Source organism: Clostridium sp. AF19-22AC (genome assembly GCF_003479085.1).
Taxonomy (GTDB): Bacteria; Bacillota; Clostridia; order Lachnospirales; family Lachnospiraceae; genus Faecalicatena_A; species Faecalicatena_A orotica.
Genome location: NZ_QUGN01000025.1, coordinates 1 through 57,671, shown reverse-complemented (window position 1 = coordinate 57,671; position 57,671 = coordinate 1). Strand labels below are relative to the sequence as shown.

Annotated in this window: 47 protein-coding genes (1 of these 47 running past the window's edge); 16 read left to right on the top strand and 31 right to left on the bottom strand. The window is 46.5% G+C overall.

Translation table 11 applies throughout. From position 1 onward, the window contains the following. The 14 genes from DWX43_RS21900 to DWX43_RS21835 form a co-directional block, all read right to left on the bottom strand. Positions 1–67, bottom strand: partial view of an AGE family epimerase/isomerase gene (locus DWX43_RS21900; RefSeq protein ID WP_118621867.1) — the start only. 1,142 nt of this gene lie to the left of the window's left edge; only the first 67 of its 1,209 coding nucleotides appear in the window; the start codon lies at positions 65–67; the stop codon falls past the left edge of the window. Between the two features lie 13 nt (positions 68–80). Next, complete coding sequence (locus tag DWX43_RS21895; RefSeq protein WP_109732828.1) at positions 81–1,235, bottom strand: ROK family transcriptional regulator; 1,155 nt, start codon at positions 1,233–1,235, stop codon at positions 81–83. A 296-nt stretch (positions 1,236–1,531) separates the two neighbouring features. Next, complete coding sequence (gene glgB / locus DWX43_RS21890) at positions 1,532–3,457, bottom strand: 1,4-alpha-glucan branching protein GlgB (RefSeq protein WP_118621866.1); 1,926 nt, start codon at positions 3,455–3,457, stop codon at positions 1,532–1,534. A gap of 144 nt (positions 3,458–3,601) precedes the next feature. Beyond that, complete coding sequence (locus DWX43_RS21885) at positions 3,602–7,396, bottom strand: hypothetical protein (protein WP_330582302.1); 3,795 nt, start codon at positions 7,394–7,396, stop codon at positions 3,602–3,604. A gap of 1,174 nt (positions 7,397–8,570) precedes the next feature. After that, complete coding sequence (locus DWX43_RS21880; protein ID WP_118621864.1) at positions 8,571–9,272, bottom strand: D-lyxose/D-mannose family sugar isomerase; 702 nt, start codon at positions 9,270–9,272, stop codon at positions 8,571–8,573. 22 nt (positions 9,273–9,294) lie between these two features. After that, positions 9,295–9,612, bottom strand: a complete 318-nt coding sequence (locus DWX43_RS21875; RefSeq protein WP_118621863.1) for an L-rhamnose mutarotase — start codon at positions 9,610–9,612, stop codon at positions 9,295–9,297. A 25-nt stretch (positions 9,613–9,637) separates the two neighbouring features. Further along, on the bottom strand, positions 9,638–10,756 hold the full coding sequence (locus tag DWX43_RS21870; protein ID WP_118621862.1) for a sugar ABC transporter substrate-binding protein: 1,119 nt from the start codon (positions 10,754–10,756) through the stop codon (positions 9,638–9,640). Between the two features lie 132 nt (positions 10,757–10,888). Beyond that, positions 10,889–12,394: a sugar ABC transporter ATP-binding protein gene (locus tag DWX43_RS21865; RefSeq protein ID WP_118621861.1), complete on the bottom strand. Its 1,506-nt coding sequence runs from the start codon at positions 12,392–12,394 to the stop codon at positions 10,889–10,891. Between the two features lie 19 nt (positions 12,395–12,413). Beyond that, positions 12,414–13,364, bottom strand: a complete 951-nt coding sequence (locus tag DWX43_RS21860) for an ABC transporter permease (protein ID WP_118621860.1) — start codon at positions 13,362–13,364, stop codon at positions 12,414–12,416. A gap of 2 nt (positions 13,365–13,366) precedes the next feature. Continuing rightward, positions 13,367–14,350 carry an ABC transporter permease gene (locus tag DWX43_RS21855; protein ID WP_118621859.1) on the bottom strand — a complete coding sequence of 328 codons (984 nt, stop codon included), beginning with the start codon at positions 14,348–14,350 and terminating at the stop codon, positions 13,367–13,369. A 34-nt stretch (positions 14,351–14,384) separates the two neighbouring features. Then, the gene (locus tag DWX43_RS21850; protein WP_109732817.1) at positions 14,385–16,622 is read right to left on the bottom strand and encodes an extracellular solute-binding protein; all 2,238 of its coding nucleotides are present in this window, start codon (positions 16,620–16,622) and stop codon (positions 14,385–14,387) included. Between the two features lie 12 nt (positions 16,623–16,634). Beyond that, positions 16,635–17,513 (bottom strand): sugar phosphate isomerase/epimerase family protein, encoded by an 879-nt coding sequence (locus DWX43_RS21845; RefSeq protein ID WP_118621858.1) that lies wholly within the window; start codon positions 17,511–17,513, stop codon positions 16,635–16,637. Positions 17,514–17,817: 304 nt separating this feature from the next. Then, positions 17,818–19,179 carry a HAMP domain-containing sensor histidine kinase gene (locus DWX43_RS21840; protein WP_118621857.1) on the bottom strand — a complete coding sequence of 454 codons (1,362 nt, stop codon included), beginning with the start codon at positions 19,177–19,179 and terminating at the stop codon, positions 17,818–17,820. After that, positions 19,172–19,921 carry a response regulator transcription factor gene (locus tag DWX43_RS21835; RefSeq protein WP_118621856.1) on the bottom strand — a complete coding sequence of 250 codons (750 nt, stop codon included), beginning with the start codon at positions 19,919–19,921 and terminating at the stop codon, positions 19,172–19,174. Before DWX43_RS21835 ends, DWX43_RS21840 begins: the two co-directional genes overlap by 8 nt. 178 nt (positions 19,922–20,099) lie before the next feature. Between DWX43_RS21835 and DWX43_RS21830 the strand changes: the two genes are divergently transcribed. Both DWX43_RS21830 and DWX43_RS21825 read left to right on the top strand, forming a co-directional pair. Beyond that, positions 20,100–22,724: a YfhO family protein gene (locus DWX43_RS21830; RefSeq protein WP_118621855.1), complete on the top strand. Its 2,625-nt coding sequence runs from the start codon at positions 20,100–20,102 to the stop codon at positions 22,722–22,724. Positions 22,725–22,727: 3 nt separating this feature from the next. Then, entirely contained in the window at positions 22,728–23,660 is a 933-nt protein-coding gene (locus DWX43_RS21825; protein WP_118621854.1) for a glycosyltransferase family 2 protein, read from the top strand. 60 nt (positions 23,661–23,720) lie between these two features. Here DWX43_RS21825 and metG read toward each other — a convergent pair whose 3' ends face one another. The 7 genes from metG to DWX43_RS21795 form a co-directional block, all read right to left on the bottom strand. Continuing rightward, a complete protein-coding gene (gene metG / locus DWX43_RS21820; protein ID WP_118621853.1) occupies positions 23,721–25,622 on the bottom strand; it encodes a methionine--tRNA ligase in 1,902 nt (633 codons plus the stop codon). A gap of 348 nt (positions 25,623–25,970) precedes the next feature. Next, positions 25,971–26,117, bottom strand: coding sequence for a hypothetical protein (locus DWX43_RS27090; protein ID WP_182440789.1), 147 nt, complete (start codon positions 26,115–26,117; stop codon positions 25,971–25,973). A gap of 388 nt (positions 26,118–26,505) precedes the next feature. Then, positions 26,506–27,018 (bottom strand): transcription repressor NadR, encoded by a 513-nt coding sequence (locus DWX43_RS21815; protein ID WP_330405408.1) that lies wholly within the window; start codon positions 27,016–27,018, stop codon positions 26,506–26,508. A gap of 47 nt (positions 27,019–27,065) precedes the next feature. Then, the gene (nadC, locus tag DWX43_RS21810) at positions 27,066–27,917 is read right to left on the bottom strand and encodes a carboxylating nicotinate-nucleotide diphosphorylase (protein WP_118621852.1); all 852 of its coding nucleotides are present in this window, start codon (positions 27,915–27,917) and stop codon (positions 27,066–27,068) included. Between the two features lie 18 nt (positions 27,918–27,935). After that, positions 27,936–29,114: an L-aspartate oxidase gene (locus DWX43_RS21805; RefSeq protein WP_118621851.1), complete on the bottom strand. Its 1,179-nt coding sequence runs from the start codon at positions 29,112–29,114 to the stop codon at positions 27,936–27,938. Positions 29,115–29,136: 22 nt separating this feature from the next. Continuing rightward, the gene (gene nadA, locus DWX43_RS21800) at positions 29,137–30,042 is read right to left on the bottom strand and encodes a quinolinate synthase NadA (RefSeq protein ID WP_118621850.1); all 906 of its coding nucleotides are present in this window, start codon (positions 30,040–30,042) and stop codon (positions 29,137–29,139) included. Between the two features lie 344 nt (positions 30,043–30,386). Continuing rightward, positions 30,387–30,968: a cupin domain-containing protein gene (locus tag DWX43_RS21795; protein ID WP_109732807.1), complete on the bottom strand. Its 582-nt coding sequence runs from the start codon at positions 30,966–30,968 to the stop codon at positions 30,387–30,389. A 478-nt stretch (positions 30,969–31,446) separates the two neighbouring features. On the opposite strand from DWX43_RS21795, the gene DWX43_RS21790 reads away from it, so the two are divergent. From DWX43_RS21790 to DWX43_RS21760, 7 genes are all read left to right on the top strand, one after another. Beyond that, a complete protein-coding gene (locus DWX43_RS21790; RefSeq protein WP_118621849.1) occupies positions 31,447–32,454 on the top strand; it encodes a proline racemase family protein in 1,008 nt (335 codons plus the stop codon). 32 nt (positions 32,455–32,486) lie between these two features. Then, positions 32,487–32,798, top strand: a complete 312-nt coding sequence (locus DWX43_RS21785; protein ID WP_109732898.1) for a (2Fe-2S)-binding protein — start codon at positions 32,487–32,489, stop codon at positions 32,796–32,798. After that, on the top strand, positions 32,795–33,880 hold the full coding sequence (locus DWX43_RS21780; RefSeq protein WP_118621848.1) for an NAD(P)/FAD-dependent oxidoreductase: 1,086 nt from the start codon (positions 32,795–32,797) through the stop codon (positions 33,878–33,880). Before DWX43_RS21785 ends, DWX43_RS21780 begins: the two co-directional genes overlap by 4 nt. Next, positions 33,880–34,713 carry a (2Fe-2S)-binding protein gene (locus tag DWX43_RS21775; RefSeq protein ID WP_109732804.1) on the top strand — a complete coding sequence of 278 codons (834 nt, stop codon included), beginning with the start codon at positions 33,880–33,882 and terminating at the stop codon, positions 34,711–34,713. Before DWX43_RS21780 ends, DWX43_RS21775 begins: the two co-directional genes overlap by 1 nt. 1 nt (position 34,714) lies before the next feature. Continuing rightward, positions 34,715–35,881 carry an FAD-binding oxidoreductase gene (locus DWX43_RS21770; protein WP_118621847.1) on the top strand — a complete coding sequence of 389 codons (1,167 nt, stop codon included), beginning with the start codon at positions 34,715–34,717 and terminating at the stop codon, positions 35,879–35,881. Between the two features lie 96 nt (positions 35,882–35,977). Then, the gene (locus DWX43_RS21765; RefSeq protein WP_118621846.1) at positions 35,978–36,868 is read left to right on the top strand and encodes a dihydrodipicolinate synthase family protein; all 891 of its coding nucleotides are present in this window, start codon (positions 35,978–35,980) and stop codon (positions 36,866–36,868) included. Positions 36,869–36,932: 64 nt separating this feature from the next. Beyond that, entirely contained in the window at positions 36,933–38,339 is a 1,407-nt protein-coding gene (locus tag DWX43_RS21760) for an aldehyde dehydrogenase family protein (protein ID WP_118621845.1), read from the top strand. 100 nt (positions 38,340–38,439) lie between these two features. Here DWX43_RS21760 and DWX43_RS21755 read toward each other — a convergent pair whose 3' ends face one another. The 9 genes from DWX43_RS21755 to DWX43_RS21715 all read right to left on the bottom strand — a co-directional run bounded on the left by DWX43_RS21755 (position 38,440) and on the right by DWX43_RS21715 (position 49,676). Continuing rightward, on the bottom strand, positions 38,440–39,411 hold the full coding sequence (locus DWX43_RS21755) for an NYN domain-containing protein (protein ID WP_118621844.1): 972 nt from the start codon (positions 39,409–39,411) through the stop codon (positions 38,440–38,442). Further along, complete coding sequence (yfcE, locus tag DWX43_RS21750; RefSeq protein ID WP_109732799.1) at positions 39,387–39,941, bottom strand: phosphodiesterase; 555 nt, start codon at positions 39,939–39,941, stop codon at positions 39,387–39,389. Before yfcE ends, DWX43_RS21755 begins: the two co-directional genes overlap by 25 nt. An 89-nt stretch (positions 39,942–40,030) precedes the next feature. Next, on the bottom strand, positions 40,031–40,708 hold the full coding sequence (locus DWX43_RS21745; protein ID WP_118621843.1) for a TIGR00266 family protein: 678 nt from the start codon (positions 40,706–40,708) through the stop codon (positions 40,031–40,033). A 195-nt stretch (positions 40,709–40,903) separates the two neighbouring features. After that, a complete protein-coding gene (locus DWX43_RS21740; protein ID WP_242996200.1) occupies positions 40,904–42,238 on the bottom strand; it encodes a GntP family permease in 1,335 nt (444 codons plus the stop codon). 66 nt (positions 42,239–42,304) lie between these two features. Further along, the gene (ilvC, locus tag DWX43_RS21735) at positions 42,305–43,291 is read right to left on the bottom strand and encodes a ketol-acid reductoisomerase (RefSeq protein ID WP_182440788.1); all 987 of its coding nucleotides are present in this window, start codon (positions 43,289–43,291) and stop codon (positions 42,305–42,307) included. A gap of 236 nt (positions 43,292–43,527) precedes the next feature. After that, positions 43,528–44,244 (bottom strand): FadR/GntR family transcriptional regulator, encoded by a 717-nt coding sequence (locus DWX43_RS21730; protein ID WP_118621841.1) that lies wholly within the window; start codon positions 44,242–44,244, stop codon positions 43,528–43,530. A 105-nt stretch (positions 44,245–44,349) separates the two neighbouring features. Continuing rightward, on the bottom strand, positions 44,350–47,712 hold the full coding sequence (locus DWX43_RS21725; RefSeq protein ID WP_118621840.1) for an SbcC/MukB-like Walker B domain-containing protein: 3,363 nt from the start codon (positions 47,710–47,712) through the stop codon (positions 44,350–44,352). Next, a complete protein-coding gene (locus tag DWX43_RS21720; RefSeq protein ID WP_118621839.1) occupies positions 47,663–48,307 on the bottom strand; it encodes a DUF4194 domain-containing protein in 645 nt (214 codons plus the stop codon). Before DWX43_RS21720 ends, DWX43_RS21725 begins: the two co-directional genes overlap by 50 nt. 10 nt (positions 48,308–48,317) lie before the next feature. Continuing rightward, the gene (locus tag DWX43_RS21715) at positions 48,318–49,676 is read right to left on the bottom strand and encodes a Wadjet anti-phage system protein JetA family protein (RefSeq protein WP_118621838.1); all 1,359 of its coding nucleotides are present in this window, start codon (positions 49,674–49,676) and stop codon (positions 48,318–48,320) included. A 175-nt stretch (positions 49,677–49,851) separates the two neighbouring features. Here DWX43_RS21715 and DWX43_RS21710 point away from each other — a divergent pair, with 175 nt between their 5' ends. From DWX43_RS21710 to DWX43_RS21680, 7 genes are read left to right on the top strand one after another with little or no spacing between them, the layout of a single operon-like run. Next, positions 49,852–50,790 carry a transglutaminase-like domain-containing protein gene (locus tag DWX43_RS21710; RefSeq protein ID WP_118621837.1) on the top strand — a complete coding sequence of 313 codons (939 nt, stop codon included), beginning with the start codon at positions 49,852–49,854 and terminating at the stop codon, positions 50,788–50,790. A 20-nt stretch (positions 50,791–50,810) separates the two neighbouring features. Next, positions 50,811–51,863, top strand: a complete 1,053-nt coding sequence (locus DWX43_RS21705) for a type II secretion system F family protein (RefSeq protein WP_118621836.1) — start codon at positions 50,811–50,813, stop codon at positions 51,861–51,863. Between the two features lie 36 nt (positions 51,864–51,899). Further along, positions 51,900–52,229 (top strand): hypothetical protein, encoded by a 330-nt coding sequence (locus DWX43_RS21700; RefSeq protein ID WP_118621835.1) that lies wholly within the window; start codon positions 51,900–51,902, stop codon positions 52,227–52,229. 2 nt (positions 52,230–52,231) lie between these two features. After that, the gene (locus DWX43_RS21695) at positions 52,232–52,720 is read left to right on the top strand and encodes a DUF4860 domain-containing protein (RefSeq protein ID WP_118621834.1); all 489 of its coding nucleotides are present in this window, start codon (positions 52,232–52,234) and stop codon (positions 52,718–52,720) included. 32 nt (positions 52,721–52,752) lie between these two features. After that, positions 52,753–53,217: a hypothetical protein gene (locus DWX43_RS21690; RefSeq protein WP_118621833.1), complete on the top strand. Its 465-nt coding sequence runs from the start codon at positions 52,753–52,755 to the stop codon at positions 53,215–53,217. Further along, complete coding sequence (locus DWX43_RS21685) at positions 53,204–53,698, top strand: hypothetical protein (RefSeq protein ID WP_118621832.1); 495 nt, start codon at positions 53,204–53,206, stop codon at positions 53,696–53,698. Before DWX43_RS21690 ends, DWX43_RS21685 begins: the two co-directional genes overlap by 14 nt. A gap of 50 nt (positions 53,699–53,748) precedes the next feature. Further along, a complete protein-coding gene (locus DWX43_RS21680; RefSeq protein ID WP_118621831.1) occupies positions 53,749–54,804 on the top strand; it encodes a PilT/PilU family type 4a pilus ATPase in 1,056 nt (351 codons plus the stop codon). Between the two features lie 22 nt (positions 54,805–54,826). Here the strand turns inward: DWX43_RS21680 and DWX43_RS21675 are convergent, their stop codons facing one another. Then, positions 54,827–57,598: a cation-translocating P-type ATPase gene (locus tag DWX43_RS21675; RefSeq protein WP_118621830.1), complete on the bottom strand. Its 2,772-nt coding sequence runs from the start codon at positions 57,596–57,598 to the stop codon at positions 54,827–54,829. Positions 57,599–57,671: the final 73 nt, after the last annotated feature.

The following is a 57,671-nucleotide window of genomic DNA, read 5'->3' as shown; positions in this document are numbered from 1 at the left end:
GCATCACCTCTTCCTGTATATGTTTTTTATAACAGGATGCAATCTCACCGCTCAACTTCCCTTCCATAGAACCCTCCAACTTATGATTTCCAGAGCATCACAATCTGCTCCTCTGCATAATCCAGTGCAACCCTGACGCCTCCAATCACCGGCGCATTCACTCCCAGCTTAGACACCACTACCTCAGGGACAAAAGGGCACACCTTCTCCAGAACCATTTTTATTTCGCAAAGGTACTCCTGAGTAAACGCCTCTGACATCCCGCCTAAAATCACGACTTCCGAATTCAGCATAAGGACCGTATTGGCAATCACAACGGCGATCTTGCGAATAATCTGTTTAACAATTACAGCTGCCTTTTCATCTCCTTTAGCCGCAAGCTTCTCGAGCTTTACGAGATCCAGATTCTCTTTGCCGGTATATTGTTTTAAACTCTTGTCACAGACGTCTCTCTCAAACCGCCCCGGACAGACAAATCCTTCTGTCAGCTCATCCTCCATACCTGCATAATATCCCAGCTCACCCGCCGCCATATTATGTCCCTTTAAGAGATACCCGTCTACAATGGCTCTGGCGGCAAAACCATCCCCATATTTGATATAAATAATATTCTGCTGGTCTTTCCCGTCGCCTTTTTCCCTTTCCCCCATCAGCGCCAGTTCAACGTCATTGACAATAATTGCCTTTACCTGATACTTACTGTAAATATACTCTTCCAGATCTACGTTCTTCCAGTCATCCAGATAGGCAGAAAAAAGGTCATTCAAATCGTTCTGCCCTGTAAGGGCCGGAACTCCAATCGCGATTGCTATAATCTTGACATCATTGTTCTTATCCTCAATCAGCTTATCAATCACATATTCCAGCTGGATCAGAACGCCCTGTGCCCCATGATCCATCGTAATCTCTTTTTCTTCCCAGTACAGCACGTTCCCGTATAAATCTGCAATTCCCCCGCGCACTTTCTTCGGCATCAGTTCTACCGAAATCACATAATAAAGGTCACCCTTATAACTGAGCTGTCTCGGTTTCCGTCCCAGACTCGTATCGTCACAGCCCGTCTCATAAATAATTCCGTTTTCAATCAAAGCCGCAACATTATTACTGACTGCCGGTGCACTCAGGTGCAGCCTCTTTGAGATCTCCTGTCTGGAAATACCATCATTATTCTTAATTGTATGTAATATGGAGAGCTTATTCCTGTCCCCTATATCTGTCGGGTTATAAACCTTCAATGCATGTCCTCCTTTTCTCCTACTCTTTCACAGAACCTGCCAGCATCCCTTCAGCCAGATACATCATTACTTTTGCTACAGCCGGTTAACAACGATACGAATAAAACAAAAGCAAACACCACAAAAACTTTTTTCATAACCTTCTCCTTTCAATATTTAACGTTGTTAATTAATATAATTAAATAATAACATAAATTATATGTTTGTCAATCACTACATCGCTATTTTGCCAACAAAAAAGGAATGGTAAATATCACCACTCCTTTTTTCCTGTTATATAATCTCTGAAATTTTCGTTAAAACTCGAAAACTGCAACCCCGTATCCCGGCAATGGATAGGCAAAGGAATAATTCCTGCCGTCGCATTCCTGCTTCACAGCCTTATAAATCAATGGACGCTCTTCCCCGCTGCCACCGTATCTGGCGTCATCGCTGTTCAGGATCAGCTTATACTGTTTCCTTCTCGGCACTCCGACCCGGTAATCCGGGCGTTCAACCGGCGTGAAATTACAAACAAACAAAAGATTCTTCTTCTTATCCTTAGAATGCCTTACAAAGCTGAATATACTCCTGAACGTGTCATCCTTATTGATCCATTCGAATCCGTCCGGATCATTATCCAGCTCATACAGGGCCTTATTCTTTTTATATAGATGCAGCAGATCACGGTAAAAATTCTGAAGCTGACGGTGAGGCTCTTCTGCAAGCAGATACCAGTCCAGCTCACGCTCTTCACTCCACTCGCGCAACTGGGCAAACTCCTGCCCCATGAAGAGAAGCTTCTTCCCCGGATGCCCGATCATAAATGCATATCCGGCCTTCAGATTGGCAAACTTATCAAACCCGACTCCCGGCATCTTATTAATCATAGAACACTTCAAGTGCACCACTTCATCATGGGACAGCACAAGAATATAATTCTCTGCATATGCATACTCCATCGAAAAACACATCTGGTAGTGTGCGTTCTTCCTGAACAGGGGATCCAGCTTCATATACTCCGTAAAATCATGCATCCATCCCATGTTCCATTTCAAACTGAATCCAAGCCCGTCATCTTCCGGAGCCCCGGTTACCTTTGGCCACGCAGTGGATTCTTCCGCAATCATCATCGCGCCGTGGTTTCTGCCAAGGACAACAGAGTTCAAATGTCTGAAAAACGCAATTGCTTCCAGGTTCTGGTTGCCACCATACTTATTCGCTACCCACTGGCCGTCCTGCTTGCCATAATCCAGATAAAGCATGGATGCTACCGCATCAACACGCAGTCCGTCGACATGATAGTGCTCAATCCAGAACAGCGCATTGGCAATCAGGAAGTTCTGGACTTCCGGTTTTGCATAATCAAAGATCTTCGTGCCCCAGTCCGGGTGCTCTCCCTTTTTCGGATCTGCATACTCAAAGACAGGTGTCCCGTCAAAGTCGGCGAGTCCGTGTGCATCCTTTGGAAAATGTGCCGGTACCCAGTCTAGGATAACACCGATCTTATTCCGATGAAGATAATTGATCATATATGCAAAATCTTCCGGAGTGCCATATCTGGCTGTCGGTGCATAATATCCCGTCACCTGATATCCCCAGGATCCGTCAAACGGATGCTCTGCCATCCCCATCAGTTCTACATGTGTATATCCCATCTCTTTAACATACTTCACGATTTCCTTCGCAAACTCGCGGTATGTATAGAACCCTTCATCCTCACGGCCCGGATGTCTCATCCATGACCCTAAGTGGACTTCGTATATAGACATCGGATTCACCCTGCAGTCCCACTTCTCCCGTGCCGTCATCCACTCGCTGTCTGTCCAGTCAAGGTGGGAGATATCCGTAATTCTGGACGCCGTACCCGGCCTCAGCTCCGCATAATTAGCAAACGGGTCTGCCTTGAATATCCGCTTGCCCTTCTCGGTCTCTATACAGTATTTATATAACTCGCCTTCCTTAACCCCGGGAACAAAACAGGTATAAATACCGACGGGATCATGGCGCTCCATATAATTTGCCTCAAAATCCCATTCATTGAAATCACCGACCACAGCTACACGTCTCGCATTCGGGGCCCAGACTGCAAAATAAACGCCTTCCTTTCCCCTTACTTTTACCTTGTGAGCACCAAGCTTCTTATAAATCTCATAGTGTGTGCCCTGCCCGAAGAGATATTGGTCCAGTTCCCCAATCTCATAAGGCTGCACCTTCTTTTGTACGGTCTTTGTCTTTCCCATAAGCCCACCTCACAAATCGTATTTTTATATGTACAATTATACTTGAAATAGAGTAAAAAGGAAAGAGAAATCCGCCGCATATAGGAAAATGAAATACATATGCAAAACAGGCAGATCCAAACGGGTCTGCCTGCCATAAAATTCTTAAATATTAAAATCTTTTTCTGACAGGATAATTCTGTCAGCGTCATCTGTATTTTTACCAAATACACGTTTTACAAGCTTCTTCGCAGACGCCTTCTGTGAATGTGCCATCGCCTCATCCATCACTTCCTTGACCTCTGCAACAGTTACTGCATGGTCTTCTCTCTGAAGCGTGTCAATCTTGCTGTAGAGTGCCAGGATTCCCATCTCATCGATCCGGTATCCATTCTCCTGTGCATAAGTCTGACCAAAAGTTACCAGCTCATCATTGATGAAAATCGGTACCTCAAGACGGCTTGTAAACTTTCTGCGGAACTCTCTGTTGGAAGAAAGCAGGCGGTCCAGAGGCTTTCTCTGCTCCTCCAGAACAATCAGCATCTCTCCGGTGTCCCGTTCCATTGCCTTATTCAGCCGGGCAACTGTCTTTTCATTCATCTTAGAAGCTTTTTCAATAATCAAAGCACCGCCGTATAATTTTGCGAAGATATCACCAATCTTCTTCTTATTCAGAGAATCACCGGTTACAATAGCGACCTTGCCCTGACGGATATTTCTCTGTTTCTGAATGGCTTTTACAACATCAACGGCCAGCACCGTCTTACCGTTTCCTTTATTACCGATAATCAGGAGATTTCCTGTTCTGGAAGTTCCCTCCCTGTTCGTGCAGTTGCGGTCCTGCTCCAGAACATCCACAAGCTGTTCGCTCATACCTCTTACCGGAACAAAGTAAGAGAACAATTTCTTCTGCTCATCTGTAAGGCCTGCCCTGGTTCCGATCCCGCTCTGAGCTGCAAGATCATAACGGCCATGAACTACAAACCCTGTATCTGATAAAGAGAGGGCATCTGAAATCTCATCCAGAGGGAGCGGAGAGGTCTTTCCTGTAGCAATCAGTTTCGCTGTTTCCTTACGGCTCAACGGCGTTGTAGCGGATAAAATGTCCATTCCGTCATCTTCATCCGGAATCTCCCTGTCATCCGGCTCGTTCGCATGCTTTGGATTCGGACGGAACTCTTCCTCGAAGCTCGCCTCTATATCACCATAATCCTCTTCATATCCATCTGCGGCATCATATTCGTCATCGGTATATTCTTCCTCTGCATACTCGTCTTCGTACTCATCGGTGTATTCTTCCTCCGCATACTCGTCTTCATACTCATCGGTGTATTCTTCCTCCGCGTACTCGTCCTCATACTCATCAGCGTATTCTTCCTCCGCGTACTCGTCCTCATACTCATCGGCATATTCTTCCTCCGTGTACTCATCCTCATACTCATCGGCGTATTCTTCCTCTTCGTACTCGTCCTCATACCCGTCAGCATATTCTTCTTTAGCATACCCGTCGCTGTACTCGTCAGCTGCTTCCTCCCCCGAGTACTCATCCTCATACTCACCGGTGTAGTCTTCAGCATACTCGTCTTCATATGCATCGGCATCAATCTCTTCCGGCAGGTCGTCCATATAGGTCTCGTCATCTGTAGCGGCCAGATAATCAGCAATATCATCTATCCTGAGCTGTTGTGTAATCGCCCCCATGTTATCGCGGCGTTCATCTCCCCTTCTCCTGATCGGACGCACCGGCTCCTCTTCTGGCTCTGTCGGCAGCACACCTTCAATCTCATCAATCATACGCTGGATATCAGGCGGCAAAATCGGCTCCGCCTTTTTCTTATTATCTCCCATGTCTACCTCTTCCGCCGACTCATTTTTCAAGTCATTCATAATATCCTCAATACTGAGCTGACCTTCTATTTGTTCTTCTTCTGCCGGCTTCTTACTTTCTGGTTTTATATTTTCTGCTGTTTCGACTTCTTCTATTCCTTCTTCACCCTCCAGCGCCTCTGCCATTTCAGGTACTTCCGGTATTTCAGGTGTTTCTGGCATTTCAGGTGCTTCCGTTATTTCTGACATTTCCGGTACTTCTGGTGTTTCTGTCTCAGAAGCAATTACTGGCTCAGAATCAGTTTCTAAAGAATCAGTTACTTCTTCAATCTCTTCTGCAGATTCTTCCGGAAATTCTTCATTCTCCTCCGGATATGGTTCCTCTTCTGGAAGTTCCTCCCCTTCCTCGAAATCTTCTTCCACAAGTTCTTCTTCAGCTTCGGGATAAACTACTTCTTCCTGAATATCTTCTGAATCCTCTTCACTCAAATCTTCTATATCTTCCAAATATTCTTCTGAAAGCGCTTCCTCTGGATAAATATTTTCCGTATACTCTTCATCAGGAAGTTCTTCCTCTTCTTCAGAGTATTCCTCTATATACGCTTCGGCTTCATCATAGTCATCTGCTTCTTCGGAATCCGCAAGCTCCTCTGCCTCTCCTTCTGGAAGTTCTTCAGCTTCTTCCAGATATTCTTCCGGAAGTTCTTCCTCTTCCAGATACTCCTCCGGAAGTTCTTCTTCCTCTACTAAATATTCCTCTGAAAATACTCCGGCCTCTGCAATATCTTCTTCAGAAATTTCCTCTTCCGACTCTTCATATGCTTCCTGAGTATCTTGAGATGTGCCAATTATTCCACCCTGAGCTTCCTCGATTTCTTCCAGAACTTCATCTGGAATATCCTCAAGTGCTTCGGTTTCATCAGGCTCTGATCCTACGCCCTCATCTTCATCCGGCAGCTCTTCCAATGGCTCTGCTTTTAGTTCTTCCAGATCGGAATCAAACCGGATTCCTTCTTTTTCTGGCTTTCCTGTGATTTCGTTAACCAGTTCCAGATCAATCACATTCTCAATCTCTTCTATAGCAGCCTCCAGCTCAGGCATTTCTTCTTCCTCATCCTCGTCCGGGTCTTCTTCAGCTTCCTCGGTGGTTGGATGGAGCAGGCTCTTCAGTGCATCCTCAAGCTTCATCCTGCTGCCAATGCCCTTTTCTTCCAGTTTCTTGACCGTTTCGTCTACCTCTGGCTCCTCTTCCGGTTCAGCATCCTCCGGCTCCTTTGCTGCTTCCTCCGGCCCAGTCTCCTCTGCGGTCTCAGGTTCTTCTTCCTGAACGTCATCATCGTCTGGTGTTTCTTCTTCAGAATCCTCCGGTGGTGCCTGATCGCCTAATTCTCTCTTACGGAGTATTTCACGTTCACGTTCTTTATCCAGCTCTTCCCTGTCCAACAGGGTATTTTCTTTCTCTTCATTACGCATCTGGTATTCAGATAAATCAGGAATCTCTACCGTCTCTGATTCCAGTTTCTCATATCTGCGGTCATACCTTTCCTGCTGTGATGGTGTAAGCTGCTTATACTGCATCTTTAACTCCATCGCCTTATAAACAAACTTGCCTTCGCTGAACCAGAGTATCAGATCATCACATTCTTCCAGGCATTCCGCCGTCATTCCCGCTTCCTGATATAATTTGGCAAGTTCGAACGCCCACTCTTCAAGATACTCTGCCTTTTTAAACTCTTCAAGTGCTTCGATCTGCTGTTCAATCGGAGCTCTCCGGGCCCTTAAAATCTTATATTTCAGAATATGCTGATTCGGATCCTTTGGCGCTACCTGAATGAAGTCATCATAATAATCAATCGCCTCATCAACATTTCCGGTCTTAAGTGCCAGTGTGCATAACCTGTAAAGCACTTTTCTGCTTCCTTCTGCACGATGATAAGCAATATTCAGAACTTCATAGCTCTTCTGATAATCTCCGTTTTTCTCATAGATATCACTGACATTCGTCAGCATCGTAGCGTTTCTGACTCGTTTCCAGTCAATGGCATCCGCAATCTCCGCTGCCCTGTTGTATGCACCGTTTTCCATAAGTTCAAGCATCTGTTCTGTCTTTAACTTATATTCGTACTTATCCACTGCACTCACCTCGTAATGTAATATTATTTATACTCTCCAAGCACCCCGTAATTCATGCCCCGTCGGCAGTAAACATCTTAGGATTTCTGAAAATCACAAGTCATTTACCGTACCTGTTTATTCACTGACTTCGGGCGGGCGTGCAGTAAAGGCTGCACGATATTGTATACGCACACTTTGAGATAATTCTGTCCTTAGTTTACCATAAGCACTTCTCAATGTCAAAAAAATGCATCCTCAATTGACATTGAAGATGCATTTTAAGATTTATTTAATTTTTTCATTCTATTTATTTTATAAATCGGAGGAATGTTTTGATTTATGTTCCTGTAAGACCTTTACCTCTTTGTTAATTGATATTTCAGTCTGTTCACTAAGACTGGCTTATTAAACCTCCTGTCTTACAATATAACAAATCGATGAATAACTAGAATCCATTCCCTTTCGTTCCTGGTATCCGTTCATATTTCAAAATATAACCTTGAGTTATTCATCCTATAACCGTTCAGCTTCCGCAGTATTGTTTAACAATATTCCAAAAACTTATTTAGCTATTTCTTCTATAACTGTGTATATTTTTTATGAACTGACATCCTTTTTCATGTTTCTTTACACATTACTAGGAATTCTGTTATATGTGGTATCTATATTCAATACGTTTGCAAATGGTTAAATCTTTTTATTATCATCCAGCTTTTACGAACTCTCCGATCAATTCCTTTTCATTCATCTTTTACTGGATTCCTTTATCTTTTAATGGTAAAGGTCTCTTCTTCACAGGAACTTCCATCTGCCGTACCACTAACATATTGAATTATAACTGATGTTAAATTGTCCATTGGACCTCTGCCTCCTTAAGCTAGTATTTTAATCCATCTGAACATTTTTATTTATGTTCAATAGATAATATCCTTTGAGATGTTTTTTATTTTTGTATCTCTTTTGGATTGACTTTATCTTAGCATATGAGTTTTTATTTGTCAACACATTTTTATTATTTTAAATAAATAAATTTTTAATTGTATTATTTGTATATAATTATCTGATTATTAATACATATGATAGTATTTAACGTGCATCTCCACATCTAGATTTTGTGTATTTCCAAAAAGTGTAAACACAATTCTGAAAACGGACCGCAAAAGGGTCTGACCCCTTTGCGGTCCGTCTGCGATTACTTCAGGTTTTCTATTCTGTCATATTCATTGCACAGTGGATGCAGTACAGTTTCGTCCTCTTCTATCTCGGAGAAGCGTTTCTGCTCTTCTGCAAATACATTATCCAGATTATCATCATTTATCTTTGATACTTCCCCCGCTACCAGATTCCCGGCGTGCTGTTTTGCACCGAATCTGTGGTACAGCCCCGGGGTCAGGGTGATGCTGTTTCCCGGAGTGATCTCCAGGATTTCCCCGGCCTTCACTGTGTAGAGAATTCCGTCCATATAGACTTCCACATTTTCTGTGTTATAATCTATTTTGCCGTCTTTTGTGGAGTTGTAGAGTTCTATCTCCATGATTCCGTTGCCCCGGTTGATGATGTCTTCTGTTTTGTTATTGTGGTAATGAAACGGTATAACTTGTTTTTCATCATCGTCAAATACGATTACCTTTTCACAATATGGGACACCAGCCTTTGGATTATACAGGTTGCCGTTTCTTATTGTAAATAATACGGCTCCGGTATGTTTGAAATCTCCGCTGCCGAAGTCAGTGACGTCCCAGCCCAGCATGACCTCTCTGATATTGTCTGCCTTACTTATATTCTCCAACCATTCTTTTTCTCCCCATTCTGCAAAATACGGGAGTTTAAAATGGATCGCATCCAGTGCTTCTTTTGCCGTTTTTATTGCCTGATTGATCTCTGATCTTTTCACTTACTTATGTCTCCTTTTATGCCTATTCCTGGTAAAAAATCTCATCCATTGTGCTCCAGAGTCCGTCTGTTTCCGCCGGATCCGCGGGTTCCTGGCACTTGTCGGTTTCTTTTAACCATTCTGCGGTTAGTTCATCCAGCTTTTTCATATCATCTTCATATGCATTTCCAACATATTCAAAATAAGAAAACAGGATTTCTCCTTTTACGTAAATTGAGAAGTTTCTGATTCCGCAAATATGGATCGCTTCTGTGACCTCGGGCCAGGGATCGGCGTGCAGCCGGATGTACCGCTCTTTCATTTGTGGTTTTAATTTTACAATTCTGCCAACACGTTTCATAACGTTTCCTTCCTGTCTGCTTTGCTTATTTGGCAGGAGCTTCAAACTTGTCTGCCCATGTTTTTGCGATTTCCATCGTTGCTTCTTTCTGAGTCTCTTCTACCTTGTCTACATTCTCTGAAGTAATATAGAAGGAGCCTGAATCAATCAGAAATTCTTCGCTGTCTTTGTATGTCCAGCCGTCTGTCAGCATTTTCAGGGTTACTGTTGCCAGATAAGCCTGTCCCCACGGGTTCTGTGACATGGTCCCGTCCAGTGCGCCGCTTTTGATTCCATCGAGGACGGCTTCGTCAGTGTCGCATCCGATGGCATGAATCTCACTGTATTTATCTTCGGAAAGTATACTTGCCAGCGCTACGGAAGGGTAATAGCATGTACTGATAAACCCATTGATCTGGTCGCCTTTAGCAGCCAGAATGTTTTCTACTGCTGTCACAGATGCTTCAGACTCATCGATGTCACCGATAATCTGCACAAGATTGACGTCAGGATACTCTGCACAAGCGTCCTCTATGGCTTTCATCCTGGACTGGGTATTTGTATCTGTTACCGCACCACACAGGCCGACAACTCCGCCTTTCCCGCCCATTGCCTCGATCAGGTTTATGGTTCCGTCATAAGATGCCTGATAAACATCCGTTGCTAATGTAAGCGTTGCTTCTGAAGGGGTGTCCGGTGAACCTCCCACACATACGACTGGCACACCCGAACCAACCATCTTGGAAATCTGCTCATTTCCGGCGACCGGGTCAGAGGTCATCATGTAGATGCCCTTCAGTCCTTTCGCAATCAGTCCGTCGAGGATGGTATTCTGGTCATTCTGAACCCAGTCTTTGGGGGCGTCGAACTGTGTGGAAGGAATCCCCAGTTCTTCAGCCGCCTCATCTGCGGCCCCCTGCATCGGGTCACTATAGGAATTGATGGCTCCGAATACACCTCCGAAGGCGTAGTCCTTATCCGTTTTCCCGTCTGCCGGTCCGTAATCAACGACATCCTTCCAGACGCTTTCACCATAAGCCGCTGATGGTTCCTTTGAATCTGAACTACTGCCGTCTGTATCCGCATTTTTACCGCCTGAACACCCTGTTACCAATGTTGCTGCCATTGCGATGCTTAATAATATACTGATGATTCTCTTTTTCATATCTTTTCTCCTTTACTTTGACATTGAACTTCATACCCGCCGGTGTGGCCTGCTGTATCTTCGGGTACACCGGGTTCCTCTATGCAAAATGGTGGAATACGGCCGTTTCTTCCTCCATCTCTGCCTGAATCACTATAATAAAATACTTCCCATTACTTTAGTGCTCATTGTTCCGTAATCTTTACTGTTCTCAAGTTCACCTTTGATTTCATTATCTTTAAACACAACAATCCGGTCTGCAAGTCCCACCAGTTCCCCCATGTCTGAGGAGATCACGATGACGGAAATCCCCTGACCGGAAAGCCCGTAAATCAGTTTATGGATCTCACCCTTTGTGTTGACATCAATACCCACGGTGGGCTCATCTATGATCATGATTTCGGGATTTACACACAGCCCCTTCGCAATACATATCTTCTGCTGGTTTCCCCCGCTCAGGCTTGCCGTTTCTACAAAGATGTCTTTCGCCTTGATGCTGAGAGATTTTTTGTATTTTTCTGTTATATCATTCTGTTTTTTATAAGAAATGAATCCGGCTTTGCTGCATATCATTTTCAGGGCAATGATCCCGATATTATCGGTTATGCTGTGCTGCAGAAAGAGTCCTTCTTCTTTCCGGTTCTCGGAAATATAGCATATTTTATGCTTCCGGAAAGCTTCCTCATAACTGCTGATCCTGACAGGCTGTCCATTCACCTTCAATGTCCCGTTTCTGACAGGGTCGATACCTATGATCTCCCGTGCATATTCCGTTCTGCCTGCACCTACCAGTCCATACCATCCTAAGATTTCGCCCTTCTTCAGAGAAAATGATTTTGGTATAGGGTTCTTTTTACTGCTGATCCCTTCTGCCTCCAGTACGACGGGGGCATCCTTGAAGTCTCTCACCGCATAAGTCTCTATAACATGCCTGCGCCCAACCATCAGTTCAATCAGTTTATCCTTATCCAGTGTATCCGCCGGAAGCGTCTGCCCTACATTTTTGCCGTCCCGGATGACAGTAATACTGTCAGCTATTTCAAAGATTTCCTCCAGCTTATGGCTGATATAGATGATAGAGACGCCTTCCTCCCTCAGCTGCTTCACCGTTTTCAGAAGAATCTCCGCCTCTGTCAGTGAAATAGATGCGGTCGGCTCGTCTAAAAGCAGGACTTTGGAGTCCATACACATTGCCCTGGCGATTTCTAACATCTGTTTTTTCCCTGAGGTAAGTTCCTCGATCCCCTGTTCCGGGTCCAGTTCCAGACCAACGCGCTGCATCGCTTCCCGGGCCTTTTTATGCATGGCAGCTTTATCAACGAATTTCGTTTTCCCGGTTGATACATCCATAAAACATATGTTTTCAGCAATATTGAAGGTATCGATCAGATTTCTTTCCTGATGCACTACGCCGATACCAAGTTCAAATGCCCGGCCCGGATTCACAATGTGTTCTGCCTTCCCGTCTACTTTAACCTGCCCCTTTGTAGGCTCAAATACACCGGATATAATATTGATCAGGGTCGATTTTCCTGCACCGTTTTCTCCAACCAGCGCATGGATTTCCCCCTTTTTTATTTTGAACGATACATCATCCAACGCCTTTACACCCGGAAAAATCTTGGTGATGTTTTCTAATTCTAATATGTATTCAGACATGTGTCTCACCTTATCCTTCCTACTTCCTCACTGCACGCACCCGGTCGAGGGCCATAATCACGATAATCACCACGCCATTGATCAGTTCGGTCCAGTAAACATCTACGCTCAGGTGGACCAGGGCATTTTCTATGATTGTCAGTACCAGGGCTCCTAGAATAACTCCGAATACGACTACTTTTCCTCCTGCCTGTCTCGTTCCGCCAATCAGCGGTGCGGCGAAGGATTTCAGCATCCAGTCGGAACCGATATCGGGCTGTGCCGTTCCTACCCTCATGACGACAAGCATTCCTGCCACTGCTGCAATCACGCTCGCAAGAATGTTCACAAGCAGAATCGTGCGGAATCTTGATATCCCGTATAGTTCGGCCGCCTTCGGATTCGCGCCAAATGCAAGAATCTGCCTTCCCGGGCTTGTATACCGGAACATGATATATACAAGAGTCAAAATGACCAGCATAATCACCACCGACGTCGGAACCGCACCCAGCTTTGTGTTTCCAATTGCAATGAAGGCGCGCGGAATCTTGCTGACACCATGTCCTGTCGTAATCATATAAATAATTCCCGTAAATACGGAGTTTGTAGCAAGTGTTGTCAAAAAGCTTGCCACACCGACTCCACCGTTTCGGAAAATCAGAAGCCCGTTGATTACGCCGCAGACGGCTCCTGTCAGCAGCCCGGACAGGATGGCCAGCGCCACCGGCACCCCGGCATTCTGCATGAGAAGGCCGCTGAAAATCGCTGACATGGCTCCGGTTGCCCCGATAGATACGTTCATTCCCCCGCTTGCAATACTGATCATCTGGGAGGTTCCAACAAGAGCTGTAACTGCCAGTACCTTTAACAGTGCACTAATGTTATCCGCCGACAAATAATTTCGTTTTATCACACACATTCCAAGAATCATACAAAGGATAATGATGGATACACTAAATGCGTTTGATTTCCTGATTTTTTTGAAATCCATAACTACCCCTCCCTCTCAACAGCATTTTTCGCCTGATTTGTCATCATCTTCTTCCGCATACGGTCTACTTCGTATGCCAGCAGGAGAATGATACCGACAGCCGCATTTGTGGCGTAGGAACTTACACCCCACAGAACGATCGCATTATTGATCAGCACCATCAGGAAACCTCCGAGAAAGGTTCCTATAACATTTACCTTTCCACCTGAAAGCAGGGTGCCTCCCAGTACGGGTACAACAAAGGAAGTCAGCATCCAGTCATCCCCGATAGAAAGCTGTACGCTTCCAAATCTGGACACCTGGAGGATGGCTGCTATTGCACAGAGCACTCCACTTACACAATGCCCGGCAATCACCGTTTTATCATAGTTTACACCTGAATAAACCGCCGCCACTCCGTTGGCCCCACATGCCAGAAGTTTCTTTCCAAGCCTGCGGTACCGTATAAGAATGTACATAACAACACTGACTAAGATGGCTATAAAAATAGTAGCCGGAAATAAGTTGGCAATTTTCATGTTTCCGAATTCCTTAAATCCCACACTCAGCTGGGAAAACGGCTGCCCGCTTGTGATGACCAGCGCCAGTCCCTTATAAAGACTCAAAAGTGCCAGTGAAATGATGAATGGATTGATCCCGGACTTTGTTACCATGACCCCCTGCAGAAATCCCTGGAGCAGCCCCGCCCCGCATGCCAGTATGATACATATTGAAGCGGGCAGGCCGGCTTCCTGCATCGCAATTCCGAAAACCACACTCGACAGAACTCCGATTGAACCGACTGCAAGGTTCATCTGCCCCAGTGATAAAACAACCATTTGTGCCAGCCCCACGATGACAAAAATGGGAACTGACTGAAATACCGAATACATGTTATAGGAAGATAAGAATCCCTCGCTCGTTGCCGCCAAAATTGCAAAAATCACAATGATTGGCAGTATAACGCTGGACAAATCTGCCTGTAACAGCTGTTTTACTTTTTTCATATCTGACTCCTCTTCCTTTACTCCCGCAAGCAGCTTACTGCGCGGTCTCTGACTTTCCCGAAATCAGTTGACTGATTTCATCTCGTATTTTTCCGAGTGCCTTTTGCGGCGATTCCTTTTTCAGAACTGCTTTTTTAATCCCTCCGGATATCGCATCATCAATCAGTTCTGTGTTGATGATCCGCTTTTCACGGTCCATGATTTCCTCCCGCAGGCGGCCCAGTTCCACTTTTTCATTTACCATGTTCAGCCAGGGATAGCTCAGTTTCAGCGTATCGTCCTGAAACACGGTCGTTGTCGGAACACACCCGCACAGACGCATGTTTAGAATTGCGGTCTTATCGTTCAGGTTCCATTTTATGAACTCATAGCACTCTTTTATATTCTCTGAAAACTTGTTGATTCCCAGGGCCCAGCCTCCCAGCATTGGCCTGTGTCCGGGCACCGGAACCGCTTCTATGTATTTTTCATATGTATTACCCTCGACGGAATATTTCCCTGGCTGGTAATGTGACGCGAATCCCTGCGCCATTGGAATTTCCCCTCTGAGAAGCATTTCAAAAATCTCATCCCAGAAGTAGCCTTCCGTGCCCTCAGGGATATGCTCGAATGTAGCTGTCAGATTCTCCAGTGCTTTCACATTCTCCTCACTATCTATCACTACCTTGCCCCAACGGTCCGTTATCTGTCCGTGGAAGGCCCATTGCCGGGGGAGAAATTCATTGATCAGTCCGATCGGCTCCAGTGCACTCGCTGCGGTTCCATATCGGAACGGGGATCTCGGATTGACGCTTCTGTCGAAGAATTCCGCTATTGTGTTAAAGTTTGACCATGTGCCCGGAGGAGACAATTCGTAACCATACATATTCATAAACTGCGATTTTACATCCGGGTTGGTAAAAATATCTTTCCGGTACAGCAGGACCTGAGTTGTCGCTATGATCGGGAATATATGCACTCCTCTGTCGAACCTGTAAAATGCCTTTACGATTGTTTTTGGATAGCGCCTGAGCAGATTGTCTTCCTTAACCTCCTTAGACAGGTCAGCAAAAACGTTTTTCGAGAGCACACTGCCCATCCAGGGAAGGTCAAACATATAGATATCGTATTCCCGGGACTGTGCTGCAAACTCCTTTTTCAACTGTTCTCTGAGCTTTGTATATCCCAGTTCGTGGAACTCTACTTCTGTCCCGCACTGTTTTCTATAACTGGCAGCCAGCTTTTTCAGGGCATTTGATGCATCACACTTATAGGCCAGAATCCGGATTTTTTTTCTGGATTTCTCATTCCCGCTAACCTCGGATATACTGTAATTTTTCTTTGATTTGATATAAATAGTATTTCGTTCCGGAAGGTTTCTGTGCGACAGCAGTTCGTTCATCTTCTCCCCTGCCTGTTTCCCCATAAGGATTGCATTTCTGCCGTATTGAACCATATTTTTCTGGATATCCGTCATGTACCATTTTTCTCCCGCAAGGGCATGGATACAGATATCAGCCTTTAGAATGTTGCATACTTCCACACATATTTTTGCAAATTCAACGGAAGACGCTATGACGTGTGCCGGCTTCGGATCAAAGTACATAAGGCAGCGGTAAATGTGGTCGAAAACAGCTTCCCTGTTAATTTCCTTGATTACCTCAATGTCACCTTTGCCTGATTCACGCGCCGCCAGATACCCCTCCGCACAGTCCTTTTCATTGGAAAATTCCTGTTTGCCAAGCAGAACCTTGATATTGACATCTGGATTCTCCTGGAGCAGTCCGGCTGTTATGTCATAGACCAGATCTTTATTCTCAAAAAGTACGTTGCTGAAACTTCCCTGTCCGACTTTTCTCTCAACAAATACGAAGGAGACACCTTTTTTCTCTATTTTCTTGTATTTTTTTATGTTTGCGGCATCATTGGATACCATAATGATTCCGACTGCACCGATATTGACCAGCTGGTCCAGAAACTGATTTTCCAGAACAATATTATTCTGTGTTAGTTTCAGTACGGTTATGAAATCCTTCATGTCCAGATATTCGGTGAGTCCTTTATAAATATCGTTGTAGGGCTCATCTAAATTCGGAAAAAGAATTCCGATAATCTTCCTTTTCATCCCTTTGAGATTCTGCGCCATGTAATTCGGCCTGTAATCCAGACTCTCCATAGCCTGCTTAATCAGTTGTACTTTCTCTTCCTTCACATTTTCCTTCCCATTCAGGAAGTTTGAAACTGTACCGACTGAAACCCCTGCAATCCGCGCAACATCCTTGATTGTCGACATCACTCTGACCCCTTACGGCTGCATTTTTTCACGGAACATTTTTACTGAGACTGCAGCCAGCCTTTCCATTTCATCTGTCTGGGCGCCTTTACTGATATCCCGCCAGACCTTGATATCACGTCCAACCTCGCCTCCCATTTTTATGAATGGCTCCATTACAATGGCGCCTTCATAATGAATGGACTTCAATGCACCTGTAATCTCATCCCACGGCATCCTTCCGTCTGGCTTAGGCGGTCTCCGGTTCGGTTCTCCTACGTGGAAATGTGCAAGACTGCCGCCCGCCAGCTGAATTGCCTTTTCGAAGCTGTCTTCTTCAATATTCATGTGGTATGTATCCAGCAAAAGCTTACAATTCGGGCTTCCGACACGGGAAATATACTCCATCGCTTCCTCTGCCGTATTTACAAGTGAGGATTCATAACGGTTAACCACTTCCACTGCAAATGTTATTCCTTTCTCTTCTGCGGACTTCATGATTTCCTGCACAGATTCGATTGAATATTTCCATTCCCTGCTTTTGTCAATAACACCGTATGAGTAGGTCTGGTTCCATGCTCCGATGTCTACACCAGAATACATCGTACTGCCCATTTCCTGCATAATATCGAATGTGTCCAGTGTAAATTGGATTCCAGCTTTTCGGATCTCTTTATCCGCAGAAGCAAGATCATACTCCTTCCCCAGCCCCACGGAGAAAGTCAGGTCAATCCCTTTCTCCTCTGCATGGTCACGGATCGCTCTTCGCTGTTCTTTCGATAACTTCATCAAAGGCGCCGGTGCAACTTCCAGAATATCAAAGCCGATCCTTTTCACCTGATCAATCTGGCGGATAAAATCCGTATCCCAGTCCGTATTGAAATACCCAAAATGTATGCCTATTTTATTCATCTAAATCCTCCTGTCTGACAATTTGTTTTCAAGTCATCCTGATGCAATAAACTTATTAAATTCCGGAATTAGTATATGAAAATGATAACGGAAGAATATAGAGAATACAATACTTCCGAAATGCAAATTCATTGAAACGTTTCAATATACGATTCAAAAATTAATAGGATTTTTTATATATTTTTAACTATACACTTGATATTTACAGATATTCTATAGGTAAATAATCCCATAGACTTAGAGATGAATTGATAAACGATTCTGAAAACGGACCGCAAAAGGGTCTGACCCCTTTGCGGTCCGTTTACAGCATTGGAAATGTGATCTGTACGTTATATACCCCGGCCTGATTTATGACGTATAATGTCCCGCCATGCAGTCCAACCATTTTTTCGACGCTTTTGAGTCCGATCCTGTTGCTGTCTATTTCGTCTTTTTCTGTTTTTACAGTATTGATTAATGTAACCTTGATTTGTTGCTTTTCTGTCTGGAAGGTTAGCTTTACCGGATATTTCTTATCTCCGTACTTGAGGATGTTAGAGAATAAGTTGTTGAAGATTCTTTTGAACATAGTCTCGTCTCCGAGTATCCTGCCTGTACATTCTTCCAGCACAGCCTCTGCCTGAAATCCGGCCAGCTGCAGGAAGTCCAGGTTCTCCCTGAGGACTGTGCGGACGGATGCAGCGCTTACTTCTGTCATGTTGACATCCTCGGACTCCTCGAATACGAGGGCATATTCGAACATTTTGTCTGTCATTTCCTTGATGTCACTCGTCTTCTGAAGGCACCGGTCGAGATATTCCTCTTCTGTTTCAGGGGGGATTCTTTTTAACTTTAATACCTCGAGATAGCCGTTCAGGATTGTAAGGGGTGTCCTTAAGTCATGCGATATGGCAGTGATCAGGTCCTGGTTGGCTTTCCGGCTTTCTTCCTCCTGCTGAATGTTCTCTTTTAGGGCAACCCTTAAATTATCCAGCTCGCCGGATAGTATTCCGATCTCGTCTTCTCCGCAGTCCGGGATCTTATGTTCCAGCTCGCCGGAGGCCATCAGCAGGATTTCGTCCTTCAGGTTCAGGATTGCTTTCATTCTCCGGTTAATAAATATGAGTGTCAGTGACAGGAATACAGCAACACTGAGCAGCACACTGATTAGTAAATAAGGATAGATCATGTTTAGGGCATGGTAGGAGTAAATGTATACATTATATTCTCCGTTATGGAATTCCATCGGGATAAACTCGTATTCTTCAATTTTTCCTGTTGTGACTCTGTATCCTAAATCCATCAGACTTCCAAATACAGCCTCATCCATGATTTCCGGGTACCTGCCTGTCCGGTACAGGCCGTCACCATCGGCTTCGTAGATATACACCCCGGTATATTCATCCTTTGCATCAAAAAACGGGGCAATCTTTGCTGCCCCTTCTTTATCTTTTTCACTCTCCGGCACATCATAATACTTTGCCGTTTCCTTCAGCGTCTCGATGAGCCCCTGCTTGTCCCACGACAGCGCCGGATACCTGCATAAAAAATCCCATGCGTTCCCGACGTTTTTCCATAAAAATGAAAATAACAGAAGGCTGATTACAGCCGATGTCAGCATAAGGAGGGATAGTTTAGTTCTGATTTTTAATTTACGGATGCGGGCAGACATTCTTTTAATCACACCGATACCCCTTTCCCCATATAGTCTTTATCATGACCGGATTTTTCGGATCTTTTTCTATCTTCTTTCTGAGATTGCGGATATGGACCATAATCGTATTATTTGCCCCATAATAGTACTCCTCCTCCCAGACTGCCTCATAGAGCCGTTCTGCGGAAAATATCTGCCTGCGGTTTTTCACAAGCAAATGCAGCATGGCATATTCTGTATCAGTGAGTTCGATCTGATGCCCTCCGGTAAAAACAGTCTCCGCAGACTCATCTATTTCTAAATGATGAAAGTGTATGATGTGGCTGTCAGAACCGTGCGATGCCATTCCCTTTATGTTATCCTGCGGCTTTAAAGTCTCTGATGCGGCATCCTTGCCTTTGTAGATCTGGTACCTCCGTATGAGCGCTTTGGAACGGCTGACCAGTTCATTGTAGGAAAACGGCTTTACAAGATAATCATCTCCCCCGCTTGAAAATCCGAGTGTCTTGTCGCCTTCCTGCCCCTTTGCGCTCAGAAACAGGATCGGTGCATTGCTTTGCTTGCGGATTTCCAGACATGTCTGATAGCCATTCATTCCCGGCATCATAATGTCCAGAATAATCAGGTCAAATGCCTGTCCCACGAGGGCCTGAAGCGCCTCCATACCATTTTTCGCCTGTTCGATCGAAAATCCTTCTCCCTGAAGCAGAATCTGAATAATTTCACGGATTTCAGGATTATCATCAACGACTAATATACTCACCGGTTCCATTTCTATGCTCCCCCTTACGTCGGATTTCTTAATAACAGTACTTCTAAATAAGTACCATTATACATGAATTTTGAAAAAATACATTCCATCTTAAGAATTCTTCAGATTCAGTTTGGGCAATCTTTAAGAAATAGCGGGTATATTAAATACTGTTGAATTTATTTGGAAGGAGAGCGTTATGACCCGAAAAAAATATTTCTTCCCCGTGCTTTTAACCGGGCTCTTCATTTTGTTCATATTGACAGTGGTGCCAAAAGATACTTTTTATGGCTCCTATACGGACTGGCTGAGCCAGCATGTCCGGCTGGCCGAGACGATACGTGATACCTGCATTGAGCAGAAAACGCTTGTCCCTGCCTTTCTGCCGCTGGGCTCCGGAAGCAACGGATACCAGTTTTCCTATTATGGATATCTGCGCCCGGATATCGTCATCGGGTGCCTGCTGCCATCAGTGCCGATGGTGTATCTCCTAATCGGCTATATGCTGGCAGGATATTTATGCTCTGTCCTGCTGTTTTATTATTTCCTGAAGTCAGAAGACGGAATCGACAGCCTATCTGCCTTTGCCGGAAGCCTGCTTTTTATGACGGCGGCATGTTTTTTCCATACACACCGGCAGGTCATGTTTGTCAATTATATGCCCTTCCTGATTCTGGCACTAATAGCCGTTAAAAAAAGACGGTTCCGGTTTCTGCCGTTGATTTTATTTTTTATTTATGTAAATAGTTTTTATTACTCGATTGCATGCCTTGCAGTAATTGGGTGGTACTGGCTTAGGCAGGAAGGCCTCACTTTCTGGAAAAAAGGATTTCCCTGCTTTCTGAAATCAGTTTTTCTTTCCATCGGGATGGCTGCCATACTCCTGATTCCGACCGGGCTGGTCATACTGGAACACCGCCGGGCGTCCGCAAGTTTAAGCCTGCCGGAAATATTCGGCGTGTCACTGAATCTTCAGTCCATCCTTTACAGTCCATACGGGATGGGGCTGACCGCTGTCTGCCTTTATGCACTGATTCTCGGCGTTACAAGTAAAAAATACCGGACTGACAGTATTTTTCTTTTGATTATATCCACCTGGTTCTTTGCATCATGGGTGCTTAACGGTACATTGTATGCGCGCGCGAAGATTCTAATTCCTTTTGTTCCTCTTATTTTACTGCAGTGTACGAAAATCCTCAGTCTGCTGCGTCAGGGGGACATCGGCCCGAACCCCGCATCGGCCCCGGAAGATACCGGACAGGAACACCTTCACTGGAAACTCTGGCCCTGTCTCATCATTGCGGCCTTCTTACCGGCGTGGATGTATTCCGGTAATTTCAAATGGATTGTCGCTGACATAGGAATTCTGGTCTTTGTTGCAATCTGGCAGAAAATACGATGCAGCCAAAAGACAGATCAGCTTCGTTTTCTGGTATCACACCTTCTCCTCTGCATCATGCCGTGTGTGCTGTTTTTGCAGACTATGCAGACAGAAGATTTCGTAGACAAAAACGATGTATTTGAACAGGAAATAACTGCTTCAGATACGGATACCCCCGTGATGGACCCGCTCTACCGCTATGACAGCCTTGCAGATGTACTGGCTTCCTGTAATCTTACCTCGGATACCACGGTGCAGAAAAGCGGAATGTACTCTTCCATCACCAATAAGGATTATTCGAACCTCTACTATGATACCTTTCACTCCGCAGTACAGATCAACAACAGGCTCGCCGTTCTGCCGTCAGCCAATCCTTTTTTGCTGAATTTCCTCGGGGTGCGCTATCTGCAGACAACAGAGGATAATATCCCCTGTGGTTACCAGATTGTATCCCAATCAAAAAAAGGCCGAATCGTATTCGCAGAAAACAAAAACGTACTGCCGATTGCCTATGTGACCAGCTCCTGCATCACTGATTCCCAGTTTCTAAGGCTGAACCAATACGACCGTCTGGATGCGATTACACGTTATACCGTTGTTCCTGACAGTGAGGAAACCGTCGTTTCCGACAATGAGGACACGGCCATTTCTGATGGTGAGGCCACAGCCGTTTCTGACGGTGAGGTCACAGCCGTTTCTGATTATGCGAAAGGAATGAAGGAATATGCACCGGCTTTTAAAGACCTGGTTCTTCCCGACACAATCCGTGTCACCAAAACCAACGGCGGATACCTGTTGGACGTAAAGAAAGAAACTTCGGTCACAATGGCACTGGAACATACCTTAAAAGATAAAATACTGCTGCTCGATTTCGACGTTATAAATCATGGAAAGAATGCCGTAGTCATCGATATTAACAGCATGAGAAATAAACTTTCCGGCGCTTATGCACCTTATCCGAATGAAAACGACACCTTCCATTATCAGCTGTCCGATTCAAAAGGGAAAGGGCTTAAAAACATTAAGTTCCAGTTTTCGAAGGGAAAATATTTTATAAGAAATATCACCTGGCATCTTTATGATGAGCAGCTGCTCGGGGAAAAACAGTATACCCCTGTGGAGAATCACGATACAGAAGGCAGCGAAATCTTATCCTGCACTGCAGATGCCGCAGCGGACGGATATTTTGTAACCTCAATTCCACTTCAAAAAGGAATGGAAATTACAGTTGATGGGAAAAATGTACCTATATTAAAAATAAATCAGGCGTTTGCCGGAGTAAAGCTGGAAAAGGGGACACATGATATCCGGATCCTATTCCACGCTCCCGGTCAGAAGGCCGGATATGTGATTAGCATTCTTTGCTTCCTGATTTATCTAATATCGGCCGTAATTACCGGATGGAAAAATTTACAGGCAAAAAACATGCAACGGAGGGATTAATTTATGGACAGAATCAGTATCATTGTCCCCTGCTACAACGAAGAACAGGTGCTCCTTCTCTTTTATGAGGAGACAGAAAAAGCGGTACGGGAAATCGAAACAGCAGAGTGCGAATTCATTTTTATAGATGACGGCAGCCGGGACCACACGCCTGAGATACTGGAGAGCCTTGTCTATAAGGACAAGCGCTGCAAGTACCTTTCCTTTTCCAGAAATTTTGGCAAAGAGGCCGCCATGTATGCGGGATTACAGCATGCCTGCGGTGAGTACTGCGTTTTCATGGATGCAGACCTCCAGCATCCCCCTTCCTTGCTCAAGGAAATGTACGATGTCCTCAAAAACGAAGGCTACGACTGCTGTGCCGGATTCCGCGAAGACCGAGAGGGCGAAGGAAAAGTCCGGAATTTTCTTTCGCGGAACTTCTATAAAGTAATCAACCGGCTGTGCGACCTCAATATGAGCGACGGCGCGGGCGACTTTAGAATGATGAACCGGGCGATGGCCGATTCGATTCTCGAATTTAAGGAATATAACCGGTATATGAAAGGAATCTTCTCCTTTATCGGATTTGACACCAAATGGATCCCGTTCCACAATGTCGAACGGGCCGCCGGAGACAGTAAATGGAACCTGAAAAGCCTGTTTAAATACGCACTGGACGGGATATACTCCTTCTCAACCGCCCCGGTCAGACTGGCCGGGAGCACGGGAATCCTCCTGCTCATCCTCGGAATCATCCTCGGAATCACCGCCGCAGTCCGCACAATATTTTTCGGATACGCCCTGAACGGGGTCATGCTGATCATACTGCTGATCCTCATCCTGAATGGAATACAGCTGCTGTTCATATCCGTACTCGGACAGTATATATCAAAAGATTACATGGAGACAAAAAAACGGCCACTTTACATCGTAAAAAAAGAAAAAGGCTTTTAATTGGGGACGTAGCCTTCCTTAGAAATACTACGTCCCCCGTTATTTTTTTCACATATGTTTTTAACGAATTTCCGCTCCTGATGGCATGTTTTTCTCAGGTGTCATTAATGCCAAGTTTCCCTCTGCATCTTCTGCACAAAGCAGCATTCCCTCTGACAATACCCCCGCAAGTTTGGCTGGTTTTAAGTTAACAAGTACCATGACTTTTTTGCCAACCATTTCTTCTGGAGAGTAATAGTTCTTAATTCCGGAAACGATTTGTTTTACCTGACTTCCGATTTTCACTTGGGAGCAAAGTAGTTTTTTGGATTTTTTTACTGCTTCACAGGCAATAATTTCGCCTACCTGAAACTGCATTGCACCGAACTCTTCAAATGTGATTTCCGGCTTTGTCTCGATGTCGATCACATTCTCATCCTCTGCATTTTCTGAAGTTTCCTCTGCCTGAGGGTGTAGTTCCTCGACTTTTTTCATTACTTCTTCCAGGTCCAGCCTCTGGAAGAGAATTTCCGGCTTGTCTGTTACATGGCCGTTATTGAGCTGAGCCAGAATTTTCTTGCTTGTGGATGGCATGAAGGATTCCAGAAGGACTGCACCTGCGGAAATGCTCTGGATCAGATTCCAGAGTACGGTCTCCAGCCTGTCTTTTTTGTCTTCGTCTTTTGCAAGTACCCACGGCATTGTTTCGTCAATATATTTGTTGCAGCGTTTGAACAGATTGAATATTTCTGTGATCGCATCTGCAACCCGGAGGTCATCCATTTTGTCTTTAACGGTCTTTGGTGTGTTCTCAACTACAGCCTTTAAGTCTGCGTCGACTTCTTCTGCTGCGCCTTTATCGGATACGACACCGCCGAAGTATTTATTTGTCATGGAAACAGTACGGTTTACCAGATTTCCGAGCGTATTTGCAAGGTCTGAGTTCAGACGCTCTACCATCAGCTCCCAGGAAATGACACCGTCATTTTCGAACGGCATTTCGTGGAGAACAAAGTAGCGCACGGCGTCAACACCAAAGAAATCAACCAGTTCATCGGCATAGAGCACATTTCCTTTGGACTTGCTCATCTTGCCATCACCCTGCAGCAGCCACGGATGCCCGAAAATCTGCTTTGGCAGAGGAAGGTCCAGAGCCATCAGGAAAATCGGCCAGTAAATCGTGTGGAAACGGATGATATCTTTTCCGATCAAATGCAGGTCCGCCGGCCAGTCCTTCTTAAACTGGTCCGTACACTCACCGTCACAGTCATATCCGATGCCCGTGATGTAGTTGGTAAGGGCGTCTAGCCACACATAGACAACATGCTTCGGATCAAAATCCACAGGAATTCCCCATTTAAAGGAAGTTCTGGACACACACAGATCCTGAAGTCCCGGAAGCAGGAAGTTATTCATCATCTCATTTTTACGTGATACCGGCTGAATAAATTCCGGATGTGTATTGATATGTTCGATCAGGCGGTCTGCATATTTGCTCATCTTAAAGAAGTAAGCCTCCTCTTTCGCAGGCTGAACCTCACGGCCACAGTCAGGACATTTCCCATCCACTAACTGAGACTCTGTAAAGAAAGACTCACACGGAGTACAGTACATGCCCTCATAATGCCCCTTGTAAATATCACCCTTGTCATATAACTTCTTGAAAATCTTCTGAACCTGTTTCTCATGATAATCGTCAGTCGTACGGATAAACTTATCATAAGAAGTATCCATCAGGTCCCAGATTCTCTTAATATCGCCGGCAACGCCATCAACAAATTCCTTTGGTGTAATTCCGGCCTCTTCTGCCTTTAACTCAATCTTCTGACCATGCTCATCTGTGCCAGTCTGAAAAAACACATCAAATCCCTGGCTTCGCTTGTATCTTGCAATTGCATCCGCAAGAACAATTTCGTATGTGTTTCCGATGTGCGGCTTGCCTGACGTATAGGCAATCGCGGTTGTAATATAATACTTGTCCATCCTAAAACCCTCCTTGGGGACGTAATCTTTTTAAGGTTTACTACGTCCCTAATTAACTTTTGTGGTGTACCAAAACGCTGAGAGCCCTGTACCTTTTTGAAGTTTTGTAAAATAGAGTTTCGCTTGCGAAACTCGCGCCTGCGGCGGTCGCATCGCGACATCTACCTTATACGCCGCAGTGCGCATCCCCCGGAGGGCTTTTTATTTCATAGGAGTACTTTCCTATGAAATAAAAAAACCGTCTTCTTTTGTTAAGAAGACGGAGTTATCCGTGTTACCACTTCTACTTTGCTCTCTCCTCACGGACAGAACCTCAGCAAGTGCCGTATGCATCTGTTAGATATGCCGTCAGCACTTCCTCGCTATAAAGGGCGAACCCATCGCAGCCTTGCACAGGACAAATAACCGGCCCTTCCGTTCATGATGGCCATGCATTCTTTCGTACTGTCCTCTGTTCGGTGCGCCGCTCGGAAGCCATGTTCGCCTGTGCTTCATTCATCCCTCTCAGCTAGGAACCCTGACCGGGTTTATGTGGGATTTCTCTGTAGAATGTCCTTCAGGTTACTCTCTTCGTCACTGCGTTTTCCAAGTGAATATTCTATTTGGTCTGTTAAAAAGCGTATCACAGCAAAATCGGAATGTCAAGGCAGTTCTTATGAAAGTCAGCAGGAAATCTGGCTGAATACCTGACTGGCCCCCCTGTCGTACGGAACCAAATCAATAGTTCAGTAAGTGTTAATGATTCCTTTACAAACTCTTAATTTCGACATCACAATTTTATCACAAATAAAGGTTATCTTATAATCATACAAAGCATAAATGCTTTTTAAAATATATTTTCTTTTCATTCCTTTCTCCGCCGGAGCCAGATGCCCCGGCTTTTTTAATTCTGAATCAGAAATCCTTTCCTGATGAGCATTTCCTCAATCAAATCCAGTGTTTCTTCATTTTCTGCCTCTACTTTATGGTAGTGATAGTTGGACGTGATGTTCTTAAGCGGACTTGATTTCCCGCTTTTGATATCTTCCATGAACTCCATCACCTTCCGTCTGGAGTTGATATTTAAAACTGCCTCCATGTGTCCGTACACCCTGTGGTTGATCATAACATTCACGATCCTGCCGCCGAGGTCTACGATGGAACATAGTTCGTTTTCCAGTTCGTCATCCGTGTGCTGAACTTTGAATGTCCTGCTGGCGATATTCGGTGCGTTGAGTATATAACCGCGATTTGTAGAAATAATATCGTGACCGGATGCGCGGATCAATGCGATATCCTGTACGATAACCTGGCGGCTTACCTCGTAAGCCTGTGCCAGCGCCTTGCCGGAAACCGGTACAGCACTGTTTTTGATACGGCTGATTATATCACTTCTTCGTTCTGGGCCTGTCATCATCTGACGCTGTCACCTCCTGATTTTTTCTGCAAATTGGGTTCCCCTTGTTATACTGCATGCAGGTTCTTCAGTGAAATATCCAGTATTGGGGCTGAATGTGTCAGTGCCCCGCTGGACACGTAATCTACACCGAGAGATGTAATCCGGCTGATATTTTCCTTTGTCACATTCCCAGAGCATTCTGTCTCGGCCCTTCCGCCGATCACGCGGATTGCCTCCTGCATCTCTTCTGTCGTCATGTTGTCAAGCATGATAATGTCCGCGCCTGCTTCTACAGCTTCTTTTACCATATCCAGATTCTCTACTTCCACCTCAATTTTCCGTACAAACGGCGCATATTCTTTTGCCATCTGGACGGCCTTTGTTACGCTTCCTGCCGCACCGATATGATTATCCTTTAAAAGCACTCCGTCAGACAGGTTATATCTATGATTATATCCGCCCCCGACACGTACGGCATATTTTTCAAAAATGCGCATGTTCGGTGTTGTTTTCCTTGTATCCAGAAGCTTTGTTTTGCTTCCTTCCAGAAGTGCTGCAACAGAATGTGTATATGTAGCAATCCCGCTCATCCTCTGGAGATAATTCAGCGCAACTCTCTCCCCGGATAAAAGGACGCGGATATCTCCTGTCACTTTTCCCATCAGCTGTCCGTTTTTAACCTCATCACCATCCTGACAATTGAATTCCACTTCCACCTGTTCATCCAGAAGTTCAAAAACTCTTTTAAATACGTCGAGTCCCGCAATGATTCCATCCTGCTTGCAGATCAGTTCGACTTCGCCTTTCACGGCCTCTTTCATAACCGAATTTGTTGTAACATCCTCGCTTGATATATCTTCTTTCAAGGCTTCTAAGATTAAGTTGTCTGCCTGAAGCGTCATTGTAATCTTATTCATTTCTAATATCTCCTTTTTTTACATTTTATCAGGAAAACGTTCTGGTACATGATACTCTTCCCTGATTTTCGATGCCGCGCGTTTTGCAAATACAAGACTCTCGAGCAGTGAATTGCTTGCCAGCCGGTTGGCGCCATGTACTCCGTTGCAGCTTGTCTCTCCCACCGCAAATAATTTTTCCATCGAGGTCCTGCTGTCTGAATCCACCCAGATTCCTCCCATGAAATAATGCTGCGCCGGTACCACCGGGATGCATTCTTTTGTCACGTCAAATCCTTCTTCCAGACAATGCTGGTAAATATTCGGAAAATGAGACATGATAGTCTCTGTATCAATGTTTTCCATTGAGAGCCAGACATAGTCTGTCCCGTCCTTCTCCATCTGCTCATGGATGGCCTGAGTCACTACATCCCTCGGAAGAAGCTCGTCCACAAAACGTTTTTTGTCCTTGTTGTACAGCACGGCACCTTCGCCGCGGACTGACTCAGAGATCAGGAAACGCCTCCCGGGTTTCTTTGAGTAGAGCGTTGTCGGATGAATCTGTACATAATCGAGATGCTCCAGCCTGATCCCGTGGTTTTTCGAGATATCCAGCGCATCACCCGTCAGATGCGGAAAATTCGTGGAATGCCTGTACCTTCCCCCGATCCCGCCGCTCGCCAGAATTGTAAAGTCTGCGCGGATCTCTCCCTTATCGGTGATGACCCCTGCGCATTTTTCGTTTTCTTCTATAATATCTGTCATAGTCGTGTATTCCAGAATCGTAACATTCTCAAGCTTCTTTACCTGTGCCAGAAGCTTGCTTGTAATCTCTCTTCCGGTAATATCTTTGTGGTACAGTATTCTCGGCCTAGAGTGGGCCCCCTCGCGGGTATAGGCAAATTCCTCACCATTTTTCTCGAACTCAACGCCATAGCCTACCAGGTCATTTATAATATCCGGGGAACTTTTAATCATAATCTCCACAGACTCCCCGCGGTTTTCATTATGCCCCGCATTCATGGTGTCTGCAAAATAACTATCGTAATCTTCTTCGCCCCTCAGGACGCAAATCCCCCCCTGTGCCAGAAATGAATCACTGCTTTCCAGATCTGATTTTGTGATCATGACTATTTTCTTGTCTTTCGGCAGATTCAGTGCAGCAAATAAACCGGCCACACCCGTGCCTACGATTACGATGTCTGTCTTTATTTCCATAACCAGCCTCCCCGAGCTTTTCCTATTTTGCCAGTTCAAGCATCCTCTCCAGAGGTTTTCTGGAATTTTCTCTGCGTGCATCTGACACATGAACTTCATTGTCGCCTGTCTTTAAGACATGACGTATCTTTTCCAATGTGATAGTCTTCATGTCCTGACAGACGGGCTCTGTCTCCGTAAAATAAAACTTCTTTCCGGGGTTGTCCTGTTCGAGCTTATGGCGGACACCGTTTTCCGTACATATTATAAATTCCCCGCAGTCGCTCTTTGCCGCATAATCGATAATCCCGCTTGTACTTCCTATGTAATCAGAGATGTCCAGTATGGCTTTCGGGCACTCCGGATGGGTCAGGACGAGCGCTTCCGGGTGTGCTTCCTTCGCTCTCACAATTTCATCTATTCTCATTCTTTCATGAACAGGACAGTATCCTTCATTGTATACAAAATGCTTCTCCGGTACCTGCTCCGCTACAAAATGTGCCAGATTCCTGTCCGGGATAAAAAATATGTTCTTATTCGGCAGCGCCTTCACGATCTTCACCGCATTTGCCGAAGTGACACAAACGTCAGACAGTTCTTTTAACTCCGCGGTTGAATTAATGTAACACACGACCGCCAGATCATCGTATTCCCTGCGCACCCTTTGAATTGTCTCCTCATCGGCCATATGCGCCATTGCACAATCAGCAGACGCATCCGGCATCAGGACCGTCTTCTCCGGATTCAGGATCTTCGCGCTCTCTCCCATAAACGATACCCCACAGAACACAATCGTCTGCTCCTTCAAACCGACCGCCACTTTACTGAGATAGAAAGAATCCCCTATATAATCGGCGATATCCTGAACCTCCGGATTCACATAATAATGTGCCAGTATAACTGCATTCTTTTCCTTTTTCAATGCATGAATCTCATCAACTATAGACATCTTTTTCACACCTTCCCCCGCCCGCTAAACCGGCGGATTTCACTTGCAGATAAAATCTGCGGTAAATTTTCACTATTATAGCATATAAGTTTACAGGTGACAAGACAGATAACCGCAAAAGGGTCTGACCCCTTTGCGGTCCAGACGTAAAATAGAGTTTCGCTTGCGAAACTCGCGCCTGCGGCGGTCGCTCTGCGACATCTACCACTTACGCAACAGTGCGCATCCCGCCGGGAGGGCTTTTTGTTTCATAGGACGTACTTACCTATGAAACAAAAAAAGGCCCTGCCCTCTGCCTCAGAGCCTGACCTTGTTCCTGCTATTTTTGTACAATATGCACAATTTTACTCTTTTTCTTCGTAAAAAGGGCTTGGAATATTAACAGTTAATAGTTTAACTATCTTGTTGGTACAGTTCATCCAGTTATGGTCTTTATTGGATGAAAACTGTACACAGTCGCCCGGATTTAATGTGTATCTCTGGGAGTCTAAAAGGAGTGTGACCGTACCTTCGAGTACATAGATGAATTCTTCGCCTTTATGGTTATACATCTCAAGCTCTTCTTCATCCAGATTGGCCTGGGGCATGAGCTGGGTGAGTCTTGGCAGCATTGCAAAGGATGACACATCGTGGTTCAGGACAGCCTGAAAAATCTTGGACGCCGTCTGGTTATAGCGCTGTGAAAAGCTGTACATGACAGGTTCATCGTTTTTTTCGGAATAGCTGTCAAAAAAGACACCGAGGTTTACGTTTAAGGCATTTGCTATCACCTCGAGACTGTCCACTGCAATGGACGACAGCCCCCTCTCCAACTGTGACAGAAAGCCTGTGGACAATCCTGTCAGTTCACTTAACTGCTTTAATGTCAGATTTTGTGAGGTGCGGATTGCTTTTATTTTTTCTCCGATCGTATCGGCCTGACTCATATTGATAGTCTCCTTTCTGCATGAAATCTCAGTATTTGGCAGTCCCGAAGGTGAAATCTTATCCGTCCCCGGGACCTGCCGGTTTTTCTATTGTACCATAAATACTAAACTCGTGAAATACCTCGTTAAGTATTTAGGTGTATGTCTTACTAGCCTCGTAAATACCTCGCCAAGTGCGAGCATTATACCATAAATACTAAACTCGTAAAATACCTCGTTAAGTATTTAGGTATATGTCTTACTAGGCTCGTAAATTCATTTACATAAACAAATATTTCACAATAATGATGCTTTTATTGCTTATTTTTCATTTCAAGCAACATTTTAAGTTATTTTTTTCACATTCAAGCGAAAATAATTCACAAAAATGAAATTCACCACTTGTTTTTGTCAGAAAGAATGATAGAATGAAGTTAACAGTATAAATGTATACAAATAATTAAATCGTATACAAATTTTCGTGAAGGAGGAAAAATTTTTGAAAATTAAAAAGACGTTTCATACGATTGACACTCACACCAGCGGAGAACCGACAAGAAATGTATTGGGCGGGATTCCATACATTAAGGGTAATACGATGCTGGAGAAGCTTCAGTATATGAGGACGGAAGGTGACTGGGTCAGGCAGCTTCTAACGTATGAGCCAAGAGGCAATGAAGTCATGTCCGGAACGATCATTACTTCCCCCTGCCGCGAAGAAGCCGATATTGGGGTGCTTTATTTTGAAGTCGGCGGCTGGATGCCGATGTGCGGCCATGACACGATCGGTGTCGGAACCGCCCTCGTTGAATCCGGAATGATTGAAGTAACGGAGCCCTTTACATATGTCACTCTGGACACCGCCGCCGGTCTTGTCAGGCTCAAGATTGAAGTTGTAAACGGGGAGGCCAGGAGCGTTTCATTTTTAAATGCACCGGCATTTGTGATGGCAGAAAATGTGACCGTTGACACGAAAGAATTCGGACCGCTGACACTGGATATTGCATACGGTGGCAATATTTATGCGATTCTGCCCGCTGCCTCTGCAGGATTGATTCTGGAACCGAAGAACTCCGGAAAAATTATTGAAACCGGAAATCTGTTAAAAAGCTATATTAACCAGCAGATCCGGGTTGTGCATCCTGAGATTCCTTTTGCAAATCATGTGACCCACGTAGAGTTTTATGAAAACAGCAAGGACGAACCGAACCTCATCCGAAATGCCGTTGTAATCCCGCCCGGAGCCATCGACCGCTCCCCGTGCGGAACCGGGACATCCGCCAAACTGTCGGTGCTGGCGAAGAAGGGTGCAATCAAAAAGGGAGAGTCTTTTACCCATGAGAGCATCATCGGCGGAAGATTTGAATGTACCTATGTTGATGACGCTGAAGTAGGCGGTCTGCCGGCAGTCCTTCCGGAAGTCAGGGGACGGGCGTTTATAACAGGAATCCACACATTTATGCTGGACCCGGAAGATATTTTCCCGATGGGATACCAGCTGGCGTAAAACATAAAACAGGAGGCAGTGAAATGGATGAAATGCGGGTAAAAAATCATCCCATACTGGGTGAAGATAATTGCGAAGAATTTGTAGAGATCACCGTGGACGGAAAAGTAATGCAGGCAAAGAAGGGCGAAATGATTGCGGCCGTCCTGCTTGCAAACGGGATTAAAATCCACAGATATACAGCAAAAGAGCACAAACCACGCGGTATTTTCTGCGGAATCGGTCAGTGTACGGACTGTGTCATGACGGTAAACGGCAAGGCAAACGTAAGGACGTGCATCACTCCGGTGGAGGATGGCATGACCGTCGAAACACAGGAAGGTTACGGGAGGAAGAAGCCATGAAAAGAGAAGTTGTAATTATCGGTGCCGGCCCGGCCGGTCTTGCAGCAGCGATCGAAGCGACGAAAAATGGATGTCAAGTCCTTCTGGTCGATGAGAACAGGACCGCCGGAGGACAGTTTTTCAAACAGCTCCATAAGTTTTTCGGGTCACAGGCGCACAGCGCAGGTATCCGCGGGTTTGAAATCGGAAAGCAGCTCTTAAAAGAAACCGAAGAGCTAGGCGTTGAAGTCTGGCTGGAGAGCTCGGTGATCGGCATTTTCGCAGGAAAAAGGGTTGCTGTGCTGCGAAACGGCATCACAGAAACAGTAGAGGCTCAGAGTATTCTCATCTGTACCGGTGGTGCGGAAAACCCGCTTCGTTTTCCGGGATGGACTTACCCGGGAGTCATGGGTGCCGGCGCGGCCCAGACAATGGTAAATGTAAACCGGGTGCTGCCCGGAAAAAGAATTCTAATGATCGGCTCCGGCAATGTAGGCGTCATTGTTGCCTACCAGCTCCTGCAGGCAGGGGCGGATGTTGTGGGAATTGTGGAAGGAATGCCGCGGATCGGTGCATACGGTGTCCATGCAGCGAAGTTAAAAAGAGCCGGAGTACCGTTTTTCATAGGCCATACAATAGCAGAGGCCAGAGGCAGTGACCGGGTAGAGGAAGCCGTCATAGCCCGATTCGAAAACGGACAGATTTTAAAAGGTACGGAACGAAAGATTGACGTCGATACCATCTGCGTTGCAGTGGGATTAAGGCCCTTAAGCGAACTTGCACAGATGGCGGGAGTAAAGCATGGCTTTATTCCGGAGCTCGGAGGTTTCATGCCCATCCATAATGCGGATATGGAAACGAGTGTGGAGGGCATCTACGTGGCCGGTGATACGGCGGGTGTGGAAGAAGCCAGCACCGCAATGGACGAGGGACGCCTTGCCGCAGTATCCGTCTCCTGTGCACTTGGTCATTTAAACCGGGCAGATGCAGAACAGAAAAAAGAGGAAATCAGAGACCGGCTCGCATCCCTGCGCCAGGGACCCTTCGGGGAGCGGCGCATGAATGCAAAAAACCGTGTGATAGAAATGGGGGTGACCATGTAATGGAAAAACAAAGAGGATTGATATACGACGGCTATCCTTCCAGAGAAGAAATCGTCTCTGCAAACGGCTGGCCGAGTGAGGAACGTTTTGCCAGAGGCCCGGTTGCAATTGCGGAATGTGTGCAGGAGATCCCCTGTAATCCGTGTGAGGCGGCGTGTCCGTTCCATGCGATTAAAATCGGAACCCCGATCACCAATACTCCAAGAATCGATGAGGACAGCTGTACCGGCTGCGGCTCCTGTGTGGCAGCCTGCTCCGGACTCGCTATTTTCGTTGTGGATAAGACCTATTCTGAATCGGAGGCTCTGATTAGTTTTCCTTTCGAATACCTGCCGCTCCCGGAAAAAGGAGACAAGGCAGAGGCTTTGAGCAGGGCCGGTGAATATGTCTGTGAAGGTACGGTGGTAAGAGTTATGAATCCAAAGAAAAATGACCATACTCCTGTGATTACGCTGGCAGTCCCTACGGATAAGGTGGATGACGTCAGGACCATGAGAAGACTCGTTCTGCCTGAACCAGGGAAAGGCTTTGAAAATGTGGAGCCGGAAGGCGTACTGGACGATGATGTGATCGTATGCCGCTGTGAGGAGATCACGGCCGGGGAAGTCCGGGATGCGATCCGCAATAAGAAAGCGACCACTGTCACGGAAGTAAAAAGAAGATGCCGTGCCGGCATGGGACTCTGCCAGGGCAGAACCTGCGGAAAGCTTGTCAGCCGCATTCTGGCCGAGGAACTTGGCAGCGCTCCGGATACCCTGACCGGAAGTACGGACCGACCGCCTGTCAGGCCGACCACGTTCGGGGAACTGGCCGGGACAAAGAAGGAGGTGTGATATGAGCCAGATATATGATATAGCTGTGATCGGAGCCGGTTCCATCGGAACCTCATGTGCTTACTACAACGCCAAAAAAGGAGCGGATGTCATCCTCATAGATGCGGGTGATATTGCAGATTCCACAAGTAGCAGAAGTGACGGAAATATTCTCGTATGTGATAAACAGCCGGGTTTCGATGCCTTGTTCGCAAAAGCAAGCCAGGATATGTTTCCCGGACTCGAAAAGGAACTGGATTATAACATTGAATGGACCCAAAAAGGAAGTCTTTATCTGACAGAAACAGAAGAAGAATTCGAGATTGCCTCCCGATTCTGCAGCGATATGAAGCAATGCGGAATCGAGATGAGAATGCTGGACCACAAAGAAGTGCTGGAAGACGAACCCTATCTCGCGAAAGATATTTACGGCGGACTGGAGACCATCTCTGACGGCTCCGTATATCCCATCGGACTGGCATACGCCTTCGCACTGGCGGCCGAACGACTGGGTGCCGTACTCTCTCTGCACAACCCGGTCGTGGACCTGAAAAAGGAAGAGAATTATTTTTCCATTTTCTGTGAAAACGGAACCATTCTGGCTAAAAATGTTGTGAATGCCTGCGGCGTGCGTGCACCGCTAATCGGCAAAATGGCGGGACTCGATATTCCGATCCGTGCCAGGCAGGGACAGATCCTCGTTTCTGAGCAGACCTTCCGTGTGGCGCGCAGAAAGGTGCATGAGTTCGGGTATATGCTGACAAAATTCCAGAGTGGAGACTATGAAAGACCGGTATCCGAACGGGTAAAACGAAATGAAGTGGCCTTCGTTTTCGAGCCGACGACATCCAATAACTTCCTGATCGGCTCCTCCAGAAGTTTTGTCGGAGAGGATATCCGCAGTGAGATTGATGTCATGCAGGCGCTGGCCGAACGGGCAATCCGCTTCTTCCCTGTCATCGCCGGCATCAAGGTAATCCGGGCATACAGTGGCCTGCGCCCGTTTACCCCGGACCACATGCCCATCGTTTCCGGCACTGCAATCCCGGGATTTTATATTGCGGCAGGGCACGAAGGGGACGGCATCGGACTCTCCCCTATTACGGGAAAATGTATGGCAGATATCATCGCAGGGGAGGAAACTTTCATGGACCTCTCTCCGTTAAGTTTCGAGAGATTTAGCAATTAAGTTTCGAAAGTTTTTGCAATTAAGTTTCGGCAGGATTTGCAATTAATACAAGACTTCGCAGAAAAGTGCGGGAATAAAAGGAAGGAAAATATCACTATGAATGAAAAGTTTAAAGGAATCTATGCGGTAGCAGTCACACCATTTAAAGAAAACGGGGAGTTTGACCTAGAGCAGTCCAAAAAGAATCTGGACTGGCTGATTGAAAACGGGGTTCACGGGGTCTGCATCCTCGGGGCTACCGGAGAATACCAGAGCATTTCCGACGAAGAGCATATGAACTATGTACGCGAGATTGTTCCTTATATCAACGGCCGTGTAAGCGTCATTGTTGGGGCTTCCAGAGAAAGGCCTGAAGATGTTGTCAAACTGGTGCAGAATATCAAATCATGCGGGGCCGATGCGGCGATGGTGCTTTCTCCGTTCTACTGCCATCCTGCGCAGGACGAAATCGTGAAATTCTATCATTATGTGATGGACGAAACCGATTTTCCGATCGTCGTTTATAACAATCCGGGATCAGCAGGTGTGGAGCTTGAGCAGGATACTTACAATGAGATTCTGAAACACCCCAGAGCCGCAATTGTAAAAGAATCCAGCGGTGATATGCACAAGCTCACCCAGGTGTTGAATGATGCCCCGGACACAACTTCCGTATTCTGTGGCTGTGATAACCTGGCCTTCGAAAGTTTTGCTGCCGGCGCCTGCGGCTGGATCTGTATGCTGGCAAACGTGGCTCCGAGGGATTGTGTGGCTTTGTATGAAGCAGTGTGTGAGGAAAAGGATCTGGAAAAAGGAAGAGAAATCTATAAAAGAATCCTTCCGTCACTGGATGTTCTGGAATCCTTCCCGAAGCCGGTTCAGGCCCTGAAACATCTTCTCGGCTGCAAAGGATTGAATGGGGGATATGTCAGAAAGCCACGCTATGAACTCACCAAAGAAGAAAAAGCTTTCGTGGAAAGAGCAATGGCCCCGGAAAAAATTCAGTAGCATACAAATTCCGGGATGCAACGGGAATCAACATTTTTTCAGATGAAGGAGGATATGAAAACTTATGGATATTCGTAAATTGTATATAAACGGGGAATGGGTTGAATCAGAAGGACATGAGTATATCGACATTGAGAACCCTGACACACATGAAATCTTCGCCCAAGTCCCGCGTGGCAACAAGAACGATGTTGACAAGGCTGTGAGGGCCGCCAGAGCTGCCTTTGAAACCTGGCAGTATACGCCGCTTGAACAGCGGACGGCCCTGATGGAAAAGGTGGTAAACGGTCTGGAATCCAGAAGGCAGGACCTGATTGAAACGATCACAAAAGAACTCGGCTCCCCTTACAAGGTGTCCGCCGAAGTTCATACCGATCCGTTTATCCTTGAGGCGAAACATTATATTAAGGTTGCGAAAAACTTCCCATATGAGGAGCGCCGCCAGACTTCTGTTGTTGTAAGAGAACCAGTCGGGGTAGTCGGAGGACTGACTCCGTGGAATTTCCCTCTGGAGCAGATTGAGAAGAAAGTAGTGCCTGCACTGCTTGCCGGGAACTGTGTTGTGTTAAAGCCCAGCCAGTTCACACCAATGACCGCCTATATCCTTGCAGAAGAAATCCACAAGGCCGGCTACCCGGCCGGTGTATTCAACCTCGTAACCGGACGGGGCGGGGAAGTGGGTGACGCACTGGCCGCTCACCCAGACGTAGACATGATTTCCTTTACAGGTTCTACCGATGCCGGAAGGGCTGTTGCCATCAAAGGCCTCAGCAACATCAAAAAACTGGCTCTGGAGCTGGGCGGCAAATCCGCTGCCATCTTCTTGAAAGGCGGCGACTGGGAGAACGGGGTAAACGGGGTTCTGGAAACCGTCATGCTCAACGGGGGACAGACCTGCAACGCCTTGACAAGAATGCTCGTACCGGAAGATGAAACGGGTAAAATAGAAGAAATCCTGAAACGAAAAGCGGCGGAATATCATTTTGGCCCGCTTAACGACCCACAAACGACACTCGGGCCCCTTGCTTCCAGAAAGCAGTTCGACAGAGTGCGGAAATATATCGAAACAGGCATAAGCGAGGGCGCACGCCTCTTAATAGGAGAAGTACCGGAAGATAATGGCTCCTACAATGTAAAACCCGTTATTTTCTGTGATGTAACCCCGGACATGGTCATTGCCAGAGAAGAAATCTTTGGACCAGTTCTTGTTGTACTAACTTACAAGACAGTAGAAGAAGCGATTGAAATAGCAAATGACAGCATCTACGGACTTGCCGGCGCAGTATACGGGCCGGAAAAAGAAGCCAATGAAACGGCAAGAAAAATGAAAACCGGAACCGTGTATGTGAATGAAGGCCAGTGGGATGAGGCCTCACCGTTCGGCGGATATAAACAATCCGGACTGGGACGCGAAGGCGGTATAGAAGGATACGAGGAATTTCTGGAAATCAAAACGATTTATGATAAATAAACCGTGGGATGGATCTTTCAAAGATCAAAAGGGTCAGACCCCATGCAGTCATCTGCATAGGGGTCTGACCCTTTTGCGGTCCGTTTTCAGATAATTCTGACTATTTTTCACCGCTCTTATTGTATACCGCCCAGTTCTGCTCTCCGTCATCCCTGATCTGAATATCCGAGAAGCTCTGGATATACTGCTTGAACTGAGAATATCCATAATCTCTCACCTTAAAGTCACCGAAACGATTCCTGATCTTATTGCCGAGCGTCCCTAGCGAAACACCCTGAGCCCCTGCATTCTGCACGAGCATGATCACATACTCTTCCAACATCTCTTTCTTGCTCTTATCTTCGTAAACCGTCACCGTAACCTGCGTTCCATCCTGTTTCAGCTTCAGCTTCGGAAATGTTTCCAGAAACTTTGACAAGAGGCTGTAACCATAACGGCGCACATCAAAATCAGGGTATAATTTTACAAGACGGCTTCCGACTTCCCCCAGGCCGGTCTCCTTATCATCATTCTGGTTCTCTGTGATAATCTTTACGACTGCTTCTTCTATCTGTGCCTTGGACACTACATCTGTACTGCTCTTCTTGTTTTCTTTTCCGGTAGCATGGACACAAGGTTTCTCTTCCTTCTCGATCATGTTATCCTCAAGCAGCAGCTCCAGCACCGTAAAGATATCACATGCCTTACGGAACGGCGCCGGCGTCTTATCCTCACCCATACCGATCACGGTCTTGCCGCTTTCACGCAGGCGGCTGGCCAGTTTTGTAAAATCGCTGTCACTGGAAACAAGGCAGAATCCCTCCAAATCACTCGTGTACAGCATATCCATAGCATCTATAATCATCGCGGAGTCTGTAGCATTTTTCCCATGTGTATAACTAAACTGCTGGATCGGTGTAATCGAATTCTGGAGAAGCTCCTCCTTCCAGCTCGAACTGTACGTACTCGTCCAGTCCCCGTAAATTCTCTTGTAAGTTACATTTCCGTACTTAGACAGCTCATCTAGTATCGGCTTGATGTATTTAGCAGAAACATTATCCGCATCTATCAGCAGTGCATATTTGTTTTCCATGTCCGGTAAACCTCTCCATTCATATCTTTCCATTCAAAGATTTTATTTTCATATATCATATAACTATGCGCCGAATTCTCTTTTGGTATCGAAACAGAGCCCGGATTCATATAAATATACCCGTCCTTCTCCTCGCATGCCGGGATATGGGTATGACCGTTTAACAGGATATCCCCTTTTTTCAACATCAAAGGATTGGATGGATTCCAGACATGCCCGTGCGTCGCCAACACAGACTGCCCGTCAAGATCCAGAAAACAGTACTCCGCCATGATCGGAAATTCCAGCACCATCTGGTCCACCTCTGTGTCACAGTTTCCACGCACACAAAGCAGATGCTCCTTCATCGGATTCAGCATGGCAATGACTTCCTTCGGCGCATAATCCCTCGGCAGGTCATTGCGCGGACCGTGGTACAAAATATCACCCAGCAGCAACAGCCTGTCCGCCTTCTCTCTTTCGTATGCTTCCAGCATCTGCCTGCAGTAGAAGGCAGAGCCGTGGATATCTGATGCAATCATGAACCTCATGTAAGTACTCCTTTCTTCAGAGGGGTCTGACCCCTTTGCGGTCCGTATTCAGAATATTCTTAAAATTTAGCCGATATCTGCTCCGGGCATTATGCATTCCCTGTCGGAATAAACGGCCGTATAGACGCTGCTACGCTGGAGATCGGCATGGTCTGCAGCCAGACTTTTCCAGGGCCGGTCAGGACTGTATTGAACAGGCCTTCACCGCCGAGCAGTTTGTTTTTCAGGCCGGGTACCTGCTGGATATCGATCTGGACGCCTACCTCGAAGCCGGCAACATTTCCGGTGTCAACGACAATCTGCTGCCCTGCCGACAGTTCATATTCCACCAGTTCGCCGTCGATTTCAACAAACGCAGTCCCGCTGCCGGACAGATGCTGCATGATAAAGCCTTCCCCGCCAAATACGCCTGCTCCCAGTTTTTTATTGAAGTGGATTGATAATTCCACACTGCTTTCAGATGCCAGAAATGCCGTCTTCTGTACGATCATTTCGCGCCCCGGGGAAATCTGTACCGGCATGATCCTGCCCGGAAAGCTTGAGCCGAATGCAATCAGCCCTGCACCGCGTGCTGTATAGATGTTCTGGAACATACTTTCTCCGGAAAATGCTTTGGAGAACATTTTGCCGATTCCGCCTCCGGCTGTTTCCATATGCATATTCGGACTCATCCAGACCATTGACCCTTTCTCAGTAATCATCTGCTCGCGGTCTTCGAGTTTACATTCCACAACGGGAAATGCGCCGCCCTTAATCTCGTAATTCATACCTTTACCTCCAATTGAAGTCGATGTAAACGTGTCTCTTCTTCCATCCTACTTTGCCTGCGGGATGCTGTCAAGCATAAACTTTCCCTGAAAACAGGCCGTGCTGCTGAATATTACATCAAAAACCGGCTGCATAAATCCACAGCCGGTTCTTACTTCTTTATAAAAATAAAATCATTGGATGTCTATTCATAGTTAAATCGGTATTACCAAGCATCCGACAATCGCAAACAACATCGCGATAACCGCAGTAATTGCATTTCCGAGTGTGTAGCTTTTTAGTCCCCCCGTAATGGTGAAGCCTGACAAATTGGTGCTTACCCAGAATCCGCTGTCATTTACATGCCCGCAGCTCAGTGACCCTGACAGGCATGCAATTGCCATCCAGACCGGATGCATGCCGACAGCTGCTGGTACAGATGCCATGATTGTCATGGTCGTAATAGAAGCTACCGTTCCCGAACCAAGGGCCACCCTGAACAGCGCTGCTATGACAAATGCAATCAGAAGCGCCACGATCGGTGAAGCCGAAATATTTTGTATTGTATCCGCAAGCATATCCGCCATTCCAGTTGCACTGATAATTGCCCCGAATGAGCCGCCCGCTCCGGTAATTAACAGCACAATCCCGCAGCTTTTTAATGCTTCTGTTGCAGACTGGTCACGTTCTTCTTTATTCATTGCCCTTGCAGAGATTGCATAAGCACTGAGCGCTCCGAGCAGCAATGCGGTTGTCTTATTACTTAAAAATATGACTGCCTCAGGCACTTCCTCCAGAACCGCATCCATTACAGTCCCTACCAGAATTAAAACTACGGGAAGGAGAATCGGTATCATCGACATAAAGAAGGTCGGTTCCGCTTTTCTAACCTCTGCCGTATGTTCTTCATACACCTCTACACCGGTTTCGTCTTTTTCTTTATTCCAGAATCCTTTATCAAGGAGGGTAAAATATATTTTCATTGCAATCATTGCTGCAACAAGCCCCAGAACGATTCCAACAATGACCATAACCCCCAGATCAAAATGCAGGATTTCCGCTGCAGCCAGCGGATTGGGCGTCGGAGGCGCCAGCGTATGGGCCGCACCCGCCCCGATAATCATCGCACCAACTGTATAAGGAAGGGGTTTGTGGATCTGTCTCGATACCGCAATTGCAAGTGGAATTAAAATAACAAAAGTCACATCATAAAATACAGGCACCGACAGAAGAAATGCGGTAATTCCGAGTGCATACAATGCATACTTCTCAGATGTTTTCTGGATCATCGTAGTTGCAATCACTTTTGCACCGCCTGAATCCGAGAGCAATTGACCCAGTATAACGCCAAAACCTACCGGCAGTGCAATTCCTGTCATGAGGTTCCCGAATCCACTGCCTATAGTCGTAATTGTATTGGAGGCTCCAAGCCCTGATGCAAGCCCCATGAAAATACTACCGAGAACCAGTGCTATGGCGGGATTCAGTTTCAATTTTAAAATCGCAAACAGGATAATGGCAATTGCCACGACTAACCAAACAAAAACCATGATATTCAAAATGTCCTCCTTCTCTGCTGTTTCTGCGCACAGCAGAACGACTTTTATGTATCGATTTTACTTTAATCTGGCTTTTAAACGGTCCTCTGCCTTCGTGAAATCACAATTGAAAGCATCCTCCTCAAGCTTATTCAGCGTACTGAGATTATTTTCATGCTGCTCCTTATCCCATTCTTCCGCAAATTCCCCGCCTTTGATACGGTCATAGCGGTTTTTTAAGAAACTGCGGATCTGGCTTGTATCTACATCGTTAAAACCTATCAGCTGACCATACTGACTTGTGTGTGAGTGGTACGGGAGCTGCCGGAAAAATCCTACTTCAGCCGCTTTTTCCATCATAACTGCCGGCTCCTTGGATAAATACATTTCCATGAGTACAGCTTCTTCTGGATGCCCCATCTCCACCTGAAGCCTGAACGCCTCTACAAAAACATTATAAATAATTGGCCATGTTCCCTGCTCTGCCATCAGATCCAGACAGGTCTCGTCATCAAATGTAACTTCGATCGCTCCCTTCCTTGTGGCCCCAATTGCCTTGCAGAGTGCCTTTCCGTATTCCAGTGCCTTGCCGGAAGCATCCTGATGAACCGCAACGAATGCCGGTGAGCCTTCTCCGCTTACAAACAGTTCACGTACCCCCTTGCCGATCATACGCGGCGCCGCCATAACTACATCGAGCCCTTCCGCCGGTGTGATCCTCTTAAATGTAATATTATAACCGGATGCAAAATTCAAAACATTGCCCGGTTCAAGGTATGGTGCGATCTGTGCTTCATAAATCTCCGGGGCCACTTCGTCAGGAAGAAGAAGGAACACAACATCCGCTTTCTTTGCTGCTTCTTCAATAGAGTATACCATAAATCCATCTTCGTTGGCCTGGTCGAAAGATTCATCATGCCTGCTTCCCACGATCACATTCTTAATCCCTGAATCACGCATATTAAGCGCCTGGCTGCGTCCCTGATTCCCATAACCGATAATAGCCACTGTTTTGTCAATTACCAGCCCCAAATCTGCATCGTCATCATAATAAATGTTTGCCATAATAATTTCTCCTTTTAACTTGTTTTTTGTTTTGACATCAGACATCTGATGTCTGTTCTCTGATGTTAGGTTAGCACTATTTCAGGTAAAGGTCAATAGGATTTATAAACTTTGACTATTTCAACAATTTTTCCGCTTAATTTATGTACACATTTCACAAATAAATGCAGTTTTTATTTAAAGAAGTACAAAAAAAGATGCATCCGCCTTTCATTAGCAGACACATCTTCTTCTCTCTAATCCAGACACTCATCCAGTGCCAGTTCTTTCCATTTCCCGAGGGATAATATAATCGCATCCTCCATTGCAGCTTTATCACGCTGTTCAAGGGCCTTTAGTATTTTATCATGGTTGTCCGTCACAATCTTTGAATAGTCCCTGTTGGCAATAACAAGCGACGGCTGGAAGAGCTCCATAATACTGCGGCCAATGCTCACGACAAATGGATTGTGCGTACTTTCGTATATCATATTATGGAATTCCATATCATTATCCACAGTAGCCTTACCCTTTTTAAAATCATTTTTCGTCCGCTCGTGGACCGCCTTCAATTTTGCAATATCCTCTTCCCCGGCATTGTCAATAGCCAGAAGGCTGCCTGATACTTCTATCATGCGCCTGAATTCAACCAGCTTGTCCCTGCTCTCTTCCCTGCTCTGGAGAATCAGCTGGAATATCAGCGGGTTCATAACTGAAGAATCCACAGTCGTGCGGATCCTGCTGCCGTTTCCCTTACATATTTCCACAACCCCGAGAGCCTCCAGCATCTTGATTGCCTCGCGCACACTGGATTTGCCAACACCGAACCTCTCTGAAAGCTCCGTCTCGGACGGCAGAAATTCACCCGGGGTAATAGCACCGCTGATCAGCCCCTCCTTGATCTTTTCCACAACCATCTTCGATAATGACTGCTTGGGGACCGGGGTCAGCCAGCTGTCCTTCTTACTATCCATAACTTACCTCCTTGAGGTGCAAAGGGGTCAGACCCTTTTGCGCACCGTTTTCTGAATATTCTGAATATGGAGGGCAAAAGGGTCTGACCCCTTTGCACCTCGGCACTACTCTTCCTCAATCAGTTCAGCAAATTCGCCTTTTTCGAACTCCTGTATTGAGATATGCTTCTTATTTGGATTTGCGTATACGAATGTCTTGTCTACATTTTCCAGATAATTCTGTATTTTGTCGTTGGTTGCACTGATGATTGCCTGAAACCCGAGCCCGCGTATGAGTGAGATACAGCTTGCAACTTTTTCTGCGTCCATCTTGGAAAAGGCTTCATCGAGTACGACAAGACGGATTGTCGGGTTTCTCTGGATCTTTGGTGACAGGTTGATCCGGTATACCTGTGCAAAGCTTGCCAGAAGTGCTACATACAGGGGGTTCTGTCCCTCCCCGCCGGAGTTTTTCTTGATCATCTTGCTCAGCCCGATTGTCATGTCTTTTTCACCCTGCACGATCTGCTGCATGTCAAATGACAGGTAGGTCCGGTAATCCGCATATTTATCCATGTTCTTTTTGGTTTCCTCGAGTTCTTCCCTCGTGGCATCGTCCGGCGGGATAAAGATATTGATCAGCTCGTTCATCATATCGCCGTACTGGTCTTCGTGTTCCATCGTAAACATATTAAGCTGATTCTCCATCGCGTCGGTCAGCTGGGACGGGTTGATCTGGAGAGAATCGTCCATGAACATCTTGTAGTACTTTCCATCCGACCCTTTATTCTTCGTGATCACAAACTGGTACTTATCCTTGCCAAAATCCAGCTTGCTGATGATCCGGTTGAGCTCGTCTTTTCTCTGGTAAGCCTCCCGGATGGCACTGCGGATCTTGAAGATGAAGTCATCTTTAAAATGCTCTACCGCAGAACGTGCCTGTTCCTTTGCCGCCTCTTTATAGGTCTCGAGGTGGTCGCAGCCAAGGCTTGTAAGCAGTCTGTCATAAGGCCTGTTGTCCTTAATACTCGTCGAAAATGTCCGGTTCGGATATTTCTGTATATAGTGGCTTCGCACATCCACCAGCTCCTGATAGGCACGTTCCAGCTTTTCTTCCATCGGAACCCGGTCACTTAAGCGCTGCCTTCTCAGGTATTCATAATTGGACGACTTCCGCCCCTCCATAAATGCCTTAAACGCCTCTTCGAAGGCCGCATCCTCGTGGAAATAGCGCTCCCTGTCGGCCAGCTGCGTGTTCAGCTCCAGATTGTCAGACTTGCATTTACTGATGAAATCCTTATTCTTCCAGATCTCCTCCTGCACCTTCTGTATCTGCGCTTTCTTCTCCTCCTGCTGACGCATCAGTTCCAGCTTCTCGATTTCCCACGCAGACACAGACTCTTCACGCAGCTGTCTCATCTTTCCGGTCAGCTGCACCTTGCGCCGTTCCTTCTCCGCAATCTTTTCCATATCTGACTGCCATTCCAGATAATCTTCAGCCGGCTGCTGCAGACTTTCCAGCTGCCCCGTCTTCTTCAGTTCCTCCACAATCTCCATGAGCGGCAGGCGTTCCTTCTGCAGGGTCTGGCATTTCTCATCCAGCTGCCTGATCCGCTGCCGCATACTCGTCTCACCGATATACGCCCTTCTCGTATAATTTTCCGGATTGATATGCTGCAGCCGGAAGCTGTGGTACAGAACGCAGTCCGGTGTAATTCCAACCCTGCTCGTACGCAGCTCGTCGAGATTTTCACACTTCATCACATTTCCAAGGAAGTTATCCACATATGCACGGACATATTCCTCTTTCGCTGTGACTTCTTCCGCAAGCGACCCCGGACGGACAGAATGGCCGCCCTTCTTAGCACTCTCCATAACCTTCTCCGTATCCAGCACAGCTGCGCGGAAGAATTTCTTCTTATCCATTTCTTCATAAATGTCCATCGCCACTGCCGCATACTCCGGTTCCACCACGAGCAGCAGCTTATTATTTCCCAGATACCCTTCCACGGCATTATGCCACCGTTCATCCCGGATATCCAGAAGATCGGCGAGAATCTGGACATTCACAAACTTCCCACACCGCTCATGCAGGCGGCCCCGAAGCTCATATCGCGCTTCCTCAAGCTCCTTCGGATAGGCCTTGCGCCCCTGTTTCAGTTCCTTAAGTTCCTCACGGGCTTCGTTTTCTTCCTTCTTGATCTTCCGCAGTCTGGCATCGGTGTCGCGCCGTTCTTCCTCAAGCTCTTCCTTTAGCTCCAGAAGGCTTGTCTTCAAACGTGTCAGCTCCTCAGCGGAAATATTCCCCTTTTCAAACTTCTCGATATCCCATACCGTCTGATTCGGTGTGATATCCCTCGTCTTCCACTCGTTCAGCCGCTCTGCCGTCTGCATCCATCTGGCCCGGCTGCCCTCCAGTCTCTCCAGCGTCTCGTTCACACCGGAAAGTTCTGTCTCAAGACTCGAATATCCACTATTATTAATCCGGAGCAGCACTTCCTCATACTCCTTCTGAATGCCCTTTTCCTCTTCCTCCAGACGGACCTTCATAGCCTCCTGACGGCTGATTTCCTCCTGACGGTTCCCGATCCTGTCCGTCAGTTCCTGTATCTTTGCCCTCAGCTGGAGCATTTCCAGCTTATCAATCTGATAGGTACACGCCCCGGCTTCCCTTACCTGTTCCTGATATTTCCTGAAACTGTCCTGTATCTCCTGAAGCCGCCGGATCTCCTCCAGCGTCTCCTCAATCTTGTTGCGCATCCTGCCATACTGCATGACACTCTCCTGAAGGTCCTCGATATGGATATCCTGCTCCATGCAGATATATTCCTTCACAAAGTCTTCCAGACGGATATTCATGCGGAATGGGATCGCACGCTTAAACAGCCTCGGAAACTTATCCATATCCAGACCGCCGAGATAGATATCATACAGCTGCCGCCTGAACCGTTCATTACTCGGCCCACAGTAATACTGCTCCACTGGGTATGTCCTCTGCAGATACTCGCGGAATTCGGCCGTAGTCAGGCAGCGCTTGTCCGCCCGGTAGCCGTTTTCCAACAGGCCTCCCGTATGCCAGAAAAAGAGCCTGTTAATCTCATTTGTCGCTGTCTCTACGTCAAAAATAACCCCGACACACTGCTTTTCTTTTGTGTTTGTCTGTTCCAGCTCCAGCACAATCGTACTGGAAAAATTACGGTTCCTGAGATACTGCGACTCATTGTTCTCACTGATGTTCACCATCCCCCGCAGGTATTCTATCAGGGTCCTGTCCGAGTCATCCGCGGCAGCCTTGTTAAAAAAACCCCTTCCGTCGGTATTCGCATACAGCACGATCTGAAGTGCATCAATCACCGTAGACTTTCCGCTTCCGGAGTGTCCGGTAAAAAAATTAATCCCCTCATTCAGTGTCAGTATCTTTTTATCTATATAATGCCAGTTATTCAGGCATATCTTCGAGAGTGCCTTGAACGGCTGATTCTTCTCCAATGTTGTCCTCCTCGTTAAACGTATTCAGCAGTTTGCGGATGTCATCCCCCATCAGCACCGCATTGATGCACGGGTAAATGATCAGGCGGGTATGTTCATTTAATTCCTCCAGCACATCCAGAGGTTCAATAATCTGGTATTTCTTCAGCAGCGAAACTGTCCTTCTCATCTCCGTGGGCGAGGGCAGCCCCCTCAATACCTTAAATTCCCCGGCCTTTCCGTTGACAGCCCCCATCGTCGTCACAATGTGGCTGCTGGAAGATACCGCCGCCATCTGTTCATCGTAGATCAGCTTCAGAATAAGCAGGTAAATCGTCGCAAGTCTCGGCAGCTTCTCCCCCCAGAGTGTTTCGCCCTGTATGTAGATAAGCCCCATCTGGGCATTTTCATGCAGCTCGATCCCGGCAACCTTAAAATACTCCGTTAAAAATTCGATATGCTTGCTGCACGTCCTGTATTCCTTCACAAACGCCAGCCGGCCGGCGCGCTTATCAAACTTCCGCTCCAGCAGGAATGTCTGGCGCAGCAGAAGCTGGATCACCTCTGTAACGGCCTCCTGCTCCTCCACCAGAAGCTCTTCATAATATCCTGTCATATGTAATCTCCTATCTTCTGCGTACAAACTTCAAATCCGGATACCGGTAACCGTCATGTTCGATCATATCCGGTTCCCCGTCAAGCACCATATATTTACTGTTCCTTCTGGTACTCAGGTCATAGGCCAGTATCAGCTTCTCAAACGCCTCACCGTCTGCAATCTTCAGCTTTGCCGCATCCATGATTTCTCCGTCCATATGCTCTTCAATAAATTCCTCGATCTGACTTTTGCTGTACCTTGCCTGAATCTTATTCAGTTTCAGCACGTCATCCCGGTCCAGATCCTCCGCCACTTCCTCCGGCGCCATCTGGCTGATGAAATCCTGCCGCCCTTTCCGCCGCTTATATAAAGACTTCTCCGAAATGATTTCCAACAGAGACAGGTTCATCTTCTGCCCTGTAATCTGCAGCATTTCCTCATACTCTTCACTCGCAGCCATCTGATTCAGCAGCTGGATCACCAGTCCCTTCGTATCTGTCTCACCGCTCAGCAGATAATTCAGCCTTGTCACCGTAGCCCGGACATACTTCGTATGCTCCTTATCCATATTCGATATACGGTGTTCGATGTCGTCAAATCCGCGCTCAATCATATCCAGCAGGTCCAGCACGTCTTCCCCCGTATCTCCCTGCGCCCGGGAACGCCCGCGAACCGTCTCTATCCACTCTTCGTCCTCGCGCATGTCCCTTAAGACCTTCTTAATATCCATCTTATAGATATAAAAGTTATCCGAAGTCTTCAGAATATGGTATTTCTTACGTACAATCTCTTCCACATATCCTTCCAGATGCTCCCTTAAAAGCTCCCCATAAGATTTCTGGTCCAGAAGCCTTGAAAAAAACTTATCCATATTATGCAGCATATCCTGAAGAGCCTTGTTAAGCCGCCTCGTATTAATCAATGCGGTCCGCAGCATATTTAGATTTACCCTGTAATCATTTTTAAAAGAAAACAGCGTCGCATAAACATTCTGGATATAAATTTCCGTTTCCTCCATATCTTCTGAAGTCAAACGTTCAAAGGCGTCTATGAAAATAGCAGAATAATCCGGTATAACAATGTTCGTAGCCAGCGTGTTATAATCCTCGATCTTTTTCAGCCAGCCCTTGCGCAGCAGCCAGTTTAAAATACGTGATGACGGAGTCTCCAGCATATCAAACTCTGTCTCATCTTCCTCACGCATCAGTTCAAAGCGCTTCTTCGCATTCATGTCACTTAGAACCTGGATACATGCTTCTCTTGTTAAAAAATAGTTACTGTACTGGTATTCTTCATTTATTGTTAGTAATGCTTCAATATAAACATCCCGGTTCACCGAACGGAATAAACTCCAGAAGGTGTCCGGGACCTCAAAACGCATCTGCATGTGTGATTTTCCCTTTCTGATTAAAAGCCTGTACCCATTTTAACATAACCGAAAAATACTGTAAACTCATATTCAGCGGCCAGATTTACACTTTGCATTTTTTAACATTAATGGTACAATTGAAGCAGTGATGAAATTTATCCGTCAGAAGAATGTAAAAAGGAGGCGTGATGTGATGAAGAAAAGAAACTTCCGTTTTATCAGTGTGACTCTGATAGCCTTCATCATGTCCGCCTTTCTCTTAGGCTGTTCTGGAAAAGGATCTGACATATCCGATGCTTCTGCCTCGGAAGGGAAAAAAAGGGAGAGTGCCCTGCAGATCCTGACTCCCCAAAACACTGGGAAAGTCGTATATGGAAATGATATCGTTTCTATAGATGCTTCCAATACGAGTGACGGATATATTATGCTCCAGTACAAGGGGAATGCCGCCAAGATGAAGCTTCAGGTTACAATCCCTGACGGAACGGTCTATACTTATACAATAACTGACAGTTCCTTAACAACCTTTCCCCTGACAGGCGGCAGCGGCGGTTATCACATGGATGTACTGGAACATGTCAGGGATAAGCAGTATGCCATCGCTTTTTCGCAGGATATGGACGTTAAGATTACCGACGAGTTCAAGCCATTTCTGTATCCGAACCAGTATGTCTGGTTTACGAAAGACTCCCAGTCAGTCAAACTTGGCAAGAAACTTTCCGATAAATCTACAGACGATCTGGATTATGTAAAAAATGTTTACCATTACGTTATAGAAAATGTTGCGTATGACGAGAAAAAGGCAGAAAATACGCCCACAGATTATGTGCCAAATCTGGATGAAACACTGGACACCGGTGAGGGAATCTGTTTCGACTATGCCTCACTTATGGCTGCGATGCTTCGTTCCCAGTCTGTCCCGACAAAACTTGAGGTCGGATATTCAGGAGAAGCATACCATGCGTGGGTGAGTGTTTACATCAAGGAAAAGGGATGGATCGACAAGATTATAGAATTTGACGGCAAAGACTGGTCTCTGATGGACCCGACGCTTGCTGCAAATAACTCCACAAAATCTGTGGGGAAATATATTGGTGACGGAAGCAATTATAAAGTGAAATATTCTTATTAGAAAACAATGGAGGACACACAATGGAGAAACAAGTGCAGGGTAAGCCATTTTCAAATATGGAGGTCTCTTCTTTCTGCGGGCAGATTGCCCTGATCCTGAAGTCCGGCATTTCGTCTGTTGAAGGCGTCACAATCATGCTGGAAGACGCGTCGTCTGCTGATGAAAAGCAGATACTTCAGACTGTATTAGAAAATATTCAGGAAACCGGAAGCCTGTACCAGGCACTGACTGATACAGGGCTCTTTCCATCCTATATGCTGCATATGATACAGATTGGGGAGGAGACTGGAACACTGGATGAGGTCATGTCCGCACTGAGTGAGCACTACGACAGGGAGGACTCCATTTCAAAGAGTATTAAGAATGCCGTCACTTACCCGCTGATTATGGCAGGGATGATGGTCGTCGTTATCGTCGTACTTCTCGTAAAGGTTATGCCAATCTTCAATCAGGTTTTCATCCAGCTTGGCACCGAAATGACCGGGTTTTCCAGAACATTAATGAATCTGGGTAATGCAATTAACCGGTATTCTATCGTGTTGATTGTGATCCTTGCGGTCATCGTGGCACTGATTTTATATGGAACTAGGACGGCCCACGGAAAACAGACCTTCCGCAGGCTGGGGTACAAGCTGAAATTCACAAGGGCAATCTTCGAAGAAATCGCGGCCTGCCGTTTTGCAAGCGGAATGGCATTGACCTTAAGCAGCGGCCTGAATCCGGAACGCAGCATGGAACTGGTAACCGCATTGAATGATGATATTCATTTCCAGAAAAAGATCGACTCCTGCCAGAATCTTATCAATGAAGGCAGCGACCTGTCCGTGGCACTCCACGATTCAGGAATTTTTACCGGCATGTATGCCCGTATGGCCTCCATCGGAGAAAAGACCGGTTCTATGGACCAGGTCATGGGAAAGATTGCCGGGCTTTATCAGGATGACATCGATAACCGGATGAACAATGCCCTTGCTGTTCTGGAACCTACACTTGTTATTGCGCTTTCACTGATCGTTGGAGTCATCCTGCTCTCCGTCATGCTGCCGCTGATGGGGATTATGTCCAGTATCTAGACCCTGACCACTTCACATATACCAAGGAGGTGCTTTATGGCCCGGTTTCAATATCAGAAAAAACAGCATAATTACCGGAAGTTTATTCTCTCGGTCTGCGCTTTTCTGCTGATTATCATTCTGTTTTATCAGGGAATCCAGTCTTTGTCGTCCAGCGCCTTAAGGCGTCAGAAGGAGAGTCTGGAAAATGCACTGAACAGGAATATTACATACTGTTATGCCGTGGAGGGTGCCTATCCCGAAAGTCTCGATTATCTGAAGGACCACTACGGGCTCACCTACGATGAGAGCCGTTTTTATGTGGATTACAGAGTAAGCGGCGCAAACATCCTGCCGGATGTGACGATTATTGAGAAGGGGGACTGACAATGCGCTTTCGGACACAAAGAAACCATATGATTGACTTTTTATTTCCTGTTGCATTGTTCTTCATGTTTGCAGTGTCAGCACTGACAGTCATCCTGCTTGCCACGAATATATACCGGTCTACGACAGAACATTCTTCTCTGAACTACACGGCCAGAACCTCGATGTCCTATATCAGCGAGAAAATCCACCAGGGTGACGAAGACGGGAATGTCTCGATCGGCATGTTTGACGGTAATGATGCTCTGGTCATCGAGCAGGAATATAACAAGGAAACCTATTTTACTTATATATACACGGACCAGGGGAATTTGAAGGAAATCTTTATCAAGGATGGTGTGGAAGCTGATGCTGCCGCCGGAAAGACCATTCTCCCAGTCAGGTCCTTTACTATGAGTCAGACCGGAAAGCAGGCGTTTTCCTTTACCTGTGTAGATGAGGACGGCCAGGAGGCTTCCTGTGTTGTCAGCATACACAGTACTTCCCGCTAAGTAACAGATCATTTTAATCAAAGGAGACAATTATGACACGCAGAAACCGGGCAAAATCTTCCAGTCTGTTCCTATTGGAACTGATCCTTGCGATTCTCTTTTTTTCGATGGCAAGTGCTGTTTGTGTACAATTATTTGTGAAATCACATCTGTTGAGCAGGGACGCCTGGGAACTTAATACTGCCGTTACGGAAGTCTCCAGTACCGCAGAACTCATCCATGTATCCGATGATATCCCGTCCGCTGCCAGCCTGCTCAAAGCAGAATATCCTGAATCAGAGGTATCCGGCGGCTCTGGCATTGAAATATACTATAATGAGGATTTCCAGTCCTGTAAAAAGAAGGATGCCGTATATTGTCTGAGTGCCCGTTTTACAGAGGACGAATCCATGTTAAATGGAGAACTGAAGATGAATAAACTTAAAGACGGCAGTGTCATCTATTCCCTTGATATTTCGCATCACCTGCAAAGGAGGTACAGCAATGGAAACGAATAAGAAATCAGCTCCTTTTGTTAACATAGGTTCCTCTTCACTGCTGGTCATTTTCCTCGTCCTGTGTCTTGTAACATTTGCCACCCTCTCGCTTTCCAGCGCACAGAGTGATTACAAGTTCAGCCAGAAGCTGGCGGACCGCAGAACGGATTATTACACAGCCTCCAATCAGGCAGAAGGGATACTGGACTCGATTGATGCAGTACTTGCACATTCTTATAAAGAATCCCCGGACACATATTTCGCTGAAGTACAGAGCCGCCTCAGTGAGCTCACTTTTGGGGACACACTGGAAATGGATTTTTCCACTGGGACACCATCTGTTGCGTATCAGGTTACTGTAGATGAAAAGCAGGCACTGTCGGTTGTCCTCGAACTGAATCCCACGGACCGGATTTCCGAAGGTTTCTGCCGGGTCCGGCAGTGGAAAGTGGTCGCAACACAGGAATGGAGCGGAGATGATACCCTGAATCTGATGAAGTAGGCAGGGGTTTTAATCCGTGAAATCTTTAGAAGTAAGGAGAGATTAAATATATGGACGCAAAATTAATATTAGAGCAGGCAGTCTCACAGGGCGCATCGGATGTCTTTATCATAGCCGGCCTCCCTGTATCCTGCCGGGTCAACGGCGTCATCAGCCGTGAGAATAACAACCGGCTGCTGCCGCCCGATACAGAAGCCATATTAGATGAGATTTACAGGCTGGCCGGGCACCGCGATATCAGTCAGCTCCACAAACACGGCGATGATGATTTTTCGTTCGCCATACAGGGGGTGTCCCGTTTCCGCGTCAGTGCTTACAAACAAAGGGGCGCTCTCTCCGCGGTCATTCGGATTATCACCTTCCAGCTGCCTGATTACAGAGAACTTGGAATCCCGGATTATATCATGGAACTCGGAAACAGCAGCAAGGGAATGGTGCTTGTCACGGGACCTGCCGGAAGCGGCAAATCAACCACCCTTGCCTGCATTATTGACCAGATTAATAAAACGAGGGATGAACATATCATTACGCTGGAGGACCCCCTTGAATTCCTCCACCGCCATAACCGGTGTATAGTCAGCCAGCGTGAAATCAACGTGGATACCGATAATTATGTAACTGCGCTGCGTGCCGCCCTGCGGCAGAGCCCAAACGTCATCCTGCTGGGTGAGATGCGCGATTATGAAACGATCACAGTCGCCATGACGGCCGCGGAGACCGGACACCTTCTGTTCTCTACGCTCCATACTATCGGTGCGGCTAACACGATCGACAGAATCATCGACGTATTCCCGTCCAACCAGCAGAGGCAGATTGCCGTCCAGCTTTCTATGGTTCTGAACGCCGTTGTGTCACAGCAGCTCGTGCCGACAACAGACGGAAAGGTAACTCCTGTATTCGAGATCATGACAGTTACCCCCGCGATCCGCAATATGATCCGTGACAATAAGGTCCACCAGATAGACGGCCTCATCTATTCTTCCGTAAAAGAGGACATGGTATCGATGGATTCCAACCTTCTAAAGCTCTGCCAGAGCGGGACAATCACGAAGGAGACCGCCCTGACCTACGCTTCCAATCCAGAAATGCTCGGGAAAAAACTGTAACAGCCATTGTCAGCAGGAAAGGCTATCTAAGGCCTTTCCCGAACTGGCGGCGCCTTGTGCCCGGCTTTGAATCTGCCCTGTCCTCTCCTGTTTCTCCCTCCTTCTCAACGATTCCCAGCAAAACGAAAATCTCATGTGCAAGTACAGGAAATGCTGCAAGTACGATTAGTGCTCCCCATTCTCTTATTGACAGTGCCGCCGTTCCGAATAATACGGTCAGATACGGAACTTCTGTGACTGCGGCCTGTAGGAAGAATCCAACGCCAAATGCGGCAAGCATGACCGGATTAAAGTCCCGTTTCCTCGAAAAGACAGAGGTATGTACATCTTTCATGCCAAGCGCATGGAACAGCTGTGACATCCCTAGAACCGTAAACGCATACGTCTGTGCCCTTGCAAGAATCTCCGCGGACTGGAACACCCCCGAGATGTTTGCAAGCGTAAAGGCTTTCTGCTGCTGTGCCAGTATTTCCCAGGGCAGCTTCAAAAAAGCCGTAAGGCTGATTGCCGCAATCAGACATCCATAGAATACCGTACACGTAATCCCGCCGTTTGCAAACAATCCTTCCTTCGCTTTTCTCGGCGGACGTTTCATAAGTGCTTCTTTATCATTTTTATCAACCCCCAGCGCCAGTGCCGGAAGAGAGTCCGTGATCAGGTTGATCCACAGAATGTGACTCGCTTTCAGCGGGGATGCCATTCCCATGATTACCGCGGCAAACATGGTGATGATTTCTCCAAAATTCGAAGAAAGCAGGAAGAGGACGGTTTTCTTAATATTCTCATAGATGCCCCTTCCTTCCTCAATCGCCTTTTCTATGGTAGCAAAGTTATCATCCGTCAGAATCATATCCGCCGCGTTCTTTGCGACATCCGTCCCGGTGATCCCCATCGCGATACCGATATCCGCCATCTTAAGGGAAGGTGCATCGTTGACCCCGTCACCTGTCATTGCCGCAATATTCCCCGTTTCTTTCAGTGCCTTCACAATTCTTACCTTATGTTCCGGTGAAACCCTTGCAAATACATTCGTTCTCTTCAGCCTTTCTTTCAGTTGTACGTCCGAGAGATTTTCCAGCTCTTCCCCGGTCATGCATTCATCTATCTTCTTTGCAATTCCAAGTTCTCTTGCAATGGCAAACGCCGTATCTATGTGGTCCCCCGTAATCATAACGGTGCGGACAGAAGCCTCTTTAAACCGCTCAACTGCAGCCTTTGCCTCAGGTCTGACCGGGTCGATCATACCGGCCAGTCCCACAAATGTCAGTCCGTCCTCATGTACATCTTTCTCCCCCCGCCTGACAGCCACTGCTAACACCCGCAGAGCCTGTGCCGAGAAATCATCCACTGCCCGGCGGATCTGTCTGCGGTGGGAATCCGTGATCGTCTGTGCCCTTCCGTTGACCAGAATCTTCGTGCACCGCCCCAGAAGCATTTCCGGTGCCCCCTTTGTGTAAGAGACAAATCCGGACGGGCCACGGTGGACCGTAGTCATCATTTTTCTCTGGGAGTCAAATGCCTTTTCCTGAACTCTGGGCATCCTTGCTTCCATACCTTCTTTTCTCGAACGCCCCGCATTTTCAGATGTATATCCCGATGCACCGCCTTTGGCGCGGTACCCTTCAGCAAATCTTAAAAGCGCCAGTTCTGTCGGGTCCCCCAATTCCTCCTTGTCCGTTATCACCGCATCGTTACAGAGTGCCATCCCCTCCAGAAATTCATCCAGCATATCTGGCGCCGCTTCGCTGCTTTTATAAACATTCTGATTTACAAAATATTTTACAACAGTCATCTTGTTCTGGGTCAGCGTGCCAGTCTTATCCGAACACACCACATTGACTGCACCAAGTGTCTCTACGGAAGGGAGCTTTCTGACAATCGTATGTACCTTTACCATCTTCGAAACACTCATTGCCAGTACGATTGTCACGATGGCGGGCAGTCCTTCCGGCACTGCGGCAACGGCCAGTGAAATCGCTGTAATCAGCATTTCTAAAATATTACGTTTCTGCAGGACTGCAATGACAAACAACGCCACACACAGCAGGACGGACACGATACTTAGCATCTTCCCGAGGTCAGCCAGTTTCTTCTGAAGTGGTGTAAACTCTCTGGGAACATCGTTGATAATGGATGCGATCTTGCCAATCTCGGTCTCCATTCCCGCACCGATGACAATCCCTTCTCCCCTTCCGCCGGTTACAAGTGTAGACATGAATGCCTCATTCTTCCTGTCGCCCACCGGAAGCGCCCCGGACGCCTGAAAATCCGCATCCTTATTAACCGGGAGCGATTCTCCCGTCAGCGCGGACTCCTCAATCTTTAAATTCCACGTCTTCACAAGACGCAGATCGGCCGGTACCTGTGCGCCTGCCTCCAAAATCACAAGGTCTCCCTTTACAAGTTCTGCCGCCGGAATTTCCCGTACAATCCCGCCCCGGCGCACAACAGCTTTCGGGCTTGTCAGCTTTTTAAGCGACTCGAGCGCCTTCTGGGCTTTCCCCTCCTGAATCACACCGACCGTAGCATTCACGATTATAACGACCGCGATGATAATGGCGTCACTAACTTCTTTTAAGAGAAAGGAAACCAGAGCAGCAACCAGCAGGACACAGATCAGCGGGTCATTCAGCTGCTCTAAAAACGCCTCCGCCGGCGTTTTCTTTTTCCCCTCCTTTAAGATATTCGGACCATACTCTTTTAATCTCACACGAGTCTCATCCTCTGTCAGGCCGTTCTCCCGATCCGTATGCATCAGATCCGATATCTCTTTTACAGACTTTTCCTCAAACAAAAATAACCTCCCCTTTCACGCTTGTACAATACTTAGGCGTTTGCGAAACGCCACAAGCCGCATGAATACGGCA

What these genes read in the sequence shown, in the direction of transcription:
- DWX43_RS21730 (WP_118621841.1), bottom strand. Translation starts at nt 44,244, where the DNA reads ATGGATAGTAAGAAGGACAGCTGGCTGACCCCGGTCCCCAAGCAGTCA.
- DWX43_RS21805 (WP_118621851.1), bottom strand. Translation starts at nt 29,114, where the DNA reads ATGGAAATAAAGACAGACATCGTAATCGTAGGCACGGGTGTGGCCGGT.
- DWX43_RS21855 (WP_118621859.1), bottom strand. Translation starts at nt 14,350, where the DNA reads ATGAAAAAAGTAAAACAGCTGTTACAGGCAGATTTGTCCAGCGTTATA.
- DWX43_RS21690 (WP_118621833.1), top strand. Translation starts at nt 52,753, where the DNA reads ATGACACGCAGAAACCGGGCAAAATCTTCCAGTCTGTTCCTATTGGAA.
- nadC (WP_118621852.1), bottom strand. Translation starts at nt 27,917, where the DNA reads ATGAATAAGATTACAATGACGCTTCAGGCAGACAACTTAATCTTAGAA.
- DWX43_RS21695 (WP_118621834.1), top strand. Translation starts at nt 52,232, where the DNA reads ATGCGCTTTCGGACACAAAGAAACCATATGATTGACTTTTTATTTCCT.
- DWX43_RS21865 (WP_118621861.1), bottom strand. Translation starts at nt 12,394, where the DNA reads ATGTCTGAATACATATTAGAATTAGAAAACATCACCAAGATTTTTCCG.
- DWX43_RS21720 (WP_118621839.1), bottom strand. Translation starts at nt 48,307, where the DNA reads ATGACAGGATATTATGAAGAGCTTCTGGTGGAGGAGCAGGAGGCCGTT.
- DWX43_RS21830 (WP_118621855.1), top strand. Translation starts at nt 20,100, where the DNA reads ATGACCCGAAAAAAATATTTCTTCCCCGTGCTTTTAACCGGGCTCTTC.
- glgB (WP_118621866.1), bottom strand. Translation starts at nt 3,457, where the DNA reads ATGGGAAAGACAAAGACCGTACAAAAGAAGGTGCAGCCTTATGAGATT.
- DWX43_RS21705 (WP_118621836.1), top strand. Translation starts at nt 50,811, where the DNA reads ATGGAGAAACAAGTGCAGGGTAAGCCATTTTCAAATATGGAGGTCTCT.
- DWX43_RS21870 (WP_118621862.1), bottom strand. Translation starts at nt 10,756, where the DNA reads ATGAAAAAGAGAATCATCAGTATATTATTAAGCATCGCAATGGCAGCA.
- nadA (WP_118621850.1), bottom strand. Translation starts at nt 30,042, where the DNA reads ATGTCTATAGTTGATGAGATTCATGCATTGAAAAAGGAAAAGAATGCA.
- DWX43_RS21875 (WP_118621863.1), bottom strand. Translation starts at nt 9,612, where the DNA reads ATGAAACGTGTTGGCAGAATTGTAAAATTAAAACCACAAATGAAAGAG.
- DWX43_RS21860 (WP_118621860.1), bottom strand. Translation starts at nt 13,364, where the DNA reads ATGGATTTCAAAAAAATCAGGAAATCAAACGCATTTAGTGTATCCATC.
- DWX43_RS21825 (WP_118621854.1), top strand. Translation starts at nt 22,728, where the DNA reads ATGGACAGAATCAGTATCATTGTCCCCTGCTACAACGAAGAACAGGTG.
- DWX43_RS21700 (WP_118621835.1), top strand. Translation starts at nt 51,900, where the DNA reads ATGGCCCGGTTTCAATATCAGAAAAAACAGCATAATTACCGGAAGTTT.
- DWX43_RS21795 (WP_109732807.1), bottom strand. Translation starts at nt 30,968, where the DNA reads ATGAGTCAGGCCGATACGATCGGAGAAAAAATAAAAGCAATCCGCACC.
- DWX43_RS21815 (WP_330405408.1), bottom strand. Translation starts at nt 27,018, where the DNA reads ATGATGACAGGCCCAGAACGAAGAAGTGATATAATCAGCCGTATCAAA.
- DWX43_RS21740 (WP_242996200.1), bottom strand. Translation starts at nt 42,238, where the DNA reads ATGGTTTTTGTTTGGTTAGTCGTGGCAATTGCCATTATCCTGTTTGCG.
- DWX43_RS21680 (WP_118621831.1), top strand. Translation starts at nt 53,749, where the DNA reads ATGGACGCAAAATTAATATTAGAGCAGGCAGTCTCACAGGGCGCATCG.
- DWX43_RS21755 (WP_118621844.1), bottom strand. Translation starts at nt 39,411, where the DNA reads ATGGAAAACAAATATGCACTGCTGATAGATGCGGATAATGTTTCTGCT.
- DWX43_RS21745 (WP_118621843.1), bottom strand. Translation starts at nt 40,708, where the DNA reads ATGAATTACGAGATTAAGGGCGGCGCATTTCCCGTTGTGGAATGTAAA.
- DWX43_RS27090 (WP_182440789.1), bottom strand. Translation starts at nt 26,117, where the DNA reads ATGAAGCACAGGCGAACATGGCTTCCGAGCGGCGCACCGAACAGAGGA.
- DWX43_RS21835 (WP_118621856.1), bottom strand. Translation starts at nt 19,921, where the DNA reads ATGGAACCGGTGAGTATATTAGTCGTTGATGATAATCCTGAAATCCGT.
- DWX43_RS21780 (WP_118621848.1), top strand. Translation starts at nt 32,795, where the DNA reads ATGAAAAGAGAAGTTGTAATTATCGGTGCCGGCCCGGCCGGTCTTGCA.
- DWX43_RS21685 (WP_118621832.1), top strand. Translation starts at nt 53,204, where the DNA reads ATGGAAACGAATAAGAAATCAGCTCCTTTTGTTAACATAGGTTCCTCT.
- DWX43_RS21760 (WP_118621845.1), top strand. Translation starts at nt 36,933, where the DNA reads ATGGATATTCGTAAATTGTATATAAACGGGGAATGGGTTGAATCAGAA.
- DWX43_RS21710 (WP_118621837.1), top strand. Translation starts at nt 49,852, where the DNA reads ATGAAGAAAAGAAACTTCCGTTTTATCAGTGTGACTCTGATAGCCTTC.
- DWX43_RS21770 (WP_118621847.1), top strand. Translation starts at nt 34,715, where the DNA reads ATGAGCCAGATATATGATATAGCTGTGATCGGAGCCGGTTCCATCGGA.
- DWX43_RS21845 (WP_118621858.1), bottom strand. Translation starts at nt 17,513, where the DNA reads ATGAATAAAATAGGCATACATTTTGGGTATTTCAATACGGACTGGGAT.
- yfcE (WP_109732799.1), bottom strand. Translation starts at nt 39,941, where the DNA reads ATGAGGTTCATGATTGCATCAGATATCCACGGCTCTGCCTTCTACTGC.
- DWX43_RS21850 (WP_109732817.1), bottom strand. Translation starts at nt 16,622, where the DNA reads ATGTCGACAATCAAGGATGTTGCGCGGATTGCAGGGGTTTCAGTCGGT.
- DWX43_RS21785 (WP_109732898.1), top strand. Translation starts at nt 32,487, where the DNA reads ATGCGGGTAAAAAATCATCCCATACTGGGTGAAGATAATTGCGAAGAA.
- DWX43_RS21765 (WP_118621846.1), top strand. Translation starts at nt 35,978, where the DNA reads ATGAATGAAAAGTTTAAAGGAATCTATGCGGTAGCAGTCACACCATTT.
- ilvC (WP_182440788.1), bottom strand. Translation starts at nt 43,291, where the DNA reads ATGGCAAACATTTATTATGATGACGATGCAGATTTGGGGCTGGTAATT.
- metG (WP_118621853.1), bottom strand. Translation starts at nt 25,622, where the DNA reads ATGGACAAGTATTATATTACAACCGCGATTGCCTATACGTCAGGCAAG.
- DWX43_RS21775 (WP_109732804.1), top strand. Translation starts at nt 33,880, where the DNA reads ATGGAAAAACAAAGAGGATTGATATACGACGGCTATCCTTCCAGAGAA.
- DWX43_RS21715 (WP_118621838.1), bottom strand. Translation starts at nt 49,676, where the DNA reads ATGCAGATGCGTTTTGAGGTCCCGGACACCTTCTGGAGTTTATTCCGT.